General features: G+C 49.0%; 56 protein-coding genes (2 of these 56 cut by a window edge). 42 read left to right on the top strand and 14 right to left on the bottom strand.

The window, feature by feature from the left end; all coding sequences use genetic code 11:
• A protein-coding gene (locus AVZ68_RS09040) for an NfeD family membrane protein (RefSeq protein ID WP_059104214.1) crosses the window boundary here: on the bottom strand, positions 1-397 show its 5' portion. 134 nt of this gene lie to the left of the window's left edge; 397 of the gene's 531 nt are visible here — the first part of the coding sequence; its start codon is at positions 395-397; its stop codon lies off the left edge, out of view.
• 731 nt (positions 398-1,128) lie between these two features.
• Positions 1,129-2,643 (bottom strand): FAD-dependent oxidoreductase, encoded by a 1,515-nt coding sequence (locus tag AVZ68_RS09030; protein ID WP_059104212.1) that lies wholly within the window; start codon positions 2,641-2,643, stop codon positions 1,129-1,131.
• Positions 2,644-2,811: 168 nt separating this feature from the next.
• Here AVZ68_RS09030 and AVZ68_RS09025 point away from each other — a divergent pair, with 168 nt between their 5' ends.
• The 6 genes from AVZ68_RS09025 (at position 2,812) to AVZ68_RS09000 (ending at position 9,598) form a co-directional block, all read left to right on the top strand.
• Positions 2,812-3,225: a disulfide oxidoreductase gene (locus tag AVZ68_RS09025; RefSeq protein WP_059104251.1), complete on the top strand. Its 414-nt coding sequence runs from the start codon at positions 2,812-2,814 to the stop codon at positions 3,223-3,225.
• Between the two features lie 16 nt (positions 3,226-3,241).
• On the top strand, positions 3,242-3,709 hold the full coding sequence (locus tag AVZ68_RS09020; protein WP_059104211.1) for a thioredoxin family protein: 468 nt from the start codon (positions 3,242-3,244) through the stop codon (positions 3,707-3,709).
• A 283-nt stretch (positions 3,710-3,992) separates the two neighbouring features.
• Positions 3,993-5,468, top strand: a complete 1,476-nt coding sequence (gene cshA / locus AVZ68_RS09015; RefSeq protein ID WP_059104210.1) for a degradosome RNA helicase CshA — start codon at positions 3,993-3,995, stop codon at positions 5,466-5,468.
• Positions 5,469-6,016: 548 nt separating this feature from the next.
• A complete protein-coding gene (locus tag AVZ68_RS09010) occupies positions 6,017-6,490 on the top strand; it encodes a DUF4064 domain-containing protein (RefSeq protein ID WP_059104209.1) in 474 nt (157 codons plus the stop codon).
• Between the two features lie 187 nt (positions 6,491-6,677).
• Positions 6,678-8,036 (top strand): type I glutamate--ammonia ligase, encoded by a 1,359-nt coding sequence (glnA, locus tag AVZ68_RS09005; RefSeq protein ID WP_059104208.1) that lies wholly within the window; start codon positions 6,678-6,680, stop codon positions 8,034-8,036.
• A 251-nt stretch (positions 8,037-8,287) separates the two neighbouring features.
• On the top strand, positions 8,288-9,598 hold the full coding sequence (locus AVZ68_RS09000) for a Na+/H+ antiporter family protein (protein WP_059104207.1): 1,311 nt from the start codon (positions 8,288-8,290) through the stop codon (positions 9,596-9,598).
• 49 nt (positions 9,599-9,647) lie between these two features.
• Here the strand turns inward: AVZ68_RS09000 and pdxK are convergent, their stop codons facing one another.
• On the bottom strand, positions 9,648-10,454 hold the full coding sequence (gene pdxK / locus AVZ68_RS08995; RefSeq protein ID WP_059104206.1) for a pyridoxine/pyridoxal/pyridoxamine kinase: 807 nt from the start codon (positions 10,452-10,454) through the stop codon (positions 9,648-9,650).
• Positions 10,455-10,750: 296 nt separating this feature from the next.
• Between pdxK and AVZ68_RS08990 the strand changes: the two genes are divergently transcribed.
• From AVZ68_RS08990 to AVZ68_RS08960, 7 genes are all read left to right on the top strand, one after another.
• Positions 10,751-12,097, top strand: a complete 1,347-nt coding sequence (locus AVZ68_RS08990) for a YjiH family protein (protein WP_059104205.1) — start codon at positions 10,751-10,753, stop codon at positions 12,095-12,097.
• Between the two features lie 177 nt (positions 12,098-12,274).
• A complete protein-coding gene (locus AVZ68_RS08985; RefSeq protein ID WP_059104204.1) occupies positions 12,275-12,973 on the top strand; it encodes a uracil-DNA glycosylase in 699 nt (232 codons plus the stop codon).
• On the top strand, positions 12,963-14,000 hold the full coding sequence (locus AVZ68_RS08980; RefSeq protein ID WP_059104203.1) for an AbrB family transcriptional regulator: 1,038 nt from the start codon (positions 12,963-12,965) through the stop codon (positions 13,998-14,000). Before AVZ68_RS08985 ends, AVZ68_RS08980 begins: the two co-directional genes overlap by 11 nt.
• A 183-nt stretch (positions 14,001-14,183) precedes the next feature.
• Positions 14,184-15,452 (top strand): ammonium transporter, encoded by a 1,269-nt coding sequence (locus AVZ68_RS08975; RefSeq protein WP_059104202.1) that lies wholly within the window; start codon positions 14,184-14,186, stop codon positions 15,450-15,452.
• A 1-nt stretch (position 15,453) separates the two neighbouring features.
• Positions 15,454-16,380, top strand: a complete 927-nt coding sequence (locus AVZ68_RS08970; protein WP_059104201.1) for a DUF294 nucleotidyltransferase-like domain-containing protein — start codon at positions 15,454-15,456, stop codon at positions 16,378-16,380.
• A complete protein-coding gene (locus AVZ68_RS08965) occupies positions 16,377-17,096 on the top strand; it encodes an exonuclease domain-containing protein (RefSeq protein WP_059104200.1) in 720 nt (239 codons plus the stop codon). Before AVZ68_RS08970 ends, AVZ68_RS08965 begins: the two co-directional genes overlap by 4 nt.
• Before the next feature lie 122 nt (positions 17,097-17,218).
• Positions 17,219-17,503 carry a DUF5327 family protein gene (locus tag AVZ68_RS08960; protein ID WP_059104199.1) on the top strand — a complete coding sequence of 95 codons (285 nt, stop codon included), beginning with the start codon at positions 17,219-17,221 and terminating at the stop codon, positions 17,501-17,503.
• Positions 17,504-17,552: 49 nt separating this feature from the next.
• Here AVZ68_RS08960 and AVZ68_RS08955 read toward each other — a convergent pair whose 3' ends face one another.
• Positions 17,553-18,167, bottom strand: a complete 615-nt coding sequence (locus tag AVZ68_RS08955; protein WP_059104198.1) for a GNAT family N-acetyltransferase — start codon at positions 18,165-18,167, stop codon at positions 17,553-17,555.
• A gap of 213 nt (positions 18,168-18,380) precedes the next feature.
• Here AVZ68_RS08955 and AVZ68_RS08950 point away from each other — a divergent pair, with 213 nt between their 5' ends.
• The gene (locus AVZ68_RS08950; protein ID WP_059104197.1) at positions 18,381-18,755 is read left to right on the top strand and encodes a DUF423 domain-containing protein; all 375 of its coding nucleotides are present in this window, start codon (positions 18,381-18,383) and stop codon (positions 18,753-18,755) included.
• 117 nt (positions 18,756-18,872) lie between these two features.
• Here the strand turns inward: AVZ68_RS08950 and gerQ are convergent, their stop codons facing one another.
• Positions 18,873-19,391, bottom strand: coding sequence for a spore coat protein GerQ (gene gerQ / locus AVZ68_RS08945; protein ID WP_059104196.1), 519 nt, complete (start codon positions 19,389-19,391; stop codon positions 18,873-18,875).
• A gap of 32 nt (positions 19,392-19,423) precedes the next feature.
• The gene (locus tag AVZ68_RS08940) at positions 19,424-19,855 is read right to left on the bottom strand and encodes a cell wall hydrolase (protein ID WP_059104195.1); all 432 of its coding nucleotides are present in this window, start codon (positions 19,853-19,855) and stop codon (positions 19,424-19,426) included.
• A 231-nt stretch (positions 19,856-20,086) separates the two neighbouring features.
• Between AVZ68_RS08940 and AVZ68_RS08935 the strand changes: the two genes are divergently transcribed.
• The 7 genes from AVZ68_RS08935 to yidC all read left to right on the top strand — a co-directional run bounded on the left by AVZ68_RS08935 (position 20,087) and on the right by yidC (position 25,578).
• Positions 20,087-20,821: a hypothetical protein gene (locus AVZ68_RS08935; protein WP_059104194.1), complete on the top strand. Its 735-nt coding sequence runs from the start codon at positions 20,087-20,089 to the stop codon at positions 20,819-20,821.
• A 154-nt stretch (positions 20,822-20,975) separates the two neighbouring features.
• Positions 20,976-21,374, top strand: a complete 399-nt coding sequence (locus AVZ68_RS08930; protein WP_059104193.1) for a GntR family transcriptional regulator — start codon at positions 20,976-20,978, stop codon at positions 21,372-21,374.
• Complete coding sequence (locus AVZ68_RS08925; RefSeq protein ID WP_059104192.1) at positions 21,367-22,245, top strand: ATP-binding cassette domain-containing protein; 879 nt, start codon at positions 21,367-21,369, stop codon at positions 22,243-22,245. Before AVZ68_RS08930 ends, AVZ68_RS08925 begins: the two co-directional genes overlap by 8 nt.
• Positions 22,242-23,144: an ABC transporter ATP-binding protein gene (locus AVZ68_RS08920; protein WP_059104191.1), complete on the top strand. Its 903-nt coding sequence runs from the start codon at positions 22,242-22,244 to the stop codon at positions 23,142-23,144. Before AVZ68_RS08925 ends, AVZ68_RS08920 begins: the two co-directional genes overlap by 4 nt.
• On the top strand, positions 23,137-24,393 hold the full coding sequence (locus AVZ68_RS08915) for an ABC transporter permease (protein ID WP_059104190.1): 1,257 nt from the start codon (positions 23,137-23,139) through the stop codon (positions 24,391-24,393). The genes AVZ68_RS08920 and AVZ68_RS08915 overlap by 8 nt, the downstream gene beginning before the upstream one ends.
• A gap of 81 nt (positions 24,394-24,474) precedes the next feature.
• Positions 24,475-24,735, top strand: coding sequence for a hypothetical protein (locus tag AVZ68_RS08910; RefSeq protein WP_059104189.1), 261 nt, complete (start codon positions 24,475-24,477; stop codon positions 24,733-24,735).
• A gap of 42 nt (positions 24,736-24,777) precedes the next feature.
• Entirely contained in the window at positions 24,778-25,578 is an 801-nt protein-coding gene (gene yidC, locus AVZ68_RS08905) for a membrane protein insertase YidC (RefSeq protein ID WP_059104188.1), read from the top strand.
• A 289-nt stretch (positions 25,579-25,867) separates the two neighbouring features.
• On the opposite strand, the gene hemQ is transcribed toward yidC, so the two are convergent.
• Together hemQ and AVZ68_RS08895 are read right to left on the bottom strand one after the other, a co-directional pair.
• Positions 25,868-26,617, bottom strand: a complete 750-nt coding sequence (gene hemQ, locus AVZ68_RS08900) for a hydrogen peroxide-dependent heme synthase (RefSeq protein WP_059104187.1) — start codon at positions 26,615-26,617, stop codon at positions 25,868-25,870.
• Between the two features lie 72 nt (positions 26,618-26,689).
• Positions 26,690-27,439 (bottom strand): enoyl-CoA hydratase/isomerase family protein, encoded by a 750-nt coding sequence (locus AVZ68_RS08895; protein ID WP_059104186.1) that lies wholly within the window; start codon positions 27,437-27,439, stop codon positions 26,690-26,692.
• Positions 27,440-27,627: 188 nt separating this feature from the next.
• Between AVZ68_RS08895 and pta the strand changes: the two genes are divergently transcribed.
• Complete coding sequence (pta, locus tag AVZ68_RS08890) at positions 27,628-28,617, top strand: phosphate acetyltransferase (RefSeq protein ID WP_059104185.1); 990 nt, start codon at positions 27,628-27,630, stop codon at positions 28,615-28,617.
• Between the two features lie 220 nt (positions 28,618-28,837).
• Here pta and AVZ68_RS08885 read toward each other — a convergent pair whose 3' ends face one another.
• Entirely contained in the window at positions 28,838-29,662 is an 825-nt protein-coding gene (locus tag AVZ68_RS08885; protein WP_059104250.1) for a lipoate--protein ligase family protein, read from the bottom strand.
• A gap of 233 nt (positions 29,663-29,895) precedes the next feature.
• Here AVZ68_RS08885 and AVZ68_RS08880 point away from each other — a divergent pair, with 233 nt between their 5' ends.
• The 5 genes from AVZ68_RS08880 (at position 29,896) to AVZ68_RS08855 (ending at position 34,495) form a co-directional block, all read left to right on the top strand.
• The gene (locus AVZ68_RS08880) at positions 29,896-31,131 is read left to right on the top strand and encodes a dicarboxylate/amino acid:cation symporter (protein ID WP_059104184.1); all 1,236 of its coding nucleotides are present in this window, start codon (positions 29,896-29,898) and stop codon (positions 31,129-31,131) included.
• Positions 31,132-31,234: 103 nt separating this feature from the next.
• The gene (locus AVZ68_RS08875; protein ID WP_059104183.1) at positions 31,235-32,530 is read left to right on the top strand and encodes an HD domain-containing protein; all 1,296 of its coding nucleotides are present in this window, start codon (positions 31,235-31,237) and stop codon (positions 32,528-32,530) included.
• A 13-nt stretch (positions 32,531-32,543) separates the two neighbouring features.
• The gene (locus tag AVZ68_RS08870) at positions 32,544-33,059 is read left to right on the top strand and encodes a YwgA family protein (protein WP_059104182.1); all 516 of its coding nucleotides are present in this window, start codon (positions 32,544-32,546) and stop codon (positions 33,057-33,059) included.
• 424 nt (positions 33,060-33,483) lie between these two features.
• Complete coding sequence (locus AVZ68_RS08860; protein ID WP_157404613.1) at positions 33,484-33,675, top strand: hypothetical protein; 192 nt, start codon at positions 33,484-33,486, stop codon at positions 33,673-33,675.
• 280 nt (positions 33,676-33,955) lie between these two features.
• Positions 33,956-34,495: a YwhD family protein gene (locus tag AVZ68_RS08855; protein ID WP_059104179.1), complete on the top strand. Its 540-nt coding sequence runs from the start codon at positions 33,956-33,958 to the stop codon at positions 34,493-34,495.
• 378 nt (positions 34,496-34,873) lie between these two features.
• Here the strand turns inward: AVZ68_RS08855 and pepF are convergent, their stop codons facing one another.
• On the bottom strand, positions 34,874-36,661 hold the full coding sequence (gene pepF / locus AVZ68_RS08850) for an oligoendopeptidase F (RefSeq protein WP_059104178.1): 1,788 nt from the start codon (positions 36,659-36,661) through the stop codon (positions 34,874-34,876).
• Between the two features lie 220 nt (positions 36,662-36,881).
• Between pepF and AVZ68_RS08845 the strand changes: the two genes are divergently transcribed.
• On the top strand, positions 36,882-37,706 hold the full coding sequence (locus AVZ68_RS08845) for a GNAT family N-acetyltransferase (RefSeq protein WP_059104177.1): 825 nt from the start codon (positions 36,882-36,884) through the stop codon (positions 37,704-37,706).
• Between the two features lie 161 nt (positions 37,707-37,867).
• Here AVZ68_RS08845 and AVZ68_RS08840 read toward each other — a convergent pair whose 3' ends face one another.
• The gene (locus AVZ68_RS08840; protein ID WP_082676426.1) at positions 37,868-39,985 is read right to left on the bottom strand and encodes a transglycosylase domain-containing protein; all 2,118 of its coding nucleotides are present in this window, start codon (positions 39,983-39,985) and stop codon (positions 37,868-37,870) included.
• A 169-nt stretch (positions 39,986-40,154) separates the two neighbouring features.
• Here AVZ68_RS08840 and speE point away from each other — a divergent pair, with 169 nt between their 5' ends.
• Together speE and speB are read left to right on the top strand one after the other, a co-directional pair.
• The gene (speE, locus tag AVZ68_RS08835; protein ID WP_059104176.1) at positions 40,155-40,982 is read left to right on the top strand and encodes a spermidine synthase; all 828 of its coding nucleotides are present in this window, start codon (positions 40,155-40,157) and stop codon (positions 40,980-40,982) included.
• Positions 40,983-40,995: 13 nt separating this feature from the next.
• Entirely contained in the window at positions 40,996-41,880 is an 885-nt protein-coding gene (gene speB / locus AVZ68_RS08830) for an agmatinase (RefSeq protein ID WP_059104175.1), read from the top strand.
• A gap of 175 nt (positions 41,881-42,055) precedes the next feature.
• Here speB and AVZ68_RS08825 read toward each other — a convergent pair whose 3' ends face one another.
• Positions 42,056-42,238: a CsbD family protein gene (locus tag AVZ68_RS08825; RefSeq protein WP_059104174.1), complete on the bottom strand. Its 183-nt coding sequence runs from the start codon at positions 42,236-42,238 to the stop codon at positions 42,056-42,058.
• A 223-nt stretch (positions 42,239-42,461) separates the two neighbouring features.
• On the opposite strand from AVZ68_RS08825, the gene AVZ68_RS08820 reads away from it, so the two are divergent.
• The 3 genes from AVZ68_RS08820 (at position 42,462) to AVZ68_RS08810 (ending at position 45,182) form a co-directional block, all read left to right on the top strand.
• Entirely contained in the window at positions 42,462-42,905 is a 444-nt protein-coding gene (locus AVZ68_RS08820; protein WP_059104173.1) for a YwiB family protein, read from the top strand.
• Between the two features lie 128 nt (positions 42,906-43,033).
• On the top strand, positions 43,034-44,704 hold the full coding sequence (argS, locus tag AVZ68_RS08815) for an arginine--tRNA ligase (RefSeq protein ID WP_059104172.1): 1,671 nt from the start codon (positions 43,034-43,036) through the stop codon (positions 44,702-44,704).
• A gap of 1 nt (position 44,705) precedes the next feature.
• Entirely contained in the window at positions 44,706-45,182 is a 477-nt protein-coding gene (locus AVZ68_RS08810; RefSeq protein ID WP_059104171.1) for a DUF456 domain-containing protein, read from the top strand.
• Positions 45,183-45,222: 40 nt separating this feature from the next.
• Here AVZ68_RS08810 and cls read toward each other — a convergent pair whose 3' ends face one another.
• Positions 45,223-46,491, bottom strand: a complete 1,269-nt coding sequence (gene cls, locus AVZ68_RS08805; RefSeq protein ID WP_059104170.1) for a cardiolipin synthase — start codon at positions 46,489-46,491, stop codon at positions 45,223-45,225.
• Between the two features lie 135 nt (positions 46,492-46,626).
• On the opposite strand from cls, the gene AVZ68_RS08800 reads away from it, so the two are divergent.
• The 7 genes from AVZ68_RS08800 to pyrG all read left to right on the top strand — a co-directional run bounded on the left by AVZ68_RS08800 (position 46,627) and on the right by pyrG (position 55,540).
• Positions 46,627-48,723 carry a heterodisulfide reductase-related iron-sulfur binding cluster gene (locus tag AVZ68_RS08800; RefSeq protein ID WP_059104169.1) on the top strand — a complete coding sequence of 699 codons (2,097 nt, stop codon included), beginning with the start codon at positions 46,627-46,629 and terminating at the stop codon, positions 48,721-48,723.
• Between the two features lie 108 nt (positions 48,724-48,831).
• Entirely contained in the window at positions 48,832-50,013 is a 1,182-nt protein-coding gene (locus tag AVZ68_RS08795; protein ID WP_059104168.1) for an acetyl-CoA C-acetyltransferase, read from the top strand.
• A 1-nt stretch (position 50,014) separates the two neighbouring features.
• The gene (locus tag AVZ68_RS08790) at positions 50,015-50,866 is read left to right on the top strand and encodes a 3-hydroxybutyryl-CoA dehydrogenase (RefSeq protein WP_059104167.1); all 852 of its coding nucleotides are present in this window, start codon (positions 50,015-50,017) and stop codon (positions 50,864-50,866) included.
• Positions 50,859-52,001, top strand: coding sequence for an acyl-CoA dehydrogenase (locus AVZ68_RS08785; protein ID WP_059104166.1), 1,143 nt, complete (start codon positions 50,859-50,861; stop codon positions 51,999-52,001). The genes AVZ68_RS08790 and AVZ68_RS08785 overlap by 8 nt, the downstream gene beginning before the upstream one ends.
• 76 nt (positions 52,002-52,077) lie before the next feature.
• A complete protein-coding gene (locus tag AVZ68_RS08780; protein WP_059104165.1) occupies positions 52,078-52,689 on the top strand; it encodes a TetR/AcrR family transcriptional regulator in 612 nt (203 codons plus the stop codon).
• A 570-nt stretch (positions 52,690-53,259) separates the two neighbouring features.
• The gene (rpoE, locus tag AVZ68_RS08775; RefSeq protein ID WP_245628094.1) at positions 53,260-53,724 is read left to right on the top strand and encodes a DNA-directed RNA polymerase subunit delta; all 465 of its coding nucleotides are present in this window, start codon (positions 53,260-53,262) and stop codon (positions 53,722-53,724) included.
• Positions 53,725-53,935: 211 nt separating this feature from the next.
• A complete protein-coding gene (pyrG, locus tag AVZ68_RS08770) occupies positions 53,936-55,540 on the top strand; it encodes a CTP synthase (protein WP_059104164.1) in 1,605 nt (534 codons plus the stop codon).
• 109 nt (positions 55,541-55,649) lie between these two features.
• On the opposite strand, the gene AVZ68_RS08765 is transcribed toward pyrG, so the two are convergent.
• Positions 55,650-56,162: a DUF2529 family protein gene (locus AVZ68_RS08765; protein ID WP_059104163.1), complete on the bottom strand. Its 513-nt coding sequence runs from the start codon at positions 56,160-56,162 to the stop codon at positions 55,650-55,652.
• A 124-nt stretch (positions 56,163-56,286) separates the two neighbouring features.
• Between AVZ68_RS08765 and AVZ68_RS08760 the strand changes: the two genes are divergently transcribed.
• On the top strand, positions 56,287-56,649 hold the full coding sequence (locus AVZ68_RS08760) for a response regulator (RefSeq protein ID WP_059104162.1): 363 nt from the start codon (positions 56,287-56,289) through the stop codon (positions 56,647-56,649).
• Positions 56,650-56,897: 248 nt separating this feature from the next.
• Positions 56,898-57,671: the 5' portion of a class II fructose-1,6-bisphosphate aldolase gene (fba, locus tag AVZ68_RS08755; protein WP_059104161.1), read on the top strand. It continues 90 nt past the right edge of the window; 774 of the gene's 864 nt are visible here — the first part of the coding sequence; the start codon lies at positions 56,898-56,900; its stop codon lies beyond the right edge, outside the window.

Raw genomic sequence — 57,671 nt, 5'->3', positions numbered from 1 at the left:
TGCCGCTATCCTCTCGCAAGACCACTTCGCCAAATCCATCCTTTGGAATCGATAGAATCACTTCTCCGCGCCGTCCCTGCAAGTCTTCATCGCTGTACGTATTGGATTCCTCTGCGTTCGCCAGTGGTGTCAAAACAAAGACGTGTAGAACGGATACGAGGGCAAGGGAAAGCAGAGCGGATATGCCGACGATCACAAAGCTGTTCATCGACGAGAACCGTTCAAGCAAGTACCCTCCTGCACTTAGAAAGGTAATAAAGGACAGAATTAACGTCGGCGAAAGCCACCCTTCGAATATATCAAATATTCCGTCGAGAACGTCAGCGAGAAGCACGTAGATGAGCGTCAGGCCGCCGCCCACAAGCAAGCTGATTAAGTACAGTTGATCAAGCTCCATTTGCGATGCGCCTCCTTTCTTGAGTCGTTTCACTGTCTTCTACGTTGCTTGCGCCCAAAAAGTTGCAGCCTTTTTTATGGTATCATCTTTTTGTTGGGAAGAGTTGGGATGAAATGATTTTTTTCAGGAGATTGTCAGGAGCCGGAATGCCGAGAGAGCACCGTGGAATGCCGAGAGAGGGCCGGAACGCCGGAGAGAGGGACTCGGAACGTCGAGAGAGGGGCTCGGAACGCCGAGAGAGGGCCGTGGAACGCCGAGAGAGGGGATCGGAATGCCAAGAGAGAGGCGTGGAACGCCGAGAGAAGGGCTCGGAACGTCGAGAGAAGGGCTCGGAACGTCGAGAGAGAGGCTCGGAACGCCGAGAGAAGGGCTCGGAACGCCGAGAGAAGGGCTCGGAACGCCGAGAAAAAGCCCTGGATCTGGGTCATCCTCTCTCAAGAAAAAAGAGAGCAGCCCGATCCTTTGGGCTGCTCTATTCTTTGTCTAGCCCCGGCGGGTAAGAGCTCGGGATTTTTCAGTCCTGTACCGAAATCCAAGACCGGGATTTCTAGTCCAGGCCTTCCAAAATCCGCGCTTCTAAGCGACCCGCCTGCGCTTTTCGGATTGTCTAGCTCCGGCGCCCACTCGCTCGAGGTTTCTTCACGCCGTCAGATCAAGCCGAAACCAGACTTGATACTGCCGTCGCTCCAGAACTTGTCGCTCGTGAGCAGGGCGCCTCCGCATTTCGGTCTTCACTTCAATGTCTTCAGCGGCTTTTTCGCTGGTCCTTCTATGACCTCGCCCTTATAGGAAAAACGTGAGCCATGACATGGGCAGTCCCAGGTGGAGTCGCCGTGGTTCCAGTTCACCTCACAGCCCATATGGGTACACGTGGTATCCACGAGATGAAGATCACCGCTATCATCGCGGAACGCACCGGCACGTTTTCCATTGTGTTTGATTACGGTGCCTTGTCCGGGGGAGAGTTCATCTACCTGCTCAGCGACGTGTTCGAGTTTGCCGCTAATCAAATGTTTGGCGACATTCATGTTTTCGTTCAAGAAGTGGCGAATGCTAGGGTCCGTATGGAACCGCATCGGCTTGAACAAGTCGCTGTAGAGGCTGTTGCCATCGACAATGAGGTCTGTTAATAGCTGCGCCGCCATTGTGCCGCCGGTCATCCCCCATTTTCTGTAGCCTGTAGCCACGTACACATGGGACTGCATACTGGAAAGCTGGCCGACGTACGGGATATCATCAAGCGTAATTAAATCTTGAGCCGTCCATTCTTGCTCCGTTTTAAAGTTGGAGAACGTCGTATCTGCAAACTGATGCAAGGCGTCGTAGTGTTTTCTCGCGTCCATCCCTTGCCCGGCTTTGTGACTTTCACCATTAATAACGAGGTGGGTCTCTCCATTTATCGTTGCGCTTCGCACAGAGCGTGGCTGGCGCTCGATGCTCAAGTACATGCCACCTGGCCAAGAATCAGGTGACGTGCCAGAGATCACATAAGAACGGTCCGCACGCAGGCGTGACATGTACAAGCCACCGCCATCGACAAATGGAAAGTGGGTAGCAGAAACAATGGCAGAAGCACTAATCCGAGCGCCATTTTTGGCGACAACGGCAGGGGTGTTGCCATGCTCGACTCGTTCACAGACGGTTTGTTCATAAATTTGCGCGCCCTGTTGGGTCATTTTTTTACAAAGGTGGGCGAGATACTGTAGCGGGTGGAATTGAGCTTGTCCCGGAAGCTTGAGTCCTGCTCGAATTGTGATATTAATCGGAAGGCTCGTAACCCACTCTCCAGGAATGTCTAGCTGTTGGTACGCCTCGTACTCGCGCTCCAAGCGGTGTTCGCTGTGATGCGAAGTGGCGTACAAATAATTGTCTTCATCAGAAAAATCGCACTCAATGCCTTCTTTCTTGACGGTGTCGCGGATGAACGTGAGCGCTGCATCTTGTGCCTTGAAATACTGTTTGGCCTTCTCTTGCCCAAGGTGGGAGAGGAGCTCATGGTAGATGGGGCCGTGCTGGGCTGTGATTTTTGCTGTTGTGTGGCCAGTGGTTCCGTTGCAGATTCGATCTGCTTCAATAATAGCAACCTTTTTGCCGGCCTGAGTGAGCAAATACGCCGTCGTGATGCCTGTAATCCCGCCACCAACGATCGCGACATCAACATGAATGTCTTTTTGCAAAGGCTCGTAGGTCGGAAGGTTGGAAGATGTTTGCCAGATGGATGTTAAGTTAGCGTGTGAATCTGTCATTGAAAGGCCTCCGTTTCTTACGTTCTGTTCTTAGGATGGACAATGTGTCTAGTAATTATGAGCGGGGCGGATATTGTTCGAAGTTTTGCCATTTGCAACACTGAAGATTCTGTACTACTCTTAACTAGATGTTTGCATGCGGAGAACATAGGGATGGGAGGGACCCTTGTGAACAAACAGGTGGAAAATGGGCTGCTCTTTGCATGGATGACGTCTCTGGTTGCCACTCTTGGCTCCCTGTATTTCTCGGAAGTTCGCCAGTTTGAGCCGTGTGCCTTGTGTTGGTATCAACGTATCTTGATGTATCCACTGGTGATCATTTTAGCGATTGGGGTGGTTCGCAAGGACGCAAATGCGGCGATCTATGCGGCCGTCCTTTCGGGAATTGGGTTTTTCATATCCGCGTACCATTACTACGTTCAGAAGATGCCGGCAACGGATGATGACGTATTAGGGTGCGGGACCGTCTCCTGCACGGGTGCTTACATTAATTGGCTAGGGTTCATTACCATTCCTTTTTTGGCGGGTATTGCCTTTATGGTTATTTTTATTGTCAGTATGTACGTCTATAAAAAACGGTAAGGAGTGGAATGCAGCAATGAAAAAACTTGCCATTATTGGCGGAGCAATTGTTGTCGTTTTTATTGCCCTTGTTCTTATTAACAATATCGGTCAAGATCAACAGCTAGCGAATAACGATCAATATGATACCGACGACTTGCAGCAGGCGACGATTGACCAGCTCGACGATCCGAACTATCAAAACATTATCATGCCAGATGAACTTGAGGAGAAACTCGCAAACGGGGAATCTGCGACCGTTTATTTCTTTTCGCCAGTGTGTGAGTTTTGCCGGGCAGCCACGCCGGAGCTCATGGAAGTCGCGGAAGAAGAGGATGTTCATATTGATCAATACAACGTGTATGAATACGACGATGGGCCTCATAACATCACGCATACGCCAACGATTATTCATTTTGAAGACGGCGAAGAAGTTCAGCGTGAAGATGGCAATCTTGGCAAGGAAGGGTACCGACAATTTTTACAAAATGTAGTGAACCAATAAAGAAGAACCCGTCGCTTAGACACGCGACGGGTTTTCGATTTCGCTATTGCTTCTTTGCATACGATGTGCTAAAATTGATTGTCTGAGTACAACGAAGCGCCTTTTGCGCGAACGTGCTTTAAATGAAGCACCGTCTTCTAGTCGGAACCTGGAAGGCGCGTTTGTTAGGGCTGTCTCGATGTAAAAAGCGAGCCGTGTATGCAATCTGGCTTTTTGCATCAAGGCAGCCTTTTTTCCTCGTGTGAACGGGCGTTTCAGTAAATAAAAAAGGAGTTTTTACCACTTGGCAACTTTTGAAGAATTTGGCTTGAATGAAAAAGTCGTTCAGGCAGTCACGAATATGGGCTTTACAGAAGCCACGCCGATCCAAACAGAGACGATTTCACTCGTTCTTGACGGAAGAGACGTTATTGGGCAGGCACAAACAGGAACAGGGAAAACAGGGGCATTTGGCATTCCTCTCATTCATCGTATTGACCAAAGCAACCCAACAGTTCAAGGGCTTGTTATTGCGCCAACACGTGAGTTAGCGAACCAAGTCGACGGAGCCCTCAAACAGTTTGGGCGCGTCAAAGGCGTTCGCACCACCGTTGTCTACGGGGGAGAAGACTTTGGCAAGCAAATCCGTTCGCTTAAACAAAAGCCGCATATCATCGTCGCCACGCCGGGGCGTTTGCTTGACCATATGCGCCGTCATACCATTCGACTTGGAGATGTCTCCACCGTGGTCCTTGATGAGGCAGATGAAATGCTGAACATGGGTTTCATTGAAGACATTGAGACGATTTTGGCCGCTACGCCAGAAGAAACGCGTCAGACGCTCCTTTTCTCGGCGACCATGCCGAGACGCATGGAAGCTCTCGCAAGCAAATTTATGAATGAGCCGACGCGCGTAGCCGTCAAAGCCAAAGAAGTCACGATGGAAAACATCGCGCAGCAAGTCGTGGAAGTGCATGAGAAAGAAAAATTTGATGTCTTTTGCCGTCTTCTTGACTTGGAAACACCAGAGCTTTCCATCGTCTTTGGGCGCACGAAGCGTCGTGTTGATGAGCTTTCAGAAGCGCTCATTAAACGCGGATACCGTGCCGAAGGGCTGCATGGCGACTTGAACCAGGCGAAGCGGAACAGCGTGCTTCGCAAGTTTAAAGAGGGTTTAATTGACGTGCTCGTCGCCACCGATGTGGCTGCACGTGGGCTGGACATCAGTGGCGTCACCCACGTCTTTAACTTTGATTTGCCTCAGGACCCAGAGAGCTACGTACACCGTATCGGACGTACAGGCCGTGCTGGGAAATCAGGCATTGCGATCACACTGGCCACCAAACCAGAGCGAGACCATGTACAATTGATTGAGAAAGTATCGAAAAAGCGTATGACATCGCGGCCAAAACCGACACTTGCGGAGGCGCTTGAAGGTCAAAAGCAGGTCGCTCTTAATGAGCTGCGCGACCTTGCCTCTGACGGAGAGCAATCGGACTACCGCGTCGCGGCGAAAGAGCTGCTTCAAGAAACCGATGCGGTAACGGCTGTTTCTGCAGCGCTCAAGCTCCTAACCAAAGAACCCGATCAAACACCGGTGAAGCTCACAGGCGAAGCACCTCTTCGAGCGAAAAAGCGTCACGGTGGACATTCAGGTGGAGGACGTCGTAGGGACAATCGCCGACCATGGCCGCAGAAGCGCGGTCGTGATGACCGTCGCGGCGGCCAACGTAAATGGACGAATCATTCCAACCGAAGTGGCGCCCGGCGCCCTTCGTAAGACGCAGGAGGCCCTCGTTTCAGCTAACGCTGGACGGGGGTTTTTCTAACTCTGAGGATAGAAGCTCGGGATTTTTTAGTCCTGCCCTGAAACCCAAGATCGGAATTTCTAGTCCAGGCCTTCCAGAATCCTTGCTTCTCAGCAACCCGCCTGCACTTTTCGGGTTGTCCAGCTCTGGCGGGTAGGAGCGTCAAGATTTTTCGTCCTGACCAACTTGCCTCCGCTTTTTCTTCTGATCTGCTGCGGCGCCCACTCGCTCGAGGTTTCTTCACGCCGCCAGATCAAGCCAAGACCGGGCTTGATCCTGCCGTTGCTCCAGAACTTGTCGCTCGTGAGCAGGGCGAACTGCGCTTTTCGGTACTTTGATGGTTTTGGACGAAGGGGGTAAGGATATAAATAGAGGGATAGGCAAGCGCGGAAGAATTTGAGCGGGGGTTTCTATTTTTGCGAGGGAACGCATAGCTTTCTAGAACGTACTTATAGTGGTACCATTTATTTGAACCTAAGGTGTGTGCCGGTGCTTTACAAACTTGAAAGGGTGAGTCAGCTTGAAACGAACAGCAGAGAAAGTTTTGGGAATTATAGGGTTGGTGTTGTTTTTCATTGGGGCGGCGTTAATCGCTTTGTTAGCTGGTGCTATGGGAAATGAAAATTTTCAACAAACATTTGTTGAGGTTATTGAACAGGCAGAGGGATTCGAAGACCCTGAGACGGGTGAAGTTTATAATTCTGAGGAGATTGCTAACGAGGTTGAGGCCGGCTTTGATGAAATGGGGTCCGGGCTCGGGCTTAGCTTGGGCTTATATGCAGGGATCGGCGCATTAGTTGCGATCGCTGGAATTGTAGCTGTCGTTCTCGTTAAGAAAAAGCCAATTGCTGCTGGGGTGATTTTTCTCGTGAGTGCGGTCGTCGCAGGGTTCTTCTTTGCCATTATGATTTTCCCGCTCGTTCCAATTATTCTCTACATCATTGCTGGTATTATGGCTCTCGTCCGCAAGCCGCCGAGAGAACAGATTGCATAGGAAAAAACCGTGCCCCAAGGGGTGCGGTTTTTTTGAAGCTCCCTTGAGACTCTAACTACGAGATTATCTGAAAATTAGGCTGTTAGATTATCTGACATACTTATTGCAGCATCTCACAAAGCGCCGTAAGCTAGTAGAAACAAAACGATGAAGTGAGCCTTCATCCATTTTTAGGGGAGTGTGCGAGATGACGACGCAAGCACCAACACGCGAAAGCCTTTTAGAGACCATTAAAGAGACGGTTGAAAAGAAAAATGTCGAGTTGCTGCATATGCAGTTTGTAGATATTGAGGGGATTCTCAAGCATGTGACCATTACAGCCGAGCAGCTTGACGATGCGGTTGAAGGAAAAACAATGTTCGACGGTTCTTCCGTCACAGGATTTACGCCGATTAACCAATCCGACCTATACCTTGTGCCAGACCTATCCACATTTGCTGTTCTGCCTTGGACAGAAGAAGAAGGCTATTCAGAAGCGCGTTTTCTCTGTAGCGTAAAAAAGCCGAATGGTGATGACTTCGACGGCGACCCGCGCAACATTTTAAAAAAGACCGTTGAAAGAGCCTCAGACAAAGGGTATTCCATCAGCGTAGGGCCTGAGCTTGAATTCTTCCTATTCGACACCGATGAGTTCGGGCGCCCAACGATGCGTACGCAGGATGTCGGTGGGTATTTCGAGCCATCGCCAAAGGATGACGGGGAAAAGGTGCGTTTGGCAATCTACAAAGCGTTGAAAATGATGGGTTTCACTGTTGAAGCATCCCACCATGAAGTGGCCGTAGGGCAGCATGAAATCAACTTCAAGTATGCCGATGCGCTTGGTTCAGCGGATGCGGCAACGACCTATAAATGGGTCGTAAAAACCGTAGCGAAGCAATTTGGACTGCACGCGACCTTTATGCCGAAGCCACTTGGTGGAGAAAATGGAAACGGCATGCACGTCAATATGTCGTTATTTGATAATGAAAAGCAAACCAATAGTTTCTACGATGAGAGCGACCAGCTGGCGCTTTCTAAAACAGCCTATCAATTCATTGCCGGGATGCTTGAGAGTGTGAAGGACTTTGTAGCTGTCACCAATCCGCTTGTAAACTCCTACAAGCGTCTCGTTCCTGGCTACGAAGCGCCTTGCTACATTGCCTGGTCGGCCTCCAACCGCTCCGCTCTTGTGCGTATACCAGCGACTCGTGGCCAAGGGACTCGTGTGGAGATTCGCTGCCCGGACCCGTCAGCGAATCCGTATCTCGCCTTTGCGATTATCGCTTCCGCTGGTCTTGACGGCATCGATAATGAGCTTGAATGCCCGCTATCCACGGACGCAGACATTTTCAGCATGAATGCAGAAGAAATCGACGCTCGTGGCATTGAGAATTTGCCGACGAGTCTTGAAGCGGCCATTGATTGCTTTGAAGCTGGAGAAATTGGAGCGAAGACATTTGGTGAGCATGGCTTTAACGAGTATATCAGCCTGAAGCGCGGGGAGTGGGATGAGTTCCGCACAAGTGTCCACGCCTGGGAAATTGACGCGTATCAAGCGAAATTTTAAGAGAAAAGCGAAAGCGCACAGAGCCCGAGGCTTTGTGCGTTTTTTCGATTTTGGGTGTATGGATAACGATACATATGTGTGTTCGAGCTGCATGCCTTTGACCGCTGTTACTGGGAAAAGATTCAACCAATGAGTCGAGCGCTAGTTTGACACCAATGAACCATTTTCAGGTACAATAGGAAGGTCGATTGGCCTTGAATGCGGCGTCTCAAGCATCCAAGGCCCATTAGTGCTGAAAAGGAGGAAACCATATGCTTTTAAATGCAGTCATTGTCTCCGTGGTCGTCATGACCGTGTTGAGCTTGCTGCGCATTAATGTGGTACTCGCCATCTTGCTTGCAGCGATTAGCGCGGGATTAACTGCGGGTATTCCCCTCACGGATACAATCAATCTGCTTGTCGATGGAATGGGTGGGCAGGCGAATACAGCGCTGAGCTATATCTTGCTCGGAACGTTTGCGGTCATGATTGGGTATTCAGGGATTACGGGGGTTCTTGTCCGTCATATGCTTTCGTTTTTAAAAGGAAAAAAGGGGTTCTTGTTGCTAAGCATTACAGCGGTTGCCTGCCTTTCGCAGAATCTTATCCCTGTGCATATTGCTTTTATCCCTATTCTTATTCCGCCACTGCTCCACTTGTTTGATCAAATGAAGCTTGATCGCCGTGCGGTGGCAACAGGGCTGACGTTTGGCTTGAAAGCTCCGTACATCCTCATTCCAGCAGGCTACGGTCTTATCTTTCAAACGATTATTATTGACGAAATGACAGCAAACGGAATGGACGTGCAGCTCAGTCAGGTTCTTCCGGCAATGGCCCTGCCTGTGGCTGGCATGCTGGTCGGTCTTTTGGTCGCTTTTTTCCTCACGTATCGAAAAGACCGCGAGCTTGTGGGAACGGCAGACAAGCCCCCTTCCCCGGCAGCGGAACCACAAGAGAATGGAAGCTTTCACATTCGTCATGCAATCACAATCGTAGCGATCATTAGTGCTCTCGTTGCTCAGCTTATGTCTGATTCTCTCATTATCGGCGCACTAACAGGCATTGCCTTGATGATTGTTTTTCATGTCGTTCCGTTTAAAAAGATCGACCGTCTCGTCAATGATGGAATTGCAATGATGGGGATGATTGCGTTTGTGATGCTTATTTCTTCCGGCTACGCCAACATCCTAACGGAATCAGGCGCCGTTGAAGAGTTAGTCGATTCAACGGTTGGAATCATCGGCGATAGTCAGGTGATTGCTGTTCTTATTATGCTTTTCATTGGGTTAGTGATTACGATGGGCATTGGCTCTTCCTTTGGAACCATTCCGATTCTTGCGGCGCTGTTTGTTCCGCTAAGTGCAGCCATGGATATGTCCATCCTTGCGACCATTGCCTTGGTGGGGACTTCCGCGGCTCTTGGAGATGCCGGGTCGCCTGCTTCTGACAGCACCCTTGGTCCAACGGCTGGTCTAAACGCAGACGGCCAGCATAATCATATATGGGATACCTGTGTGCCGACGTTTCTGCATTTTAATATCCCACTGATCCTCTTCGGGATGATCGCTGCGCTAACGTTGTAAGTAAAGAACCACCTGAGCGAATTCTGTTCTTAGGTGGTTTCTGTAAAAGTTAGCTTTCCGAGTGATACGCGCCATGCGCCACAGAACCGACATACTCGTTCAAGCGGGAGCCATGCTTAATCGCTGCTGTCACAAAGGCTTTTGCTGTTCGAATGGCTTCCTCGGCCGAAGCACCTTTCGCAAGGGTAGCGGTAATCGCTGCGGCAAAGGTACAGCCGGCGCCGTGCGTGAACGTCGTGTCGATTTCATCCGATTCAAGCAGCGTAAAGGACTCACCGTCATACCACACATCCACTGCATTGGGGTGATCGAGCTTGCTTCCGCCCTTAATAACGACATGGTTCGCACCAAGCTCGTGAACCGTCGCCGCTGCTTGTTTCATTTCGTCCACGGTTTCTACTTTCTGTCCGGAGAGCTGGGAGGCTTCAAATAAGTTTGGCGTCACAATAAACGCTTTTGGAACGAGTACGTCACGAAGGCAGGCGTCCGTCTCGGGATTCAGCGCTTCGTCGGTGCCTTTACAGACCATGACGGGATCGACGACGAGATGTTCTACCCGGTACTCGTCCACTTTTTTAGCGACAAGCTCAATTATCGCAATCGAACCGAGCATTCCCGTTTTAGCCGCATGAACACCGATGCCTTTTAAGACGGTGTCAATCTGTTTGCCGACCAGCATCGGGTCCTGGGGGAACACTTCATGAGCCCAGTTGGAAAACGGGTTTTGTGCCACAATCGTGGTTAGGGCGTTCATCCCATACACGCCTAACTCTTGAAAGGTTTTTAAATCTGCTTGAATGCCTGCACCGCCGCTTGTATCAGAGCCAGCGATCGTCAAAGCTTTATAACGGTCCATGCTGTGAAAACTCCCTTTTTCTCGTAGGTACTACCCATAGTATACAAGAGAACTGGGTAGTGAACAAATGGGCTTCTTCATCGGGGCGACTTTATATAAAAATCAGTGAAGGGATGTGACCGCCTTCGTCGAATTCAACGAGTAGTGAAAAGCCAGAGAAGGTGAGGTGAACGAACCCTAAGGAAGTCGGAATAAAGCAAATAAAGGAATTCTAGCCAAAGCTATAGGCAAATAAAGTCGATGTGTGTATAATGATACGAATTGATACATTCTTATACATTTGGGGGATAGCATTTATGGCGAAGGAATTTACACTAAACCGTTTCCTTATCTTTTTAATCCCGTCTGTAATCGGGATCTTCCTATTCTTAACGCCGCTCACGAATGATGCTGGGGAAGTGACGCTTCCGGTAGCAACGACGGCCGACTGGTTACTCAATCTGCTTGGTGGGGCGGTTGAACCAACGATTGTGGTGATATTGGTTGCATCAGCGATGGTTTCGACAATCGCGACAGTTGTCAAACCAAAGGCCATTGCGGATAGCTCGTTCTGGAACAGCATTTTTATGGTGAGCCCAGTGTGGCTGGTGATCCGCATCCTAGGGGCTGTGTTTGCCATCCTTGTACTCTTTAGTGTTGGGCCGGAGTGGGTCTCGTCTGACTACACGGGCGGCGTACTTCTGTTTGAGCTTTTGCCATTTCTCTTCGCGATTTTTCTATTTGCTGGTTTGTTCTTGCCGCTCTTGCTTAATTTTGGATTGATGGAACTAATGGGAGCGATTCTGCGCAACATCATGCGCCCGCTCTTCCGTCTACCAGGCCGGGCGTCTATTGATACGATCGCCTCATGGATCGGCGATGGTACGGTAGGGATTATGCTTTCTAATCAACAGTATGAGACAGGGAAATACACGCAGCGTGAGTCGGCGATTGTGGCTTCTGCCTTCTCGATTGTCTCGATTACGTTTAGTATCTTCATTCTTGGCGAACTCAATTTATCGCATATGTTTTGGCCCTTCTTCTTAACCGTTTTTGTGGCTGGGGTTGTAGCAGCTTTCATTTTGCCGCGAATCCCCCCGTTGTCGCATAAAGCGAACACATACATTGATGGATCTGAGGGGACAGTTGAGCCAAAGGATCCGCATGTGTTTAAGAATGGGTTTGCAGCTGCCTTAAACCGCGCGGATGAGAGCAGAAGCGTGAAGCCCCATGTGTTAGGTGGAACGAAGAATGTGCTCGACCTCTGGTTCGCCGTCATGCCTGTTGTCATGACGCTAGGAACGCTTGCGGCGATCGTTGCTGAGTATACGCCTGTATTTGAGTACTTAGGGGCCCCGTTTGTCCCGGTCCTAGAATGGATGCAGGTGCCCGAGGCTGATTTAGCAGGACAGACGGTGCTTATTGGTTTTGCGGATATGCTGTTGCCGACCGTTCTTGCGGGTAGTCTTGGGATTACAAGTGAAATAACGCTCTTTATCATTGCGTGTCTTTCCGTTTCACAGCTCATTTATATGTCAGAGACAGGCGGCGTTTTAATTGCCTCCAAAATTCCTGTCTCCTTTTGGGACTGTGCGGTCCTCTTCTTGATTCGAACCATTATTACGCTGCCAATCATCGTGGCGATGGCTCATTTGTTTTATTAAAACGGCTACAGCCGACTTACGGTAACAGTGTAAGTCGGTTTTTCTAGCTTCAAAAGCTCGTGATTTTTCAGTTCTGCCCCTGAAACAGCGGCCAGAACTGTAAGCAAGCCCTCCTGCTAGTAGTCACACGTGTGAAAAAACATGTTAAGCTAAGAGAATAGAAAGAGGGGACAAACCATGTCAATTTTACATAACGATTGGAACGAACTAGTCGGGAACGAGTTTACAAGATCCTACTACTTAGAACTACGTGAATTTCTGAAGCGGGAATTCGAAACAGAGACGGTCTACCCGCCAATGGGCCAGCTCTATGAAGCTTTGCACACCACTTCCTATCAACAAACCAAGGTAGTGATTCTAGGCCAGGACCCGTACCATGGACCGGGGCAGGCGCACGGGCTTAGCTTTTCTGTGAAGCCCAACGTGAACGTTCCTCCTTCGCTTAAGAATATCTACAAAGAACTTGCCGTTGACATTGGCTGCACACCCGTCGACCACGGGTACCTAAAAGCATGGGCCGATCAGGGCGTGCTGTTGCTTAATACCGTCCTTAGTGTTCGCAAAAAACAACCGGGCTCTCATCAAGGGAAAGGGTGGGAGAGGTTCACAAACAAAGTCATTGAGGTATTGAACGAGCGTGAGCAGCCCGTCATTTTTCTACTATGGGGACGGCACGCACAGGCGAAAGAATCCATGATTGATACTTCTCGACACTACGTACTAAAATCCCCCCATCCGAGTCCGTTTTCCGCGAACAAAGGGTTCTTCGGAAGCCGGCCATTTTCGACGATCAACCGCATTTTAGTGAAAATCGAAAGAACACCCATCAACTGGCAATTGCCTATGAAAGCAGAGCTTCCTACCGATGCGGGATAAACTTCTTTTTCTTACCGTTGCCTACGCCTTTGGCTGGCTGTTTCAATCCTTATCGATTCCCGCAGGCTGGCTCATTGGGGCGCTCGTGGCGGGAATGATCTGCTCGTTCTTTGTAAAAAAACTTTATTTTTCAAGCGAACTCTTTACGATTGCTCTCGCGCTCGTTGGGCTAAATATTGGCTTCATGGTGATTCCAGAGGAGCTATGGGCGTACCGTATGCTTTTGCCTGCCTTTGGGTTAACGCTTCTGTTAACGCTTGTCGGCGGGATTCTTCTCGGCAAAATCTTTCGGAAGTGGTCCAAGACCGAAGCCAATACAGCCTTTTTCTGCTGCTTGCCGGGCGGGGCTTCTGAAGTGATTGCCCTTAGTGAGCAGTACGGGGCAGACCAGCGAATTGTGGCGGCGTTTCATACGGCGCGCATTACGTTGTTTGTTTTTACGGTTCCTTTTCTTGTTGGAGTGGGCACAGACACGAGCGGAGCTCTTCCACCTATGAGTCAAAGCATCAGCTCTCAGGCATTGCTTGTTTTTCTTGCCATTGTTGGGGTCGTGCTCACTTTTTGGTTCAGCAAGTATATTCGGTTTCCAGGAGCGCCCATGTTTGCGGCCATCGCTCTTGGATTTGCTTGCCATCAGCTGATTGTTCCAAGTTACGAAATGCCCGGGTATGTGATGGGGAGTGCACAAGTGCTCATTGGTGCCATGATTGGCATGCGTTTTGACCGGGAGACGTTGCGTGAGTTGGCTCGCATTGGCGGACCGAGCCTCGGTTCACTCGGGTTGTACGTCGTGATGAGCGTCGGCCTGGCCTTGATTTTCTTTGCCCTCACCCCGCTCTCCTTTTATACGTCGCTGCTCGCGATCGTGCCTGCCGGAGCTGCAGAGATGGCCTCGACCGCAGCGACCTTACATTTAGACGCCACCGTTGTGGCCACGCTGCAGATGCTGCGCGTGCTTGCCTTGTTTTTAATGCTGCCTTTTCTGATACGCTGGTTTGCGAAGAAGCCGGATGTATTGGGGGAGTGAGGCCTGAGGGTGATAACCAGGCGTCCAACAGATAGAACGTAGAAAGAGGCTGAGCCCCGGGCCAGCCTCTTTTCCCTTTCATCCAAATATGATGTTAGGTAATCTTACACAAGTGTAGAACAATGATGACAACACTTTATAATAAGGCTAACAGTCATTTTGAAAGACGAGGGGGAAGGAATAATGGATGCAATTGAACTAATGGATCATTTATGGCTAACGATTGCGGCCGTGCTCGTCCTGCTCATGCAGGGAGGCTTTATTCTTCTTGAGGCGGGTTCAACACGAATGAAGAATGCTGGGCATATTGCCGGGAAAACCATTTTTACAGTGGGGATCGCCTCACTGATGTTTTGGGCTGTCGGCTATGGGTTTATTTACGGAGAAGGGAATGCTTTTATCGGATTATCGAATTTTTTCTATGGCCATTTTGATGATGGCGTTGGCGCTGTTGACTTCTTCTTCCAGCTTACGTTTGCAGCAATTGCTCTTACAATTGCGTTTGGCGGGTTTGCTGAGCGTGGCAAGCTTGCCGCTTATGCCATTTTTGCCATTCTATTTTCGGCTGCGGTTTATCCGGTGGTCGCCCATTGGATTTGGTCCGATGAAGGCTGGCTCGCGAATCTTGGAAAGCAGGATTTTGCTGGTTCAACCGTTGTTCACTTAACGGGCGCAGCGGGCGCACTTGCAGCAACGATTCTGCTTAAGCCACGCCTCGGGAAATACGGCAAGGATGGCAAGGTCAATGATTTGTTCGGACACAACCAAGTGTTTACGGCTCTCGGTGTTCTCATTCTCTGGGTCGGGTGGTTCGGTTTTAATGCCGGTAGTACAGGCGGCGTTGAAGGGGCATTCTTCGGGTATGTCGCTCTCAATACGCAGCTCGCGGCCGGTGCAGGAACAATCATCGCTCTTTTTGTTATTTGGGCGATTGCCGGGAAAGCGGATGTGCCAACAACGCTTAACGGCACACTCGCAGGACTAGTGGCCATTACCGCCTCCTGTGCGTTCGTTGATCCCTGGGCAGCAGTTGTGATTGGAGCGATTGGCGGAATGATCGTCGTCTTTAGTATGAAGATGTTTGATAAGCTCAAAATTGATGATCCGATTTTTGCTTTAAGCGTTCACGGTATTGCGGGGATCTGGGGAACGATTTCTACAGGGTTTTTTGCCACCCCCGAACTTGCGGCAATGAACGGCGGGGAAGCGGGACTCCTTTACGGAGGCGGTTTTGGTCAGCTTGGTGTTCAAATTCTAAGTGTAGCCGTTTGTGGGCTGTTTGCCTTTATTGCTTCTTATCTTCTTCTTCTCATCACGAAAGGACTGTGCGGAGGGAGCCTGCGTGTCTCTGAAGAGGAAGAAATTCTTGGTCTTGATATGACCGAGCACGGGTCTTATGGCTATCCGGAAACCATGGACCCTCAGGCAAAGAACATACGGACGGGTTCCTAGCGTGAGAGAAGAGCAGTCTCGTACGAAGGCGCTGCATGAAGCACACGAAAGGAAATTGTCCCAAGCCTTTCATCAGGCATTACGACAGATCAAAAAGGAGCGGGGGGAGATTCCCGCTCCGTTTGCCTTTTTTGTTATGGGTAGTGCCGGACGGATGGAGCAAATGCAGGAAAGTGATCAAGATCATGGACTCGTTTATCAAGGGGAAGAGGCGCGCTGTCAGAGGTACTTCCTCTCGCTTGGTGAGGAAATCGTGAGAAGGTTAGAGAGAGAAGGGTATGCGCGTTGCGAGGGTGGAGTGATGGCTTCTAAAAATAGGTGGTGCAAATCCAAAAAGGCGTGGCATGGGCAATTGGAACGTTGGATGGAGGATGATTCATTTGAGAACATCCGCCATACGCTTACCTTTTTTGATGCGAGGACGGTGTACGGCGAAGAAGAGTTAGTTTTTGAGTTGAAGGCCGAAGTATTTTCAGCGATTCGCAAAAAGAACACGCTCATGCGTCGCTTTGCAGATAATACTGGTCGTCTCCCTAAAGGCCAGAACCTCTTCGGGCAGCTGCTCGTGAAGCAGGCAGGGGAACATCAAGGGACACTAAGTGTGAAGCAGCAGTTGCTCTTTCCTTTCGTAAACGGCCTGCGCCTCATCGCGCTAAAAGAACAAATGGTCAGTGCTCCAACGTTGGAGCGGTTTCGAGCTCTGCCGCGAAAATATGCAGAGATTCAGGCGTATGAGTCCACTTTTCAGGAACTGCTGGAAAAAAGAATGGAATGGGCGGAGCGGCAAACGACCTACAGCGAGGTTCACAATGTCTATCCCGACCAACTCTCCAAAAGTGATCGGCAGCGAATCAAACGTTGGATGAAAGAAGGTAGGAACCTGTACGAAGTTATTGATCAAGTGATTAAGGCAGGCGAGTCGCGATGATGAATCAAATGATGCACTATATGCGTCAACTTTCAAGCCGGCTGCATCCCAGTGCATCTGCGTCCACCCCGGAAAATGCTGCGCAGCTGGCTCGGCTTCGGAAGTATCAAAAGGAAGCGCAGGCGGATGTGCTCGGGGTGTCGTTTGCCAAGTTGCCGGTCGTTGTCTTTGATTTCGAGACGAGCGGCTTTTACCCAGATCAAGGGGATACAATCCTCTCTATCGGTGCGGTGAAAGTGACTGGCTCCACCGTCCATCGTGAACACTTTTATCAAACCATCCGCTCGAAAAAGGAACCACCTCCTGCAATCCTCTCGCTCACAGGTCTGACCAAGGAGGAGCTTGATGATTCCGAGCCTCTTGAGGAAGTGCTGCTCGCGTTTTACGATTTCATTGGCAGTGCCACGCTTGTCGCGCATCATGCCTCGCACGAGAAGCGTTTTTTGCGCCATGCGACCTGGCAGGAATTAGGTCGAACCTTCACGCACCGTCTTGTCGACACCACTTTTTTAACATCGATCACGGCGAGCAATCGGAAGTGCCAGACACTTGAGGAATGGTGTGAAGCCTACAACATCCCCGTCACCCAACGCCATCACGCGCTTGCGGATGCACGAATGACGGCCAAACTTTGGGCCACACATGTGACCAAGGCCGAGCACGGCGGGTATACGTGTCTGCATGATATTTATAAAGAGCTTGCTCTGAGGAGATAGCGTGACGGTATGTGAGACACATGCGGTCACGCTATTTCACCTCTACAATTATTCTTCCTCGATCAAGCACGCCATCCATGCTAAACTATTCACACACATGCAAAGACAAGGGAGCGACCAACGTGAACATAGATGCAAACGATGTAATCGTACAAATGGAGCAACAGCTGGCCCTGCTGCGCAAGGCGGTTGAAAAGGACGAGCCATTCGAACGAAGGGAAGCCGCTGCTGTGATTGAGAGCTACTGTCAGCTTCTAAAAGGGAAAACAGGCAGCTGCACAGCGGTGCAGCCGCCCTCCGCGGAGCAAGCGGCTTCTCCTGGACAACCACTGCAGCCTCCAGTCGCCAAGCCTCCATATGTCAAAGAGGGATCGGAGGGCGAAAAGAGGAACTTGCTTGATTTTTAGGAGGTTTACGAGAAAGCCCTTGAGACGAGCTCAAGGGCTTTCTCTGCATTTAAGGCGTCCACTCGACCAACACACCAACGTTCATGGACTCTTCGTCATCTAGATAGCCAGGCATAACAAGGATTGGCTTCATCCCCTGCTTTAACATAAAGGAGAGGACAAGGTCTTTGCGAATTCCGGCGACCACAGAGTCCACGTACTGTTCAGGGCTGAGCCGATCGGCAACGTGATGGTAGCCGGGAATGCGGCAGCCAGCGACTAAGCGGGCGAGCCCGAGGTCGCGAACCGTTTGTTTTCGCGCCTCATAGAGGTCATGAGCAATGCCGAAATTCCGGTATGTCGGTCGTACGCACAGGTCGATTCCATAGAGCGTCTCGCCGTCAGGATCATGGCTGCCCTTGATATAGCCGTCATCGCTGACCTCTTCCCAGGTGTGGGGTTCACTCGAATGCTTTAGAAGTAGGGAGGTGGCTGAACCTACGACGGTTCCATCGATTTCAGCAAGAAGCGCGCCTTCAGGAAAGGTCTCGACATGCGCCTTGATATGCTCCCTGCTCCACCAGAGGTCTTCTGGAAAAGGAGGGGGAAAGGCTTCTTTTTGAACGGCGAGCAGTCCTTCATAGTCTTCCTCTTTATAAAGTCGAACAGTGCTTTGTTTGATCATGATCCCTCCAGTTTCGTTTGTCCCGTATGTGAAGAGGTCCTTCCTGGCTAGGTAGACACCAACACAGTGTCTTAGAAGGTCGGTTGGGACATAAATTCCCTAGCCAAACGATAGCACACGTCCTGTGCGCAAGCCAGTCTGATTTCGTTTTCTATGAGCGCGTATGCTATGATGAGGGCAATGGATTTTGTTTTCAAAAGGAGAGTTTGTCAAATGGCTCGATTGTTTCTATTCATTGGTTCGATCGTTATGGCGGCGTCGGTGGTCATCGGGGCCTTCGGTGCTCACGGCCTTGAAGGGCGCTTGTCTACGCGGATGATGGAGAACTACCAGACGGGGGTACAGTATCACATGATCCATGGACTCGGTATCCTTGCTGTCGGACTGCTTATGACGAGAGTAGGAAGCACAGGACTGTTAAGCGGATCAGGATGGGCTTTCTTAGCAGGAGTCGTTCTTTTCTCGGGAAGCCTGTATGTGATGGCATTAACAGGAATGACCAAGCTAGGCGCGATCACGCCGATCGGCGGACTGGCCTTTATCGTTGGCTGGGTGCTACTCGGGATCGCAGCCCTTCGCCAGCTCTAAGAAGCTTGTCTTTTCTCTCTTTCGGGGAGGGGGAGACGGCTTCTTTGTATATGGCACATATACGAACACCATACGAAAACCGGCAAAGAAATTCCTCTGCCGGCTGTTTGCTCGATATTACCTTGGAGGATATTGAGATAGGCTCGGTCCGCCCTGAGCAAAGGGGTATTCGTACGTAATCGGTTCATCAAAGGTAATGAAATCAAGATTCACCATCAATAGCAAATAATGTTCTCCAGTTTCTAAGTTTCCAATAATTAAATGATCGCGTCCTGCTTCCTCAATTCGCCCGCGAAAAACCCTCGCATTCCACTCTTGATTGTACTCGAAGGTTTGGTGGACGGTCACCATTTTTCCACGGTTTAAGCGGAGGATATTCTCAACATAGGACTGCTCCATGGGCAACATGCCACCGTTGCCACCGCCTTGCATCTGCTGAGGCATTTGCTGCTGAGCAAAGCCAGGGACTTGATAGTTTTGCGACGAAAAATAGCCTTGAGGCTGCTGTTGCTGCATCTGTTGCTGAGGCATTTGCTGTTGCATGGGCTGCATTTGTTGCTGAGGCATTTGCTGGTAGCCTTGCTGGTTATAGCCTTGCTGCTGTCTGCCCTCATCATACCAATCTTCTGGATACATTATGGACTCGCTCCTTTTCCTATAATCTAGAATTAGTACGTGCTAAAGATTTCATTGCATTCAGCTTGTATCGGTTGATAGAAGCAGTGTGATTTATAACGCCCTGTATTTGTCTGCCCCCACCAATCGGGGGGACACGGGCCTTCTGGTCTGAAAAACCAAAGGGCATATTCGGCTGGGTTCGTTCGTTCCCCGTTGACTAAGCGTCGGGCAAGGCGCCTTTCTTTTTCGCGTGCTCGCTGATAAAAATAGCCTTTTTGTACAGCCTCAAATCCACCCGGCGATTGAAAGGCCATGCGGGGGATGGTATTGATATTTTCAAAATCGGAACATGCGACGCGTACTCGATTGACCATGACGTTCCCCGCGGTCAACATGCCGATCTCGCCTTCCCCTTCTGCCTCTGCCCGAACTAAACGGGCAAGCATGTCAATGTCACTGGATGAAGCTTGAATGACCGCCATTGAACCACCTCCGTCTTAGACTGCTGACGCTCTTCTCCATGGCAATTCCCTCCTGATGTTCACGCGTAAAAGGACAGACGAATTCCTGGCTTTTCAACCTTTTTCAATGTATGAGGAGGGGGCAGAAGATATGACCACAGAAATTTCTAAAAAAGGGTTGCCGCTATAAACAGTGTGTGCTACTGTGTATATAGATATTAACAGTTATGGTGCACAAGGATGGTGAGGAACATGAACTGGGGGCAGTGCAGGGAGTTACTCTTCTATGAACTTAAACATACGCCAGTTTATTTTTACATAGGCAATGTTCTAATGGCAGGAATGATGGGTTGGGTCTTTGCTCAAATTTTGCTTCCTTTAATGATTGAGAGAGAACAGACAACGATAATTGTTGATTCTTTACTGGTGGTTGGTATTAGTGTAAATGCTTATTTGTTTCGTCCGTACTCCTACTTTCTTAGAGAGATAAAAAGCGGGTTTTATGTCGCGCCCTTGCAAGTGCTTTTAAGGCAAATGCCTATAGATGCACAAACAATCATTATCAGCAGGCTTGTGATGACGCTTATTCTCAGCTTCGGGACTTGCTGTATCTTTCTCATGACGCTTTATTTTTCTTTACCAAAAGATCACCTCGCCTCCGTCTTTCCGAACTATCTTTTCTTCTCACTCGTGTGGCTTCTTTTAACCCTAAGTCTAGCAGGTGGAATTGCTGCAGCAGAGCCGGGAGCTAGCATGACGAAATCCTATATAACGATTTGGTGGGGAATGGTATTCGTCGGATTTGTTGGAGGATCGTTACTCCTAAAGTTCTTTACTGGGTTATTCATCTTTGAATGGCTGCTTGAGAGTGTCGCCGAGTGGCCAGTGCTCTCACTGCTCGTTGTGTTTTTGCTAACCGTGCTCATTCTTTTAGCTTGGGCAAAATACATGCGCCGCTATATGAAGAGTACAGACTATCACGTCTAAGTGTCGGTAATTGCCCCATCTAGAAAGGAGGGAATGCTTTTGCAGACGCTATCTCTTAGTCTCTGTGAATTTACGTACACACCATTTGGGCACATTGCTTGGCTTCTCTCCTGGATGTGGCCAATGACTCGCAGCATGAAAAGAGTCGATCTCCATGCCTAGCTTACTCCCAATTCAAGTAGATGAAACAAGCCGCACGCCGATCTATGACCAAATCGAATCGCAAATTAAGGCGCTGATTGTTAGCGAACAGCTGCCTGCGGGTGCGTCCCTGCCGTCGATTCGTAAGCTCGCCACCTCGCTCTCGTGCAGCGTAATTACGACGCGCCGTTCCTATCAGAACCTGGAGCAGAAAGGCTACATCAAGACAATCCAAGGGAAAGGCACGTTTGTTGCTGAGATCGATACGGTCGATCAGGACACGCAAAAGCGGGAGGCGGTGTCCAAGGCTTTACACCATGCGGTGAGCGTGGGAAAAGGCTACCGGTACACGAATGAAGAGCTTTTGAAGTGGTTCGAGGCGATTTTAAAGGAGGCAGACAACAATGATTGATCTGAGAGAAGTCACAAAAACCGTCGATCAAGGCATTCACATCGGCCCGCTCACATTCCAGATCGAGCCGGGAACGGTGACCGCATTGGTTGGGACAAATGGTGCTGGGAAGAGTACACTAATCCGCTTGCTGACAGGAATGGTTTTTGCTGATGGAGGTTACATTTCCCGGTTCAACGATGCCTACAAAGGAGAGGCCTGGAAGGAGCATGTCGCCTACGTACCGCAAACGAGCCTTGGGTATGAGCGGTTTACGCTAAAGCAGCTGGCAGAGCTTTCTCAAATTGGCTATGAGCAGTGGGACCAGGCAAAATTCGTGCGGCTGCTTGAGCGGTTTCAACTTCCGCAGAAAAAGCGTTTTGATTCGCTGTCCGTAGGGATGCAGCGAAAAGGCCTGGCGGCGCTCGCCCTTGCTCGTAAAACGAAGTTGTTGATTATGGATGAAGCCTTATCCGGCGTGGATATTGAAGGTCAAGAGTTGCTAAGGGAAGAATGGGTTTCCTATTTAGATGAAGATCCGGACCGTGCCCTGCTTTTTGCGACGCATGTCCCGGATGAAGTGAGGGAGTTCGCTGATTACGTGGTCTGTATGAATGGTGGTGCGCTTACAGGTCGATATGAAAAGGATGAGTTGCTTGCAAGGTACGGACGCCTGTGGACAAAGGGAAAACCGAATCTAATCCGAAACATTCCAGGCGTTGTGGACGTACAAGTAAGCGGAGGGCACTGCGAAGTAGTAACAGAAGACAAATGGACAACAGAGCAAGCACTAGAGAAAGAATCCCTTCCGGTTTTGATGCAGCAAGGGCTTCGTTTCTCTGAAATTTTACGCTTGCTCCTACGCGAAGGAAAAGGAGTGGAGATCCAGTGACATTGGTTATTAATGAAGTGCAAAAGCAATTTGGGAACCACAAGGCCGTGGACGGTGTGACGCTGACCGTTGAAAAAGGGGAAATGTTTGGCATGCTCGGGGCAAATGGAGCAGGAAAAACAACGACCTTTCGGATGATTTTAGGCTTGCTTGATCCTACAGGCGGGTCTGTCACCTGGAATGGGGAGCGTTTGTCTTATAAGCGCACCCATTTGGTTGGCTATCTCCCAGAGGAGCGGGGGCTTTATCCGAAACTAACCGTTAAAGACCAGCTGATCTACCTTGGCCGTTTAAAGGGAATGAGGAAAAATGAGATTCTTACAGCGATGCGGGAGTGGCTCGAACGCTTCAGCGTTCCTGAATATGAAAACCAGAAGATTGAAGAGCTTTCAAAAGGGAATCAACAGAAGATTCAATTCATCGCTGCCGTCTTACATAGACCAGAGCTTCTTATTCTAGATGAACCGTTCAGTGGCCTTGATCCTGTGAACTCAGATATGTTGAAAGAAGCGGTCCGAAGCCTGAAGCAAGAGGGAACGACCATTGTTTTTTCTAGTCACGAGATGGCCAATGTCGAAGCGCTCTGCGAAGATTTGATTATGCTCAAGCGCGGAAAGGCAGTATTGCAGGGGAATTTGAAGGAGATTAAGCGATCGTACGGCATTAAAAGTGTCAAGGTTCGTGCCGATTACGAGTTGGATTTTCTTCGTTCGATCAGCGGTGTGACGGAGCTTCAAAAAACACAGGATGGTGGGATTCTCCAAGTGGAAGATGCCGAAGTCGCCAAGGCCGTCTTTGCGGCGCTCTCAGAAAAAGGATATGTGCAGAAATTTGAAGTCGATGAGCCGTCCCTACATGAGATTTTCATCGATAAGGTAGGAGGGGATGGAGATGAATAATTTCTGGACGATTGTTGGGCACACGGCCGGGAGAAGGATTAAGTCGAAAACCTTTGTGTGGTCCACGGCCATTATGATGGTGCTGGTCGTAGGACTGATCAATATGAATAACATTATGTCTACGTTTTCCGGCGATGATGAGACGGAAGAGGCACAAACGGTGGCCGTGGTTGAGGAGACGAGTGGGGGAGCGGCGGTAGCTGAGCTACTCTCTGCCTTTGAAGAGGGCTCGTTTACGTATGACGTCTACGAAGAGGGAACGCTTGATGAGGCGATGGAAGCAGCAGAAGCGAATGAGTATACATATGTTCTCTCACTGAGAGGAGAGGCGGCTCAGCTCGAAGCTGAATTCTATGGGACCGGGGATGATTTTCAAACCGCAGAAGAAGTGAACCAAGACGTTCAGCGTGCCAAAGAGGCCGTTGTGACCAATGAGCTTGACTTAAATGAAGAAGAGCTTGCGCAAATTTATGCGCCGATTGTCTTTAACGAGCAGCCCTTAAGTGAAGGAGAAGAGGTGCAAACAGAGGAAGCACATATGCAGGCGTACTGGATGGTGTATGTGCTTGTTTTCGCGATTTACCTTATTGTCATTACGCTTGGATCAATGATTGCGACCGAGGTAGCGACAGAGAAATCGTCGCGTGTGATGGAGCTGATTGTCTCCAGTGTCAACCCCGTGACTCAGATGCTTGGAAAGCTTGTAGGAATTGGGCTCGTGGGACTGCTGAATTTAGCGGTGCTTGTAGGCGCTGTTTTTATTGGCACCACTCTAAGTGGCGATGATATCGTTCAATCGCTTCTCGGGGAAGTTCTGGATGTTCGCTTGTTGATCTATGCGCTCTTTTTTATCATTTTGGGTTACTTTGTGTATGGGGGCATTGCCGCGATGCTTGGCGCACTTGTCAGTCGTGCCGAAGAAGTCAATCAGGCCATTCAGCCGCTGATTTTCTTGGCGATGATCGCGTTTTTTATCGCCCTCTTCGGACTGAACACCCCGGATTCGCTGTTCATCCAGGTGCTGTCCTATGTGCCGTTTTTTACTCCGCAACTCCTGTTTTTGCGCATCGGCATGGGGACGGTTCCTACATGGGAGGTCCTGTTAATTAGCCTCATCCTTATCTTGAGCGCGGTTTTGATCAACGTTCTTGCTGCACGCATTTACAAAGGAGGCGTGCTCATGTACGGCAAATTCTCCTTCAAAAATGGCATCAAGCAGGCACTAACGATGTCGAAAAAAGAGAAATAAACGCATACGAAATGGGTTTGTCCCACCTCCTCTTGTGTGATAAGATAGAAATACTTTGTGATAGAGAGGAGGCGAATGAGTGTGCTTGATTTGTTGTTTGAGTTGCCTTTTCTGTGGGCATGTGTGGCGCTAATGGTTCCTGTTCTGACGGTTCTGACGCTAGAAACCATTCAGACCCATCGCTTGCGAGTGCAAGTGCGAAGGGCCGTCCTCGATACAGACGAGGCCAACCGCGTGAACTCACCACTCATTCGCCCTTTATCGATACGAGTACGACCGAAGATTCCGTATTTCCGCGATAAAGTTTCTCAAGATGACGATGATCCGCTCCTTGTTGTCTAGAGCACGCAAAGCACTGACAATAAAGGAGGAAGGATAGTAGGTATGCGGAAAAAGACGTTTTTATGGCTAAGTTTAGTAGTGATGACCGTGGTGCTATCGGCCTGTGGTCTTGACGAACCCATTACATCGGAATCGGAAGGGTTCTGGGATTCATTCTTTGTTTATCCAATGGCTTGGTTGATTCAAACGGCCACGGATTTAACAGGGGGACATTACGGTTGGGGAATTATCATCGTTACGTTATTGATTCGTTTTCTGATCTTTCCTTTAGCGCTTAAATCACAGAAGAGCACACGGGCGATGCAGGTGCTGCGGCCGGAGATGCAGGAAATTCAGGAGCGCATGAAAAAGGCGAAAGGCACCCCTGAAAAGCAGCAGGAAGTGCAGCGTGAAATGCTTTCGCTTTATCAAAAGCATGGAGTGAACCCGGCAGCGGGGTGTTTGCCAGCACTTGTACAGATTCCGATCGTGATGGCCCTTTATTTTGCGATTATGCGTATGGAAGAGATTCGAGCGGGCGGAGAAGCAAGTGTGTTCTTATGGTTTAATCTTGCACAAACCGATTATATTTTACCAGTTATTGCCGGTATTACGACGTTCATCCAATTTAAAATGTCGATGAGCCAAATGCCGCAAAGCAATCCACTGGGCGAGGATATGCCAAATCCGATGAACATCATGCTTTGGATTATGCCAGTCATGATTATCGTCGCTGGTTTCAATCTCCCGTCAGCCCTTGCTCTATACTGGGTGATCGGGAATGTCTTTATGATTGTGCAAACGTACTTTATCGTTGTGCGACCGAACATCACGAAGAAAGACTTGGAAAAATCAGAAGCATAAGAGGACAAACCGTCAGAGGGGCAGTGAGCTCTTCTGGCGGTTTTTTGTGATGCTTCTCTTGGAGCGGGCTTCAATGAAGCAGGTAAATGGAGGGAGGAGGAAGGTAAGTGGAATGGAAAAGCAGGTAAACCAGTGAATTGGCAGGTATTCAGAGGAGGTTGCCGGTAGTTTTTCGAAATCGGCCGGTAAAATTCACAAATCAGCAGGTAAAATCGCGAGATCGGCAGGTAATCCACTAAAAAGCTCCAAAATGAACGGAAAAAGCGCCACCCTCAGGCGGCGCTTTCGCTCACACGTAAAAATAGGCCTCAATCCTACTAGCTTCTAAAATATTCCCTACATAGAACGAACCGAAATCGCCGTAGCGAGCGGATACTTCATCAAAGCGCATTTCATAGACGAGCTTCTTAAATTGAAGAACGTCATCCGAGAAAAGCGTCACGCCCCATTCCCAGTCGTCAAAACCAATAGAACCAGAGATAACCTGCTTCACAAGCCCGGCATAGCCGCGGCCGATCATGCTGTGGGATTTCATGAGATCCTTACGCGCCTCCATTGGCAGCATGTACCAGTTGTCGTCGCCGTCGCGGCGCTTGTCCATCGGGTAGAAGCAGACGTGCTTCCAGCGCGGCAGTTCTGGATAGAGGCGGGCGCGTACATGTGGATTCTGATAAGGGTCCTCGTTTGACTCGCCGGCCAAGTAATTGCTCAATTCAACGACAGACACATAAGAGTAAGCGGGAACTGTGTAGGCAGCGAGTCCGGATTTGTTAAAGGCGTTCTCAATTTCATTCAACTCTTCCATCGTCGGGCGAAGAAGCATGATCATCAAATCTGCTTTTTGACCGACGATCGAGTAGAGCGCATGACTGCCTCCTCCCTGTTTCTCGGTCTCTTCCCATTTGCTAATCATCGTTTGGAACTCAGAGAGCATCTGCTGGCGTTTCTCTGTTGGAACTTGTTTCCATGAGGCCCAATCAATTAGGCGAAAATCGTGAAGCACGTACCAGCCATCGAGCGTCTTTGCTGCTTCGTTCATATTCATAGCCTCCCGTTATGCAATCTCACCTTACTATATCACAAGCAAACATCGATATTCACCAGAGTCGGTTTAGCGAACGCTTTTGTTCACAAATTGTTCAAGCGCCACGCGATGATCCGCTGATTCACTTGCTGCTCGCTGTGCCGTGACTTCCATTTCCAAAAGTTCTGCAAGGTGATGATCAAAACTTTCACGGAAGTTCTGTTTCATCAAACGGAACGCGTCGCGGGGGAGGGCCTTTGTTTTGTCAAGCCAGAGGTCAAGCTCTCCAATGGCCGTGATCAAACCAAGCTCCTGTGCTTCCTCAGCGGTAATGATTCCTTTAAGTGGAAGTTCGAGCGCTTTGGGATAACCGACAATTCGCGGCAGGAAATAAGAGGCTCCTGCATCTGGAACAAGGCCAATATTTAAGAACCCTAGGCCAACGCGCGCATGCGGGGCCGCAATTCTGTAATCGCAGGCAAGAGCAATGCTTAGACCAGCGCCAAAGGCAATGCCATTTACGTACGCAATAATCGGTTTTCCAATGCTAACCATACGTGTAATCAAGCGGTTGTAGGTTTCCCTTAATGCTCGCCCGTAGTTAAACGATTCCATATCGCTAGGATCAATGGATGTTAAATCGGCACCAGAGCAGAACGAATCACCACTCCCTGTTAGCACGATCACTCGGACCTCATTATTTTCACTTGCTTCCTCGAAGGCGTTGTACAGCTGCTCGTGTGTGGCATCGTTGAGCGCATTTTTCACCTCGGGTCGGTTTAAGGCAATTGTTGCGATTTGATTTTCTACATGTAGCGTGACAAGTGCTTCGTTCATGAACGTGTCTCCTCCTTTGTTATACCACCACTTTTCGCGATAAATCAGCAGGAATCCTCCCAGTTAGCTGAAAGCGTAATCTAAATGTCAATTTTTAAAATTGATTCTTTCTGTAAGTTGGTTTCCTTTTCAAGCAAAGCGGGGTATCCTATTATAGAAGGAAGAAATCTTTGAAGGAGGTCCTCAACTTGGGCGATTTGTTTGCTGAAATCAAGCAACATGTAGGTGGACACCAGCCGAAAATTGTCTTGCCTGAAGGAACGGATGAGCGCGTTTTAAAAGCAGCCGTTCGCCTGGCAGAAGATAAAGTTGTTACGCCAATTGTGATTGGAAAGAAAACGGACATCAATGCGGTTGCTACAGAGCACGATTTACGTATAGATGAAGTAACGATATATGACCCAGCGACGTATGAGCATCTAGATGCGATGGTAGAGGCGCTCGTGACACGTAGGAAAGGCAAAGAAACCGAAGAATCCGCACGCGAGCTTTTGAAGAACGTCAACTACTTCGGAACCATGCTTGTGTATATGGAAAAAGCGGACGGTCTTGTGAGTGGTGCTGCTCATTCAACAGGCGATACCGTTCGACCAGCTTTGCAAATCATTAAAACGCAGCCGGGTATCAAGCGCACATCCGGTGTTTTTGTCATGGTCAAAGAAGACAAAAAATTTGTCTTTGGAGACTGCGCGATTAACATCTCCCCAAATGAAGAAGAACTAGCCGAAATTGCCACCGCTACCGCGGACACGGCCAAGCTGTTCGGCATTGATCCGAAAGTGGCGATGCTCAGTTTCTCGACGCTTGGTTCAGCGTCATCACAAGAAACGAAGAAGGTCTCAGCAGCGACGAAGATCGCGCAGGAATCACGTCCGGATCTTCTGATTGACGGAGAGTTCCAGTTTGACGCGGCGTTTGTGCCGGCCGTTGCACAAAAGAAAGCCCCGGATTCCGTGCTTAAAGGAGCGGCGAACGTCTTTATTTTTCCAAGCCTCGAGTCAGGAAACCTCGGCTACAAAATCGCACAGCGTCTCGGTGGCTATGACGCGATTGGACCGATCTTGCAAGGATTGAACAAGCCGGTCAATGATCTTTCCCGCGGCTGTAACGTTGATGATGTGTACAAACTTTGTTTAATTACTGCAATGCAGGCGATTGATCAGAGGGTTGGAGTGTAATGGGAAAGGACGGCTTCTGTGGTTAGCGGAAGCCGTCCTTTTTTTGGCGGGTAGGAGCGTCGAGATTTTTCGCTCCTGACCAACCCGCCTGCGCTTTTCGTGTCTAGCTCCGGCGTAGAAGCTCGGGATTTTCAGTCCTGCCCTGAAATCCAAGATCGGGATTTCTAGGTCAGGCCTTCCAAAATCCTCGCTTCTGGGCGACCCGCCTGCGCTTTTCGGTTCATCTGTTCAAACAACGATGATGCCGCTCCGTCACGCGTTCAAGCTGGGTGCTGTATAGCTGCTCTTCTTCTAAGGTAAACGCTGAAGGAATCAACGCAAGTCCTTCCTTCTCAAGTACGGTACATGCTTTTTCTACTACATCGTTGACGCTCAGGGCGCCAGCTGTCAACTCACTCAGCGAGGCCATCACCTCGGGTCTGATTTGCGGATATTCAAACCGAGTTTCTTCGGTCTGAACAGCCTCTTCGTAAAACTGGCGTACGGTTTCAGCTCTATCGCTTCCGGTGCCTGTCACGCATAAATAAATCTGCACAGCAATTCCCCCACGAACACGGCGCTGGGAGATGCCAGCAAACTTTTTTCCATCGATGCTTAAATCATATTTCCCGGGACAGTAAGAACCCACAATTTCACGCGCTTCAATTGTCTGCAGTGGAAACATTTTCTGAATGAGACCGCTCATTAACTCATAACCGCCATCAATTGTCCACGATTTATCACCAGGAAACACGAGCGACAAGTTAAGGACCCCTTGATCTAATAAAACCGCTAGCCCCCCAGAATTACGGACGACGCTGCGATAGCCCTTGCCCTTGAGAAGATCAATGCCTTGATGAACAAAGGGTAGGCGGCTGTCTTGCGTCCCGAGGACGATGGTCGAATCATGGACCCAGGCCCGTAAACTGACATGTCCTTTTGAGCCGGCTAACTGGCATAGCGTATCGTCAGTAGCAAAGGAGCGTAGGGCACTGCTTTTTTTCTCGTCTGTATCGTCCATAAAGCGCCACGTCGTCGGCAGCGTTGCCATCGTAGTGTGTTTCATCGAAAAGTTCTCCTTCAACTAACATTCTCCTTAGTATAGCACGGAATGAGAAAATAATTGTTGCGTCCGTTTCTAACAAAAGGTATACTTTGAAAAGTTATTTTATCAAAGTAATAGCATGAAACACCCGAAGTGAGCATAGTTTCTATCATTTATTAAAATGTAAAGACTGTTTTTAAAAAACATAAATTCCGGGTGAGTTGCTTTTACCATTTTTTTGAGGAGGGGGATTTATGAATAAGCTTACTAAGTGGATTTTAATTGCCTTAGTTTTAGGGGTATTTGTCGGGCTTGGCATGAATTTATTGGCTCCGGAAGCGTTTGGCATAGTAGATATGTATGTCTTTACTCCAGTTGGAGACATTTTCTTAAGTTTAATTATGATGCTCGTTGTTCCGCTCGTTTTCTTCTCCATTTCCGTTGGAGTCGCTGATTTAGGGGATCCGAAAAAGCTAGGACGCATGGGCGGAAAAACGATTCTGTTTTTTATGGCAACATCAGCAATCTCACTATCCATTGCCCTCGGAGCCGGCTTACTTGTACAACCCGGAAGTCCAGGTTTACTAAGTGAAGAGGTCGCTGAGGATTATGAGGTGGCGGAAGCTCCTCCAATCATGGAAACGCTCGTGAATATTATTCCTGATAATCCCATAGCGGCGATGTCATCCGGAGAGATGCTACAAATTATTGCATTTGCGATTTTTATCGGTCTGGCGATGGCTCTCCTAGGCGAGAAGGTCAGCGGTGTCAAATCGCTCTTTAGTCAGGGCAATGAAATCATGATGAAGCTTGTGACGATTGTGATGTACGTCGCTCCGTTGGGTGCGTTTGCATTGATTGCTTCTGCCCTGGGTTCTGCGGGATTGGAAGCGGTAGGTTCATTAGCCGCTTACATGCTGACGGTTGTTGGAGTTCTTGTGATTCAGTGTCTTCTTGTCTACAGCTTGTTGCTCTACTTCCTTGGTAGGATGAACCCGCTAACGTTCTTCAAAGGGTTTTATCCGGCAATGGCAATGGCCTTTAGTCTATCCAGTAGCAATGGCACCCTACCGCTTTCAATGAAATCGGCTCAAGAAAACTTGGGCGTGTCAAAAGCCGTTTCAGGGTTCGTTCAGCCACTTGGCGCCACCATCAATATGGATGGAACAGGGGTGATGCAGGCGGTCGCTACGGTCTTCATTGCGCAAGTCTATGGCGAGAACCTCTCCCTTTCGGCGATGGTTGTCATTGTACTCACAGCAACACTCGCAAGCATTGGGACAGCAGGAGTTCCGGGTGTAGGCATGATTATGCTCGCGATGGTACTCACACAGGTCGGCCTGCCTACGGAAGGCATTGCTCTTGTTATCGGAGTCGACCGCCTCTTAGATATGCTTCGCACGTCGGTGAATATCACCGGAGACGCAGTGTGTGCGGCGATTGTCGATCGCGGTGAAAAGAAAAGAGGAGCAATACATGAGTCCGCATAGGAAAAGAAGGGAAGGGGCTGGCAAACGCCAGTTCCTTTTTGCGTGGGTTGTCCACTTAGGCTTATAATGGAAATATAGAGAAACGGACGAAAGGGGAGGTCACGTGATTCGAGCGTTTGCGAAACTGCATGAAGAGAAAGTGTTTAAAGACCCGGTGCACCGCTACATTCATGTGCGCGACCAGCTCATTTGGGATTTGATCGGAACGAGTGAATTTCAGCGCTTGCGGCGGATCCGGCAACTCGGAACGACCTATGTGACTTTTCACGGGGCTGAGCACTCACGGTTTAACCACTCCCTTGGCGTGTATGAAATCACGCGACGAATGACAGAGAACTTCAAAGGTCGTTCTTATTGGAACGAAGACGACCGGCTGCTGGCTCTTTCAGCAGCGCTTCTTCACGATGTCGGCCATGGTCCTTTCTCTCATTCTTTTGAGAAAGTCTTTCAAACGGATCATGAGGAGTGGACGCGGGCCATCATTCTTGGCAATACAGAGGTTAACAGCGTGCTTAGACAAGTCGATGAAACATTTCCAAGGGCTGTGGCCGATGTGATTGAGAAAACGACCACAAACAAGCTCGTCTCAAGCATGATCTCCAGCCAAATCGATGCGGATCGCATGGATTACTTGTTGCGAGATGCGTATTACACGGGTGTCAGCTACGGCCAATTTGATATGGAGCGAATTATGCGGGTGATGCGGCCGACGAGTGAACAAATGGTGGTCAAACAAAGCGGTATGCATGCGGTTGAAGACTACATTATGAGTCGCTACCAAATGTATTGGCAAGTCTATTTTCACCCGGTGACGCGTAGCTCTGAAGTGGTTTTGAGCAAAATTTTTCATCGAGTGAAGGAGCTCAAGCAAAGCGGCTATACGTTTAAACAACCGCCCAATCATTTTTATCCCTTTTTTAATGAAAAACGGACCTTGAGGGACTATTTGCGGCTAGATGAGTCGATTGTGCACTATTACTTTCAAATTTGGCAGGAAGAGAACGATCGCATTTTACGTGATCTTTGTGTACGATTTCTAAATAGACGTTTGTTTAAATTTGTTGAATTTCACCCAAAGCAGCGTATGAATGATTGGCTAGAGCTTAAGCAGCTGTTTGCAGAAGCAGGATTGGATCCCGCTTATTATCTTGTGATGGATTCGTCGTCTGACTTGCCGTATGATGTGTACCGTCCTGGGGAAGAGGAACGCCTGCCGATCCATTTGCTCATGCCAAATGGGGAACTAAAGGAACTCTCCCAGCAATCGGATGTCGTTGAAGCCATTTCAGGGAAAAAGCGAACCGATCATAAGTTGTACTATCCGGAGGACATGTTGCTCGAATCGAACGGAGAAGCGAAAACAAAGCACCGAATTCAAGAGATTTTGCATAAACAGTAAGGGGGTTGGCAAGGTGTTAACGGAACATATGAAGTTAATGGCCTTATTTTCAATGACGGGGGAAGTTGTTGGTCGAAAGAAGTTACAGAAGATGGTCTATATCGCGAAGAAGGCCGGCATTCCTTTTTCTGAACGCTACCACTTTCATCGCTTTGGCCCGTATTCGGACGAGCTTACCGTTCGAATGGAAGAACTATGTAATCTCGGGTTTGTTGAAGAAATGACCGAGGACAAAGGCCATTATTCTCAGTACCGCTATCAGCTTTCGGAGGAAGGGCGGACCTTCCTAGAGATGTATGGATTGGACATGCCGCTTTTCCCCCAGCTGGCCGAAAGCCTTAACGAGCAAAGCGCCCGCTTTTTGGAGTTGGTCTCGACGATGCTCTATTTCTCGGAAACGGAAGAAACGGAGCGCAAAGAAAGAATACAGAAACTGAAACGGAAGCAAAATTATACAGAAGCGGATTTTGCTGAGGCCACTACATATATTCGTAATCTTATTGCTGTACCAAAGAGCCTGATGCACTGAGGCTCTTTTGTCTAGCTCCGGCGGGTAGAAGCGTCGAGATTTTTCGTCCCGATAACGAAATCCAAAGGCGGGATTTCTTTTATCGGGTCTCCAAAATTCTCGCTCCTAGCAACCCGCCTGCGCTTTTCGGTATTTTCTAGCTCCGGCGGGTAGAAGCGTCGAGATTTTTCGTCCCGATAACGAAATCCAAAGGCGGGATTTCTTTTATCGGGTCTCCAAAATTCTCGCTCCTGAGCAACCCGCCTGCGCTTTTCGGTTTGCGCTAAAAGGGAGGTCCTTTGCATTATTACATGTTTTTTTACACCATTTTCGTATCGTTTCTGCCATCTTCTCCATACAATTAGAAGAGAAGACAAACAGTGCCTCCCCCAGTAGAACAAAAGTTGGGAGGGTGTTCTGTAAAAAAGAAGGGTGGGTCTCATTCGTGGTCAGCTACGTGCTGCTTCTATGTTTGTTTGCAGCTGGACTGCCGTTATTGCTCATTCTCTTACTTCTCCGCCCGGCGATCGGAATCAGTGTTCTTACAGCTGTATTAGTCGTTTGGTCCGTCACAACGCTGCTGATAAGGCGCCAAAAAAAGCAGCAAGAATATATGCATAAGAAAAACGGCTTATGAGCAATTCGCCATGCTCCTAAGCCGTTTTTGCCCGTTTCGTGTCGCTTTCCACCGACCGCAAAGTTCGTGACCTGCACTCATAAGTGACGAGTGAAACCTCGCTTAGCAGAGACACCGGTGGAGTAGGGGCACTTTCTTTTGCTTGTCTGTATGGCCTTTCAGCTTGATGGGGGCTCATTTGCTGTGTTGCCAGTAGTCCTTGTAAAGTTGGTGTAGCTGATGAACGAGTGCGAATGTGATACACTAGCGATACAGATTTTGAACGAGAGGAGAGATAGACGTGGATTTGCTCAATAACAAGAATCTTAAAAAGCAGACGAAGAAATCAGCGAATTTTACGATACTAAGCAACGATTCAACAGATGGGCACGGAGGGTACGGAGCGGGGACCATGAACCTGGATAACGTTACACCGTTGTTCATTGACGTAAACGAGCAGGAAGCTTTCGTGGATATGGGCGCTCTTCATGCGCGTTCACAAGTGGAAAAACGGGTGAAGTTCGTTTCTGATGAAACCGAAGTGCCCACAGATGGAATGAAGCCGTATTGGCTTGTTTGGGTGACGATTGGAACTAAAAAGCAGAAACCTTATTATAGCGGCATCACTGGATGTTACATGACCGTGAATAAATCAGCGAAGCGCGGCTACAAAAGCCTGCCTGAGCACGTGAACCATATGGATAAGTCGCTGAAGGGAAAAATCCTTGTGGATCATATGGATAAGGAGTCGCGAAAAGTGCTTGCTGACTATTTAAAGGGACATAACGAAGAGATGTGGAATCATTCCGATGCAGAGCTGCATGAAGGCCTTAGCAAGTAATTATGAACAAATCATGAACAAAAAAGCCCTCGTCTTGTTCTTGGGGGCGTTAACGAGTAAACTTGAGGTAAGTACACAAAAGTACTAGGACACGAAAGCAGGCGAGAGGATCCCCTCTCGCCTGCTTTCATGTCTAGCTCCGGCGGGCAGAAGCTCAAGATTTTTCAGGCCTGCACCGAAATCCAAACCCGTGATTTCTAGTCCAGGCCTTCCAAAATCCTCGCTTCTAAGCCACCCGCCTGCGCTTTTCGAGATGTCTAGCTCCGGCGGGCAGAAGCTCAAGATTTTTCAGGCCTGCACCGAAATCCAAACCCGTGATTTCTAGTCCAGGCCTTCCAAAATTCTCGCTTCTAAGCCACCCGCCTGCGCTTTTCTTCGTTATATCTTTTTTAATTCTTCAACCGTTTCGGCAAATCGTTTCATGGCTGCTTCGACTGGCTCTGAAGTGGTCAGGTCGACACCGGCTTGTTTTAGCAGCTCAAGTGGGTCGTCGGAGCTCCCGCTTTGCAGGAAGGTCATGTATTTCTCTAATGCGCCTTCCTCGCCCTCGAGTATGCGGGTGGCAATTTGAATCGCCGATACGAAGCCAGTTGCATATTGATAGACGTAGAATGCCCGGTAGAAGTGAGGAATCCGTGACCAGCCGTATTTAACTTCATCATTAAAGACAATGTCAGGACCATTGTAGGTGCGGAACAATTCTTCATACAGCTCATTCAAGCTTTCGGCGTTCAAAGGCTCTCCTGCTTCAGCCCGTTCATGGGTTTGCTTTTCAAAGTCTGCAAACATCACCTGTGTAAAGAACGTCCCGCGGAATTGCTCGATAAAGTGATTCAGCAAGTACGCCCGCATTTCCTCATCGTTCGTTTCTTTAAGAAGATGCTGAATAAGCAGCACTTCGTTCACGGTTGAAGCGACCTCTGCTACAAAAATACGATACTGAGCGGTGATTTGTGGCTGGTGCTTGCTTGAGTAATGGCTGTGCATCGCATGCCCCATTTCGTGGACAAGCGTAAACAGGCTGTTTAAGTCATCGTGGTGATTGAGCAATACGAATGGATGCACGCCGTACAGCCCCATGTTATAGGCACCAGAGCGCTTGGCTGGTGTTTCCCGCACGTCGATGTAGCGCTTCTCTTTAAATTCGTTGAGCGTGTTGATGTAGTCTTCACCAAGAGGCTGGAGCGCTGTCAGCATGGTTTCATACGCTTCTTCATAGGGGATGTCGGCTTTCGCTCCCGGCGTAAGTGGGACATTTAAGTCGTACTGGCGCAGCTCCTCAACCCCAAGCTTTTCTTTTCTGAATGCCGTGTAGTCATGCAGTGGCTGGATGTTCGCTTTAGCTGAAGCGAGCAAGTTCTCGTAGACATCGGTTGGCACATTGTCAGCAAAAAGCTCCTTTTGCAGAGTGGATTCGTAGTTCCGCACCTTCGCAAGCGTCGCATTCGTTTTTACTTCAGAAGACAAGTTCGATGCAATCGTGTTGTTTAGCTCAACGTACGGTTTGTAGTAGGCTACGTATGCCTCCTTCCTCTTCTCGCGATCTTCATCTTCAATTAACTTGGAATACATGCCGCGTGTGAGTTGAACGTTTTCCCCGTTCTCATCTGTGACGTATCCAAATTGGATATCTGCATTGTTTAGCATTCCGTACGTCTCACCGGGGGCCTGAAGCGACTCGCTGAGCTGAGAGAGCAGCTCCTCTTTTTCCTTTGTTAGCACATGATCCTTAAAACGGAACGATTTCCACAACTCATCTTCAAAATACTCCAGCTCTTTGACTTCTTTGATGTAATGTTTGAGCGTGTCTTCGTCTAGGCTAAGGAGGAACGGCATGAAAAATGCTGTCGCCTCGCTCACCTTCACACTGACTTGTGTTGCTTTAGCGTTTAACTTTTGTGCATGCGAATCTCTGGTGTCAATATCGGTGAGGAACATCGAGTAGGCAAAGACTTTGCGCAGCTTAAAGGAAAGCTTCTCCTGTGTGGTCAGGAAGTTAAGCAAAGAGGCTCCACTATCGATCTTACCGTTGTAAGAAGAAAGATCTTTCGCCAGTTCAAGACTTGCGTCGACATCTTCCTTCCAAGCTTCCTCGGTTTCATAAATGTCGGTTAAATCCCATTTCTCCTGTTCAGGCACATCTTTTCGCGTCGTATACGTCGTCATTAAAAATCACTCCTGTTTAAAATAACTGGTAAAATCGCCTACCTGTAGTGTAGCACAAGCAAGGAAATTTAAACCTTTTCTTTGCTTACGTATACGCAGAGTGGTGGTTGTTCATGTCCGGTGAGCTCAAGCTGTTTTTTCAAATGCGTAGCTGTACTATTGAAATCAAATTCAAAATGGAATCCCTTATGCTATACTGAAAAGAAAAGGGGGCGGGGCTTTGCTTACGTCGGAACAGAAAAAAGCGATTCGGCAGCTGCAGAAAAAGGTTCAGCAAAAAGATGCCATCAAGCTCAAGCTTAACTGGGACTTGTTAGCGAGCGAACGCGCTGAGACGAAGATGCAGGGCTTCTTTCACTACGATGCAGAAGGCAACCTGCTGGGGTTTTTTGCTGTATTTTGTTTCGGAAATAAGGTGGAATGCGTCGGGATGGTCGACCCAACGGCTCGACGGCGCGGAATTGCCCGGGTATTGCTTGAGTCGGTTATGGAGGAATGGCGGGGGCATGTGAAACGATTTCTCCTCAATACGCCAGAGAATTCCACGTCGGGGCACCTCTTTATTGAAGCCGTTGGTGGGGTCTATGCCTTCACGGAACATGAAATGATGTGCAGCGAGGTTCCGCTTCCGGCGAGTCTAACGGGAATGCGTATTCGTCCGGCCGTCCTGGACGATGGTGAAGCCATCTACAGGCTGGATGCCGATGGGTTTGGCATGACCACAAATGAGGCCAGAAGTTTGTATGCGGGGGATGGGGCAAGGGTAGGAACGTACATGATTGAAGAGCATAACGAAGTGGTGGGAAAGCTTAGGCTTGACCGACAGAAAGGAGAGAGTTGGATCTTTGGCTTTGTTGTTGCTAAGGAGAAGCGCGGCAGAGGAATCGGGCGCGCGGCTCTAACGGACATTGTGCACCGTGAAGTAACAGCGGGAAATCAGGTCTGGCTCGAGGTGGCGGTAAACAATGCTTCCGCCCTAAGCTTGTATCAGTCCTGCGGATTTAAAAAAGTGCAGGGCGCTCAGTGTTACTATGATATGGCCTAACATTAAATAGCCGCTGCTCCGTCTGGAGGCAGCGGCTGTTGTCTAGCTCCGGCGGGTAGAAACTCGGGATTTTTCAGTCCTGCCCTGAAATCCAAGTTCGGGATTTCTAGTGCAGGCCTTCCAAAATCCTCGTTTCTAGGCAACCCGCCTGCGCTTTTCGGCTATTCAAGAACCTCTTCCTCTGTTTCATCGGTGGAGGATACGTCCCCGTCATCGTCATCGGCGCTTATCCATTTAAAAAGCCGATCAAAAAAGCCTTCTTCCGGTTCTTCTGGCTCCTTCTGCATCTCGTCCGCAGCGTCAGGCTCTGTGCAGGCCTCCACAGGTGCCGTGCCCTCTAGGAAATACGTCGTTCGACCACCGGGGCAGGCATCATTTGCAAGCAAGCCAGTATGCGGATCAATTTCGGCAGCGACCACACCATCTGGTTCTTTGAATGGAAGCGTCAGCTCGTCTTCCAAGGCCTCATTTAAAAAGTTGGACCAAATATGCTTGGAGATTTGCCCCTCAGCAGCGTGGGTGATATTTTTGCCCTGATCATAGCCAACCCAGACACCTGTGACAAGCTGAGGCGTATAGCCAATCATCCAGCTGTCTCCCGGCGTTGAGCCAGACTTCCCGGCTACCGGCCGGTTGAGCTCTCCTGCAAGCGAGCCACCAGTGACCGACGTGTAGCTGTTGAGTTCCGGTTCAAACATTGCCTGCATTAAGTTCGTTAACACAAATGTCACATCCTCATCGAGCGTCGGCTCAAGCGTAGGTTCCTGTTCATAAATCACGTCACCACTTGCATCCTCCACACGTGTAATGAAGCTGGCTTCCCCGTAGTTGCCTCCGTTGGCGAGAGGGACGTAAGCGTTGGTCATATCAAGAATGTTCACTTCCTGAGCCCCAAGGGCGAGCGATGGGTGATCAAGCAGACCATGGAGCCCAACGGCATCTGCTGTATGGACTAGCTCATCTCCACCAATGGAGAGGTGCGTCTTCACCGCATAAATGTTATCCGAGTAGGCGATGGCTTCGAGCATCGTAATATAGTCATCCGCATAAATGTCATTAAAATTTCCAGGCTCGTATTCTTCGCGTCCGTCGTCGTATGTGAATGATGTGGCTTCGCTTAAAAAAGTTGACATCGGTGTAAAGCCATTCGTTAACGCTGCATAGTACAGAAGCGGTTTCATGGTGGAACCGGGCGCACGGCTCGCTTGGGTGGCTCGGTTGTACGAGCTTTCCTCATAATCTGTCCCCCCGACCATAGCGCGCACCTCTCCGTCTCTTGGGTCGATGGCAACGAGTGCTGTCTGCAGTTCAGAGGCAGGCATCTCTTCCTCGACAATTCTCTCTGCTTTTGCCTGCATCGCTGGATCAAGGGTTGTGTAGACATGAAGCCCCCCGGCATCTACCACTTCTTCCTCAAGACCAATATCCTCAACGAGACGATGTTTCACCATATCCTGGAAGTAGGGGCCCACCTTAACGCTCTCTTCTTCCTTGGGCTCGGCGAGCTCGATGGGCTCTGCTTTGGCCTTAGCTGCCTCTGCCTCCGTGATCGCCCCTGTTTCCACCATGCTATCCAAAATCAGTTCCTGCCTTGCCTTCGCCCGGTCGAAATCGACTTCGGGTGAATAGTAGCTCGGACCTTTGGGAATGCCGGCAAGCATGGCCCCTTGAGCGAGCGACACGTCTTTTGCGGAAGTATCAAAATAATGAAGGGCGGCCGCCTCGATCCCATAAGCGCCATGCCCGTAGTAGACGGTGTTCAAGTAGCCTGAAAGAATCTCTTCCTTTGAAAAATTCATTTCAAGCCGAAGAGAATACAAGAGCTCGTTCCACTTTCTGAGCCATGTCTTGTCGTGGGACAAATAGAGGTTACGGGCATATTGCTGGGTGAGAGTGCTCGCTCCTTGCGATCTTGAGCCAGACTGAATGTTTGCAAGAATCGCTCCGCCAATACGCATGGGATCAAACCCATAATGAGAAAAAAACTTGCGATCCTCAATGGAGATGGTCGCATCAATAATAGAAGGGGAGATCTCCTCAAGTGAAACACTATACCGATCTCCGTGCTCGCTTTCATTGCCAATGACGGTGTTATCAACCCCGTAAAATTGGGTGGTCTGAGCCACTTCAATCGGCGGTGGCCCTTGCATACGCGTGTAGGAAAGCAGGGCTACAAGAGAAAGGGCTATAAGAACAAATACGATCAGCATTATCCGCAAAAACAAACGAAATTTACGCAGGCGCCGCTTGGACTTTCGTTGGGGTGTGGCGAGATCCATGGTACTCCTCCTTTCACAGCATTTTTTAGTCATCGCTTATGGAAAATTTCTAGTAGCCAGTTTGGGTAAAGAAACGGACTTTTAAACATGAGTTGCAATTCTTGTTGCTTCGGATATACTTGCTTTGTGCACGCTGTGTGCGGAACAAGAGTTCAAGAGGTGAAGGAAAATGGAATTTTGGTTTACGGAGAAACAAACCGAGCGTTTTGGCATCACAATGAAAGTAAAACGCACGCTTCATACAGAAAAAACGGAGTATCAACAGCTCGATATGGTGGAAACAGAGGAGTTCGGAAACATGCTTCTGCTAGACGGGATGGTGATGACGACGGAAGTGGACGAATTCGTTTACCACGAAATGGTCACGCATGTCCCGTTGTTCACGCACCCGAAGCCAAAGCATGTCCTTGTGGTTGGCGGTGGAGATGGCGGCGCGATTCGCGAAGTGATCAAGCATCCATCTGTGGAAGAGGCGACCCTTGTGGATATCGATGGAAAAGTAATGGAGTACTCGAAAAAGTACTTACCGACCATCGCGCGGGCGCTGGACGATGAGCGAGTAGATGTTCAAGTGGACGATGGCTTTATGCATATTGCTCAATCAGAAGGTGCGTATGACGTGATTATGGTGGACTCCACCGAACCTGTCGGACCAGCGGCGAAGCTTTTTGAAAAAGGTTTCTATGAAGGCATTTCAAAAGCGCTAAAAGAGGACGGGATCTTTGTCGCCCAAACAGACAATCCGTGGTTCCATCAAGATTTAATCCGTCAAGTGTACAAGGACGTATCGGACATCTTTCCGATCACCCGCTTGTACACTGCGAACATTCCGACATACCCAAGCGGCATGTGGACGTTCACCATCGGTTCCAAAACCTACGACCCGCTTGCAGTCAGCAATGATCGTTTTCACGACATTGAGACCAAATACTACACCAAAGACTTGCACAGCGCCTCGTTTGTTTTGCCGAAGTTTGTGCAAGACTTAGTGAAATAGGAGGAGGGAAACTATGAGGTTTGATGAAGCCTACTCAGGAAAGGTTTTTATCATGAGCCGCGCCTCCTATGAGGAAAGCGACGCCGTGATTTACGGAATGCCGATGGACTGGACTGTGTCGTTCCGCCCCGGTTCGCGCTTTGGGCCCGCGCGTATCCGTGAAGCCTCTTTGGGACTCGAAGAATACAGCCCGTATGCGGACAAGCATCTGGAAGAAGTTTCGTATTTTGATGCTGGGGACATTCCCTTGCCATTCGGAAACGCGGCTCGGAGCCTTGAACTTGTGGAAGACTATGTTGAAAAGCTGCTCGCCGATGGAAAGTTCCCGCTCGGCCTTGGGGGAGAGCATCTATTGTCATGGCCGATTTTTAAAGCCATGTACAAGAAGTACCCGGACCTTGCGATTATTCATATTGATGCGCATGCAGATTTGCGTGAGGAGTACGAAGGAGAAGCGCTGTCCCACTCCACCCCGGTTCGGAAAGCATGTGAGTTAATTGGACCAAGAAACGTCTACTCCTTTGGCATTCGCTCCGGGATGCGCGAGGAATTTGAATATGCGCGGACATCAGGCATGCATATGTCCAAATTTGAAGTCGCCGAACCGCTTAAAAAAATACTGCCAGAGCTGGTGGGGCGCCCTGTCTATGTGACGATTGACATCGATGTTCTTGATCCTGCCTACGCGCCAGGTACCGGAACAGCCGAAGCAGGTGGCATTACCTCCAAGGAGCTATTGCTCGCCCAGATTGCGCTTGCACGAGCGGAGATCCAAATCGTTGGCGCTGACTTGGTCGAAGTCGCCCCCGCCTACGACCCGACCGAACAAACGGCGATCGCTGCGAGCAAATTCGTGCGGGAGATGCTGCTTGGGTGGGTGCACAAGAAAAGGAGATAGTCCAAAAGCCACCTAGAAGTGAAGAGTTGGAAGGCCAAGACTTGGATGTATGCAGAGGGTTAAAAACAGGCACAATGTAAAAAGATCCATAGACGTTGATGGTCTATGGATCTTTTGCTTTTTATTCTGCACTGAGGTCAGAATTTTACGAGTCGTCGTACGACGTGACAATGGCTCAGCGTTCTTCGCTTTTGTTCTTCTCGTTCCCGGATGCGTCTTGAACCGAGCCTTTGATCTTATCCTTTTTCCCACTAGCCTGCATTTTCTTGTTATCCGTTGCGTTTCCTACTTGATCTTTTACTTCACCTTTGGCTTTGTTTACCGCTCCTTTGACTTTGTCGGAAGCTCCGTTACTCATTTGAACGCCCTCCTTAGTTTATGCTACTTATTGAATAGACGTTTTCCGTTAAAGTTAAACGTGTTTTAGGGTGCATCGCTCTCCACTTGCAAGCTAGTGACGGACTCGGGTAAAATGAATAGTGACTCAGAATAGGATCAATTAGGGCAAAAACGATGCTTGTGAGAGGAGGAGGTCACCAGTTTCAGGCTAATCCATGCGAGAGCTGACGTGACACAACGGAATGAAACCACTATCAAAACGCAAAGTGCGTATAATTTTTCATACAACCACGCGATCGGAGGGGGAGTCGCCTGAATCCTTCCAGTTCGAGACTGCGGGAGACTTGTATACCAAGGGCGGGTCCGACTATTTAAGGTTCCAGGAGCAGCACGGTGATGTACAGAACATACAGACCACGATGAAATGGGATGGCGACGAGCTAATGCTCATTCGCCAAGGAGAGATTTTAATGAGACAAGCCTTTAAAGCAAAGAACGAAACCTATGGACGGTATGTGATGCCTGAAGCGTCGTGGGAAACACGTGCTGTGACCGATACACTTCTTGTGCAATGGCCAACGAACACTCGTCCTAAAGGAAAGCTTTATGTTCGCTACCGTTTTTTTCTGCAAGGGCAGGACACGGGCGACCATGAAATTCGGCTGACGATCGAGCAAGTGGACTGAAGGGCGGGGGCCACGTGCTGATAAGCAAGTAGCCCTGAATGCTCGACTTCCTCTAGAACCTTGCAACTTCCCGCACGAATCGCTAAACTAGACAGTATTGACAGGCGAACGAAAAGGGAGATCATCAGATGAACAGTGTGGAAGAATTAAAAAAGCAGTTAAGAGCGGAGATTAAAAAGGCGGTCCTCGCAGCTGACCTTGCAACGGAGGCAGAACTCCCCGACATCATTCTAGAAAAACCAAAAGAGAAAGCGCATGGGGACTATGCAACGAACACAGCAATGCGACTGGCGAAAGTTGCCAGGAAAGCGCCGCGGCAAATAGCGGGTGAACTCATCGCTCATCTTGACAAAGAAAAAGCAGGCATCATCGATGTAGACATTGCTGGTCCTGGCTTTATTAATTTCTTTGTTGATCACGCGTATTTACGTAAAGTGATACCTGCCGTTCTGCAAGCGGGAGAGGCATATGGGGAGAGCGAGACAGGGAAAGGAGAGAAGGTGCTCATTGAGTTTGTTTCAGCCAATCCGACCGGGGCCCTACACCTTGGCCACGCCCGAGGTGCGGCCGTAGGAGACACGCTCTCTAACATTATGGACAAAGCTGGCTATGAGGTTTCCAGGGAGTATTATATTAATGATGCCGGCAATCAAATTCATCACCTTACTCTTTCCTTGCAGGCGCGCTACCTCCAGGAGCTCGGGCACGCGGCGGTGCTCCCTGATGACGGTTATCAGGGTCAGGACATTGTTGACATAGCGAAGGAGCTAGTAAGTGAGGTTGGGGACAAGTACGTTGATGAAGAAGAAGCGATCGCTCTCAAAGCCTTCCGTGAATACGGTCTGAAAAAAGAGCTTGAACGAATTGAGGCTGACCTTAAGGAGTACCGCGTCTCTTTTGATCACTGGTTTTCCGAGTCGTCCCTTTACGAGTCCGGCCAAGTAGAGAAAGGGCTTGAGGTCTTGTGTAAGCAGGGGGAGACGTTTGAAGAAGACGGAGCAACATGGCTAAAGTCGACGAAGTATGGCGATGATAAGGACCGCGTTCTTGTAAAACAGGACGGTTCGTACACCTATTTAACGCCGGATATTTCGTACCACCTCGACAAGTTTGACCGTGGGAATACCCGCCTGATCGACGTTCTTGGTGCCGACCATCACGGCTATGTGCCGCGGATGCGAGCGGCGATTCAGGCGCTTGGCTATCAGGCCGATGCCTTTGACGTACAGATCATTCAAATGGTGAGCCTCTTCCAAGGCGGAGAGAAAGTGAAGATGAGCAAACGTACAGGCAAAGCCGTGACGCTGCGCGATTTAATGGAGGAAGTGGGCATTGATGCCACGCGCTATTTCTTCGCGATGCGCAGTCCCGATACCCACCTTGATTTTGATATGGATCTTGCTGTCTCCACGTCAAATGAGAACCCTGTCTATTACATTCAATACGCCCACGCCCGCGTGTGCAGCATGCTGCGGCAAGGAGAGGCACTAGGTTTAACGTTTGACGAAGAAACTGATTTGTCCTCTGTATCCAGTGAGAAGGAATATGATTTACTCAAACTCATTGGCGATTTTCCGGGGGTCGTGGCAGAGGCGGCAACAAAGTTGATTCCACAACGCATTTCGAATTATGCGCAAGAACTTGCTGCGGCGCTGCACAGCTTTTACAATGCCGAGCGAGTGATTGACCCTGAAGACGAAGCGAAGAGCCGCGCACGTCTTGCTTTAATGAAAGCAACACAACTAACGATTCATAACACGCTGGCGCTTATTGGGGTTAAAGCGCCGGAAAAGATGTAGTATGGAAGAACTTTGGTGGCTTCTGATTGCCGTTTGTTTGCTTGCTAGCTATGTAGGATTGGTTTTCCCGATTGTGCCTTCGGTCCTTGTGCTCTGGATCGCATTTTTGATCCATTTGTTTGGGCTTGGCGGGGGTCTTTCCGTCTGGTTCTGGGGAGCGATAATCGTGTTGACCGTGTTTTTACTAGTGGTGGACTTGATCGCGAACGTGCTTTTTGTAAAGAGAACGGGTGGCTCAAAGTGGGGCGAGCGGGCAGCACTGATTGGGGTGCTGGTCGGCTCATTCGTTTGGCCCCCGTTCGGCATCATCATTGTTCCATTTGTGCTCGTGCTCGTCGTAGAATACGGGATTCACCGTGATTTGCAGGTTGCGCTGCGGGTAGGTTTTGCTTCATTCGTTGCTTTTATCAGCGGCACGTTTGCCAAAGGGGTTGTCCAGACCGTGATGGTTGTCTGGTTTTTGCTTGAGGCACTGTGAAAAACGAACCCGAGCATATCTAAGACGGTTTCATGCAGCGCTAAAAAAGATCGACAATCACCATCGCAACGCGCTCCTTGCCTCGATCGAGGAGGGAGCGTTTTTTTAATGTCTCTAAGCTGACGCGTGTGGAAATAGAAAAATCGTGCTCAAGCACGTCGTATACCTCTTTTGAGAACGCTTCTCCTTCGATATAGCAGCTCATCTCATGATTTAAATGAAAGCTGCGGCGGTCAAAATTGGCTGTACCCGTAAGGCAATGTTTCCCATCGACGACCATCGCTTTTACATGATAGAAGCCACGGTAATAGTGAAACACACGAACCCCTGCTTTAATGATCTCGATTAGAAAAGGGGTGGCTGCGTGCTTAATGAGGGGATGGTCTGCTTTTTCTGGCAGAAGGACTTGCACGTCCACGCCTCGCTTAACGGCTTCAATGACCGCCTTTTGCAATCGTTTTGTTGGAACATAGTAAGGCGTTCCGAGGAGAATTTGTGTCTTTGCTTCTTTAATGAGGGGAAGCAATGTTTCCTCCAAGTAGACGCCGTTGGTTCCAAGGAGGCGGAAGCGGTGCGGGCCTTCCGAAAGCACTGGGTAGTATGCTTGCCCCTCTATGGCTTTCCCTGTGGCTCGCTGCCAATCGCTCACGTATTGGCGTTGAACTTCCTGTACGCCTTCTCCTGTTAGTTTTAAATGGAAATCACGCCAGAAACCAAATGTTGGATCACGGCCGAGGTATTCATCGCCGACGTTGTACCCGCCTATGTAGGCGGTGTGCCCGTCGATGACTGCGATTTTTCGGTGGTTCCGCTTATTAAGAGAAAAAAACCAGTAAGGGCCTTTGGGTTTGTCTGAGTAGACAAAGTGAACCCCTGCTTTTTCTAACTTTTTTCGACTTGAGCGTTTAAGTTTGCAACCAAAGCGATCGATGAGGAGACGCACGTCTACTCCGTCCTCCGCTTTCTTCATCAGCTGATCGATTACACGCTTACCAATTGCATCGTCCCTAAAAATATAAAAAAGAATATGTACATGGTGACTAGCCCCACGAACATCACTAAGGAAGACGTCAAAGAAATTCTCTCCCGTCGTTAGCAACTCGAGCGAACCATTGTGAGTCAGTGGTTTAAAGGGCTCGGCTTGATTTCTGAGCTCTTGCAAGCCGTGAACATAATCGTAGCGCAGCCAGACAAGCAAGAGGACTAAGAGGATGACGGCGATAAGAATGGACAGAAAGATGGTCACTACTAAGCACTCCCTTCGAATGATGTTCCTCTTTGCTAGAGTACCCAGGTTATCCTTTTTCATCCACCACCTCTTCTTGTTTGCCGTGTGATCAATGTAACGGAAAAATGTTTTAAAAATTTCATCCGAGTGAATGCTCATTCACAAAACTTGTGGTATACTTACAAAAAGACAACTAGAGGTGAGGGGGAGAAAATCGTGGAAGCTTTTTTAATCGTTAATTGGATAGTGTTCATTCTTGTAACCGGTTACGCAATCTATTTATTTTCCTCAGTTCTCATGACCAGGGTCCGCTTTATTAAGCTTGGTCGAAAAGTAGAGTTTGAGCAAACGTTAAACGAACGCCTGCATGCGATCTGGACGAATGTGTTTGGACATAAGAAGCTGTTGAAAGACAAAAAGAGCGGCATCATTCACGTGATGTTCTTCTACGGCTTTTTGCTTGTGCAATTTGGCGCGATTGACTTGATTTGGAAAGGACTGGCACCAGGGTCTCATCTGCCGCTCGGTCCCGTTTACCCATATTTCACGTTGTTCCAGGAAATCGTTGTTGCGATGATCTTAATTGCGGTAGTCTGGGCGTTTTATCGCCGTTATATGGAGAAGATGGTCCGCCTGAAAAGAGGCTGGAAAGCTGGTCTTGTCCTGATTTTTATCGGTGGACTCATGGTTTCAAAGACCATCGCTAAAGGGATGGAAATGATTTGGCTCGACAAGCCGTTGACTGGCTTTGAGCCTCTGGCTACGGCGGTAGCTTCGGTGACGAGTTGGTTGCCAGTTGAAGCAGCGATGGTGCTGTTTTTTGTCTTCTGGTGGTCTCACTTATTGTTTTTGTTAGCGTTCCTTGTCTATGTTCCCCAGTCCAAGCATGCGCACTTAATTGCTGGTCCGGCGAATACATTCCTAGGACGGACCCATGAAGTTGGACGTCTTGCGCCGATTGACTTTGAACAGGAAGATGTTGAAGAGTTTGGTGTCGGTAAGGTTGAAGATTTTAATCAAAAGCAGCTTCTGGACCTCTATGCCTGCGTGGAGTGCGGACGCTGCACGAATATGTGCCCGGCCACAGGAACGGGAAAAATGCTTTCGCCAATGGATCTGCTCCTGAGAATGCGGGACCATCTAACGGAAAAAGGGGCAGCGATTACCTCCCGTTCACCATGGATGCCGGCTTTCGCCTTTTCTAACACGACGGCGAACACCTTGGCCGCCCAAGGGGCGCAAGATGAAGCAGCCGCGGGGTATGACGTACGTTTAATTGGCGATGTCATTACAGAAGATGAAATTTGGGCATGCACAACGTGTCGAAACTGTGAAGATCAATGTCCAGTAATGAATGAACATGTTGACAAGATTATTGATCTGCGCCGTTACCTTGTTCTAACGGAAGGGAAAATGGATCCGGATGCACAGCGGGCGATGCAAAACATTGAACGTCAAGGAAACCCATGGGGCATCAGCCGTAAAGAACGTGAAAACTGGCGCGATGGGCGCGACGATATTGATGTGCCAACCGTGAAAGAGCTTAAGAAAAAAGACGAAGAATTTGAGTATTTGTTCTTTGCTGGCTCCATGGGTGCATATGATAACCGTAGCCAGAAGGTTGCCCAGTCGTTTGCGAAACTGTTGAATCTAGCAGGGGTAAAGTTTGCGATTATCGGGAATAAGGAAAAGAACTCTGGTGACACACCACGAAGGCTTGGAAACGAGTTTTTATTCCAGGAACTCGCAACTGCTAACATCGAACTCTTTCAAAAGAATGACATCCAAAAAATTGTCACGATTGACCCACATGCTTACAATACATTCAAGAATGAATACCCGGAATTTGGGCTTAACGATGTCGAAGTTTACCATCATACGGAGCTGCTTGCAAAGCTTCTGCAAGAAGGAAAGCTCAAGCCAACAAAGGAAGTGAACGAAACCATCGTCTTCCACGATTCCTGCTACCTAGGACGCTATAACAACGTCTACGATCCTCCACGTGAAATTCTATCGCATATCCCGGGCGTTAACGTTGTCGAGATGGAGCGCAACCGTGAGAACGGCATGTGCTGTGGCGCTGGAGGGGGCATGATGTGGATGGAAGAAGACAAAGGCCAGCGGGTGAACGTTGCGCGGGCTGAGCAAGCGCTTGCAGTCGCCCCATCGGTCATTGGAAGCGCGTGCCCGTATTGCTTAACAATGCTAAGCGACGGCACAAAAGCGCTTGAGCAAGAAGACGATGTCCAAACGCTTGATGTTGTAGAAATTCTCGAGCGTTCCATGGAGGAGCCAAAAGAAGCATCCGCGTAGTCAAAAGCAATACGGGGAAGACACAGAGTTTATGCTCTTGTGTCTCTCCTTATACAGTATAAATGACTGAGCGTTCGCTCAATAAGAAATAAGGGGAGATTGTTGAAAATGAAAACCGTAATCGTAAGCGGCGCACGGACGCCTATTGGCAAGTTTGGTGGAAGTTTGGCCTCGTTTAAGGCCGCGGAGTTAGGTGGGGTGGCACTAAAGGAAACGTTGACTCGAGGGGACTGGCAAGCAGAAAACGTGGACGAAGTGATCATGGGCAATGTGCTACAGGCCGGGCAAGGTCAACTTCCGTCTCGGCAAGCACAGGAAGCAGCTGGCATCCCATGGAGCGTGCGAACGCAAACCGTGAATAAGGTCTGTGCGTCTGGGATGCGGGCGATCACGCTTGGAGACAACTCAATACGAGTTGGAGAGTCAGAAGTCGTGTTAGCAGGCGGCATGGAGTCGATGTCCAATGCGCCTTACTATGCGCCTAAAGCCCGTTTCGGCGCTCGCATGGGAGACGCGAAGCTTGTCGATGGCATGGTGTATGACGGGTTGACCTGCTCCTTTCGGGATGTGCATATGGGGGTATACGGAAGCCAGACCGCAAAAGAGCTCGACATTTCCAGGGAGAGTCAGGATAGGTGGGCCTTGCGCAGTCAACAACGCGCCGGGCTTGCTGCCCGAGCGATTGCCGAGGAGCTGGTTCCTGTTGATGTTAAGGATCGCAAAGGAAACGTGACGACGGTTGATAAAGACGAGGCACCGCGAGCAGATGCAAGCTATGAGAAACTTGCACGCTTAAAGCCAGCTTTTGAAAAAGACGGTACCATCACGGCAGGCAATGCACCGGGTGTGAATGACGGCGCCTGCGCGATGCTGCTCATGAGTGAAGAAAAGGCAGAGGCAGAGGGAAAGATCCCTCTTGCGACGATTGAAGCGCACACGTCTATTGCAGTGAAACCAGAAGATTTTCCGAAGACGCCGGGGCTTGTGATCACCGAACTATTAACCAAGGCGAAGCTAGACGTTAGCGAGATCAAGTTATTCGAAATTAACGAAGCATTTGCGACCGTGGCGCTTGCGAGTCATCAATTAGCAGGGCTAGACCCAGAGCGTGTCAATGTGAACGGAGGCGCTGTTGCGTATGGTCACCCAATTGGGGCGAGCGGCGCGCGTATTGTGCTGACGCTTGCCTATGAACTGAATCGTCGAGGTGGCGGATACGGGATCGCCTCAATTTGTAGTGGCGGCGGTCAAGGGGATGCGGTATTGATCCATGTGAAGGAGGAGGCGTAGCATGAACATCAAAACAGTTATGGTCGTTGGCGCGGGGCAAATGGGGGCCGGGATTGCGGAAGTTCATGCGGTTAAAGGCTTCACGGTTTATTTGCATGATCAGAAGCTGGAGTTATGCGAGGAAGGCAAGAACGGGATTGAGCGTCGCCTGAATCGGTCGGTAGAAAAAGGGAGAATGAGCGAAACGGAAAAAGTGGAGGCGCTTCAACGAGTGACACTGACTGCTGATCTTGTGGATGCGGAGCGTGCCGACATCGTCATTGAAGCGGCAACAGAAAACACAGAAATCAAGAAACAGCTTTTCAGAGCTCTTGATGAGTTTTCGAGCGAGGGGGCGATTCTTGCTACCAATACGTCCTCTCTCCCAATCACTGACATTGCCAGTGCCACCAATCGCCCGACGCATGTGATCGGTATGCATTTTATGAATCCAGTCCCAAAGATGAAGCTTGTGGAAGTGATCCGCGGTCTAGCAACGGATCGAGAGGTTTTTGAAACGGTTGAAGCATTGGCAAGGCAGCTGGATAAACAGCCGGTGAGCGTGGAAGATTTTCCTGGCTTTGTTTCCAACCGTGTGCTGATGCCAATGATCAACGAAGCGATTTTCACCGTGTACGAGGGCGTTGCTTCTCCCCGTGACATTGATGAGGTCATGAAGCTAGGAATGAATCATCCGATGGGACCGCTGACGCTTGCGGATTTTATAGGGCTTGATACATGCCTGTCGATTATGGAAGTGATGCATAACGGGTTTGGCGATGATAAGTACCGACCTTGTCCATTGTTGCGCAAATACGTGCAAGCTGGCTGGCTCGGTAAAAAATCGGGCAGGGGGTTTTATGCGTATGAGTAACGGTTTCTTCAATGATGAACAGACGATGATGCAAAAAATGGTCCAGGATTTTGCCAAGGAGCAAATTGCCCCCGCTGTTGCTGATATGGAAGAACATGAAACCTTTCCTCGCACTGTCATTGAGAAGATGGGCGAGCTCGGTTTGATGGGCATCCCCATTCCAGAAGAGCACGGTGGCGCGGGCATGGACTTTACTTCCTACATCATTGCCGTCCACGAGGTTTCAAAAGCGAGCGCTGCACTTGGCCTCATTATGAGTGTGCATACCTCGGTTGGTATTATGCCTATTGTCGATTATGGCACAGAAGCACAAAAGAAAAAATACGTTCCTGATTTAGCGTCAGGAACTCAGATTGGCGCTTTCGCTTTAACGGAGCCGAATGCTGGTAGTGACGCCAAGTCTTTGCAAACGAAGGCTGAGCGCGTGGGCGAAGACTATGTGTTAAACGGAGCGAAAGTATTCATTACAAATGGTGGGGAGGCCGGGTCTTATATTGTTTTTGCTGTCACCGACCCCTCCGCTGGCTCAAAGGGAATTTCTGCGTTCATTGTGGAAGCAGGGACAGAGGGATTGGTGATCGGAAAAAAAGAGAAGAAGCTCGGCTTATACGGTTCGACCACAACGGAGATTTTATTTGAGAACTGCCGCATTCCCGCTGATCAGCTGCTTGGCAAGGAAGGCGAAGGATTGAAAATCGCTCTCTCAAACTTAAACTCGGGAAGGATTGGGATCGCCGCACAGTCGCTTGGCATTGCAGAAGCCGCGCTTGAAGCCGCGACCACTTATGCAAACGAACGAAAACAGTTTGGCAAGACCCTCTCTGCCCACCAAGGGATGGCGTTTAAGCTTGCAGACATGGCGACGGAGGTCGAGGCAGCTAGACAACTCACCTATTATGCTGCCTCCCGTAAGGAAAAAAATCTCTCTTGCTCCAAAGAAGCCTCCATGGCAAAGCTGTTTGCCTCTCGGACGGCAATGGAAGTGGCAACAAAAGCGGTTCAGGTATTCGGAGGCTATGGGTATATGAAGGAATACCCGGTTGAACGCTTCTTTCGTGATGCCAAAGTGTGTGAAATTTATGAAGGCACGAGCGAGATTCAGCAGATGGTGATTGCCAGACATCTTGCTGGGTAACAGTTTTTTGATAGAGACAGTGGTCCATGTTACGATGAAAAAAATGGTTTCGTTTTAAGGAAGTAGGTTACAGCGATTGTCTAAAAAAATTGTGCCTTCGATGGTGAAAGACCAGCAGCTGATTAAAAAGCGGCGCGAGCAAATGATTAAAGGAGCGGTCCGTCTTTTCATCGAAAAAGGGTTTCACCGAACAACCACACGTGAAATTGCGAAAGAGTCCGGCTTCAGCATTGGCACCCTCTATGAATACATCGGGGCCAAGGAAGATGTGCTTTATCTTGTCTGTGATTCCATCTACGATCAAGTAACGGAGCGCCTGCGTGTCCAGCTCGAAACGACAGGAACAGCTATGAAGCGGCTGGAAACCGCCATCCGCGCGTACTTTTCCGTTGTTGATGATATGCAAGATGAAGTGCTCGTTATGTATCAGGAAACAAAGTCTCTCCCGAAAGAAACGCTTCCCTATGTGTTAAACAAAGAACTAGAAATGGTGGAAATGATTGAGACCATCATTCGGGAATGCGTGGCTAATGGGGAGCTGGATCGGAAGGAGCAGGAAGTAAAACTGCTTGCTCAGAACATTCTGGTTCAAGGGCAAATGTGGACCTTTCGTGGCTGGGTCATACAAAAACAGTACAGCCTAGAAGAGTACACAGAGCTACAAGTAAGGCAGCTGCTCGGCTGGTAACCGGGTGGTAAAAAGCGCACAATGGGAGTGCGCTTTTTTCATGGACATAAAGGCTTTATTCCCATGGCCCCCAGGGGAGGTGAACGACGCCGCTAGATCAAGCCAAGTTCGGACTTGATACTACCGCCGCTCCAGAACTTGTCTTCGTGAACAGGGCGCCTCCGCTTTTCTTGATCCAGCTCCGGCGGGTAGAAGCTCGGGATTTTTCAGTCCTGGTCAGAAATCCAAAACCGGGATTTCTAATCCAGGCCTTCCAAAATCCTCGCTTCTGTGCGACCCGCCTCCGCTTTTCTTGATCCAGCTGCGGCGGGTAGAAGCTCGGGATTTTTCAGTCCTGGTCAGAAATCCAAAACCAGGATTTCTAGTCCAGGCCTTCCAAAATCCTCGCTTCTGTGCGACCCGCCTTCGCTTTTCTTACTAGCTTTCATTATTGAAATATGTTTATAATGAAACGTATGATTTCATGGGATCGTGGAATAGAATAGGAACATTAGATTAAATTGGATTGATTGGAAAGGGCGTGCTCCTGTGGTGGACTTGAATTCCTTGACGAACGAAGAGCTAAATGAAATGTCAATGGTTGAAACCGCATATGTGTTAATGAAAGAAAAGCGACAGCCGTATAATTTCTTTGATTTGCTGGAAGAGGTTGCTGCTGTAAAAGAATTATCCAAGGCTCAAGTGGAAGAGCGGATTTCCTTTTTATACACTGATTTGAACATTGATGGTCGCTTCCTTACACTTGGTGACAATACATGGGGACTAAAGGTCTGGTATCCACAAGAGCAGGCAGAGGAAGAGATTACACACTCGGCAAAGCCCGCGAAACGTCGGAAACCTGCGAACGATGAAGACGAAACCTTTGATCTGGATGGTGAGTTTGAAGAAGAGGATGAATTCGAGGACTTAGAAGATGAACTCGATGAACTAGCCGATGAAGAGGATCAAGACGAAGGTGAAGAGGTGGACGGCGAGAAAGAAGACCTTTCTGACTTTGATGATGATGAAGAAGGGGAAGAACGAGAAGACGATTAATGGTTTCTGCTATTGACTTATTAAGTCGTTCTAGGTAAAATCATTTTTGGGCTTCTTACTACCGTTTTTAAAGCTAAACTAGATAAAATACGTTGTAAAAACAAAAGTGTGCCCCCTCCTTTTGGGGGTGGTGTCACTTTTGTTTTTTTTATGTTTGAGAGGGTAACACTACTAGGAAATTCCCCTTATTGTAGCGAGGAGGAGCGTGCATATGACAGCTAAGTATATTTTTGTGACAGGTGGAGTCGTGTCTTCGTTAGGAAAAGGAATTATTGCCTCTTCTTTAGGTCGTTTGCTGAAAAACCGTGGGTTAAAGGTGACGATTCAAAAATTCGACCCATACATTAACGTTGATCCAGGGACCATGAGCCCGTATCAGCACGGAGAGGTATTCGTAACCGATGATGGAGCAGAGACGGATCTTGATCTTGGGCACTATGAGCGCTTTATTGACATTAATTTAAGTCAGAATAGCAACGTCACCACTGGACGTGTGTACTCAACCGTTCTAAAGAAAGAACGCCGCGGAGATTATCTTGGAGGCACCGTTCAGGTCATTCCTCACGTCACGAATGAAATCAAGGAACGTGTATTTCGAGCCGGTCGTGAAACAGGGGCTGATGTGGTCATCACAGAAATTGGGGGGACGGTTGGAGATATTGAAAGTCTTCCGTTTCTAGAAGCCATCCGTCAAATTAAAAGTGATGTCGGTATGGAAAACGTGCTTTATTTGCATTGCACGTTAATTCCTTATTTAAAAGCTGCGGGGGAAATGAAATCAAAACCTACCCAGCATTCGGTAAAAGAATTGCGGTCTCTTGGTATTCAACCGAATGTCATCGTTGTACGAACGGAACGTCCTGTACCACAAGAGATGAAAGACAAAATTGCGCTTTTCTGTGACATCCGCAAGGAAGCTGTGATTGAGTCCGAGGATGCTGATTCTCTCTACCAAGTACCGCTCCATATGCAGGCGCAAAAGCTTGACCAAATTGTCTGCGATCACCTGAATTTGCAAAGTGGTGAGGCAGACATGAGCGAGTGGCAGGCGCTTGTTGACCGTGTGAAACATCTAAGCAAAAATGTGCGTATTGCCCTTGTGGGAAAATATGTGGAGCTGCAAGATGCCTACTTGTCTGTAGCCGAGGCACTTAGACATGCTGGTTATCACGTCGACGCGGATATTGACATTGACTGGGTTTATGCAGAGCAAGTCAACGACGCCAATGTGAAGGAATGGCTTCAAGACGCTGATGGCATCCTCGTTCCTGGAGGGTTTGGCGATCGAGGCGTGGAAGGGAAGATTTCGGCTATTCGCTATGCGCGTGAAAACCAGGTGCCGTTTCTCGGGATTTGTCTGGGCATGCAGCTAGCATCTGTTGAATTTGCACGAAGCGTGCTGAGTCTAGAAGGGGCGCACTCTGCTGAGCTAAACCCTGAGACTCCGTTCCCGATCATTGACCTTTTGCCGGAGCAAAAGGACGTGGAAGACCTTGGGGGAACGCTGCGTCTCGGCCTATACCCTTGTAAGCTGAAGGAAAATACACTCGCCCGCCAGGCGTACGGTGAAGAAGTCGTCTATGAGCGTCACCGCCATCGTTATGAATTTAGCAATGAATATCGCGAACAAATGGAGAAATCCGGGTTTATTTTCTCGGGGACAAGCCCGGATGGCCGCTTAGTCGAAATCATTGAACTAGAGAATCATCCCTTTTTCATTGCTTCCCAGTTCCACCCAGAGTTTGTTTCCAGGCCGACTCGCCCGCAACCACTGTTTCGCGAGTTTGTGGCTTCAGCACTTGCGGTCAAAGAATAAGTCTGCAATGGTTAGCCGTCTTTTCGCATTCTTATGTGTGAAGGGCGGTTTTTTGTTCTAACTGACCATTAGGTTTGTTTGCACAAAACGCATTTGTCATTTTTGTTCATCAAAGCTCTTCATTATCTGATAAGATGTCATGGATGGTTAAATAGAGGCAGCGGTAAGCAAAGAGTCCTGCTAGCGCAGCGGGATCTCCGATGCGATGCCCACCATCTGTAGGCACGAGGTTGCCGGTGACGCCTAAATCAATGAAGACATCGGAGACCTCCTCAAACTTACGATTTGAGGCGATAACAATAACAGGAACCTGCATCGATTGGTAGAGCTTGGCAGAAGTAATCGCGTCCTGGTCGTATGCACTTGTAGTGAAGAGCAAAACGCGATCACGCCCATTTAGAAGGGAAGAGCGATTCATTCTTGTGATGCCTTGTATTTGTTCTACGCCGTGAACGGCTGCTTCCTCACAAGACTTCATTTCCCCAAAGCCTTGTACATAGATCGTGCCTCCAGCGACGATGGATTGCGCAAGGAGGCGCCCGGCATCCTCGAGGGTTTCCTCTTGCTGCTCGTGTAATTTCTGGAGAAGTCCAGTGAGTTGGGTGGTGAACAGTTTATGCATGCACGTATTCCTCCTATCTGCTTGCTTCTATCTTAGCAGATTCTAGCGGATTGCTAAAGACTAGCAGGGATTAGGAGCAGGGAACACGAACTCTAGTAGTAAAAGGTGGATCGGGGGGAGAGCTATGGAGAGTAAGGTGCTAATTGTAGATGATCAGTACGGGATACGTGTGCTGTTGAACGAGGTCTTACAAAAAGATGGGTATGTGCTTTATCAAGCCGCCAATGGGGAAGAGGCACTTGAAGTGCAAGAGTCGGAAAAAATCAGCATGGTTCTTCTCGACATGAAAATACCGGGGATGGATGGGATTGAAATTTTAAAACGAATGAAGCAAAACGATCCAGACATTAAGGTGATCATGATGACGGCGTATGGGGAATTAAACTTAATTAACGAGGCACTCGAACATGGGGCACTTACGCACTTCTCCAAACCATTTGACATTGACGATGTGAGAGGAGTGATCAGACGCTACTTAAGTGAATGAACATATAGTAGAGGTTGAGATCGCTTTCTTGAAAATCCCTCGCCAATTCTTGCTTTACGGCGCTCAAATGTAAAGATTATATGCTATAATGAACACGATAAAAGCAAACGCTTGGGCGTGTAGTAAGAAGTCAAAACGTTATTAGGAATGTCACCAAGAAAGCGGGGCATAAATTCCCTAGTCTAGGGCATCTTCTTAACAGGACTCAATTGTACATTGCACGATAAGCGAATTTGAGGAGGGTCATTATGCCTTTAGTTTCAATGAAAGACATGCTAAACAAAGCAAAAGCGGAAGGGTATGCAGTTGGACAATTTAACTTGAATAATCTTGAGTTTACTCAAGCCATTCTCCAAGCCGCTGAACAAGAGAAATCTCCAGCCATTTTAGGGGTCTCTGAAGGCGCGGCACGTTATATGGGCGGCTTCAAGACAGTGGTAGGACTTGTAAAAAATTTAATGGAAGAATATAACGTTACTGTACCCATTGCGATTCATCTTGACCACGGCTCAAGCTTTGAAAAGTGTGTAGAGGCGATTCACGCCGGGTTCACTTCTGTCATGATTGATGGATCACATTACCCGTTAGCTGAAAATATTGCGTTAACCAAACGCGTAATTGATGTTGCGCACACGCTGGGCGTTTCCGTGGAAGCGGAGCTTGGACGTATCGGTGGACAAGAAGATGATCTCATTGTCGAAGATGCAGAGGCTGCTTACGCGATTCCGGAGGAGTGTAAAGAGCTCGTTGATGCTACCGGTGTCGACTGTTTTGCGCCTGCTCTTGGCTCTGTACACGGGCCGTACAAAGGGGAACCAAACCTGGGCTTTGATCACATGAAGAAAATTTCAGGCCTTGTCGGCATCCCACTTGTTCTTCACGGCGGGACAGGAATCCCGACAAAAGACATCCAAAAAGCGATCGAGTACGGCCACGCGAAAATTAACGTCAATACAGAAAGTCAAATTTCTTCAGCGAAAGCCGTTCGTGAGACGCTCGCTGCTCAGCCTGAGCAATACGAC

This window comes from Shouchella shacheensis (assembly GCF_001484965.1).
Classification (GTDB): Bacteria; Bacillota; Bacilli; order Bacillales; family Bacillaceae_D; genus Shouchella; species Shouchella shacheensis.
Note: the sequence above shows the minus strand (reverse complement) of the source record. Positions and strands in the feature narration are given on the sequence as shown.

Excerpts from the sequence above, each read along its gene's own strand:
- AVZ68_RS09030 (WP_059104212.1), bottom strand. The coding sequence starts at position 2,643 with ATGACAGATTCACACGCTAACTTAACATCCATCTGGCAAACATCTTCC.
- AVZ68_RS09020 (WP_059104211.1), top strand. The coding sequence starts at position 3,242 with ATGAAAAAACTTGCCATTATTGGCGGAGCAATTGTTGTCGTTTTTATT.
- glnA (WP_059104208.1), top strand. The coding sequence starts at position 6,678 with ATGACGACGCAAGCACCAACACGCGAAAGCCTTTTAGAGACCATTAAA.
- AVZ68_RS09000 (WP_059104207.1), top strand. The coding sequence starts at position 8,288 with ATGCTTTTAAATGCAGTCATTGTCTCCGTGGTCGTCATGACCGTGTTG.
- pdxK (WP_059104206.1), bottom strand. The coding sequence starts at position 10,454 with ATGGACCGTTATAAAGCTTTGACGATCGCTGGCTCTGATACAAGCGGC.
- AVZ68_RS08990 (WP_059104205.1), top strand. The coding sequence starts at position 10,751 with ATGGCGAAGGAATTTACACTAAACCGTTTCCTTATCTTTTTAATCCCG.
- AVZ68_RS08985 (WP_059104204.1), top strand. The coding sequence starts at position 12,275 with ATGTCAATTTTACATAACGATTGGAACGAACTAGTCGGGAACGAGTTT.
- AVZ68_RS08980 (WP_059104203.1), top strand. The coding sequence starts at position 12,963 with ATGCGGGATAAACTTCTTTTTCTTACCGTTGCCTACGCCTTTGGCTGG.
- AVZ68_RS08975 (WP_059104202.1), top strand. The coding sequence starts at position 14,184 with ATGGATGCAATTGAACTAATGGATCATTTATGGCTAACGATTGCGGCC.
- AVZ68_RS08965 (WP_059104200.1), top strand. The coding sequence starts at position 16,377 with ATGATGAATCAAATGATGCACTATATGCGTCAACTTTCAAGCCGGCTG.
- AVZ68_RS08955 (WP_059104198.1), bottom strand. The coding sequence starts at position 18,167 with ATGATCAAACAAAGCACTGTTCGACTTTATAAAGAGGAAGACTATGAA.
- AVZ68_RS08950 (WP_059104197.1), top strand. The coding sequence starts at position 18,381 with ATGGCTCGATTGTTTCTATTCATTGGTTCGATCGTTATGGCGGCGTCG.
- gerQ (WP_059104196.1), bottom strand. The coding sequence starts at position 19,391 with ATGTATCCAGAAGATTGGTATGATGAGGGCAGACAGCAGCAAGGCTAT.
- AVZ68_RS08940 (WP_059104195.1), bottom strand. The coding sequence starts at position 19,855 with ATGGCGGTCATTCAAGCTTCATCCAGTGACATTGACATGCTTGCCCGT.
- AVZ68_RS08935 (WP_059104194.1), top strand. The coding sequence starts at position 20,087 with ATGAACTGGGGGCAGTGCAGGGAGTTACTCTTCTATGAACTTAAACAT.
- AVZ68_RS08930 (WP_059104193.1), top strand. The coding sequence starts at position 20,976 with ATGCCTAGCTTACTCCCAATTCAAGTAGATGAAACAAGCCGCACGCCG.
- AVZ68_RS08925 (WP_059104192.1), top strand. The coding sequence starts at position 21,367 with ATGATTGATCTGAGAGAAGTCACAAAAACCGTCGATCAAGGCATTCAC.
- AVZ68_RS08915 (WP_059104190.1), top strand. The coding sequence starts at position 23,137 with ATGAATAATTTCTGGACGATTGTTGGGCACACGGCCGGGAGAAGGATT.
- yidC (WP_059104188.1), top strand. The coding sequence starts at position 24,778 with ATGCGGAAAAAGACGTTTTTATGGCTAAGTTTAGTAGTGATGACCGTG.
- hemQ (WP_059104187.1), bottom strand. The coding sequence starts at position 26,617 with ATGAACGAAGCAGCAAAGACGCTCGATGGCTGGTACGTGCTTCACGAT.
- AVZ68_RS08895 (WP_059104186.1), bottom strand. The coding sequence starts at position 27,439 with ATGAACGAAGCACTTGTCACGCTACATGTAGAAAATCAAATCGCAACA.
- AVZ68_RS08885 (WP_059104250.1), bottom strand. The coding sequence starts at position 29,662 with ATGAAACACACTACGATGGCAACGCTGCCGACGACGTGGCGCTTTATG.
- AVZ68_RS08880 (WP_059104184.1), top strand. The coding sequence starts at position 29,896 with ATGAATAAGCTTACTAAGTGGATTTTAATTGCCTTAGTTTTAGGGGTA.
- pepF (WP_059104178.1), bottom strand. The coding sequence starts at position 36,661 with ATGACGACGTATACGACGCGAAAAGATGTGCCTGAACAGGAGAAATGG.
- AVZ68_RS08840 (WP_082676426.1), bottom strand. The coding sequence starts at position 39,985 with ATGGATCTCGCCACACCCCAACGAAAGTCCAAGCGGCGCCTGCGTAAA.
- speE (WP_059104176.1), top strand. The coding sequence starts at position 40,155 with ATGGAATTTTGGTTTACGGAGAAACAAACCGAGCGTTTTGGCATCACA.
- speB (WP_059104175.1), top strand. The coding sequence starts at position 40,996 with ATGAGGTTTGATGAAGCCTACTCAGGAAAGGTTTTTATCATGAGCCGC.
- AVZ68_RS08825 (WP_059104174.1), bottom strand. The coding sequence starts at position 42,238 with ATGAGTAACGGAGCTTCCGACAAAGTCAAAGGAGCGGTAAACAAAGCC.
- AVZ68_RS08820 (WP_059104173.1), top strand. The coding sequence starts at position 42,462 with ATGAAACCACTATCAAAACGCAAAGTGCGTATAATTTTTCATACAACC.
- argS (WP_059104172.1), top strand. The coding sequence starts at position 43,034 with ATGAACAGTGTGGAAGAATTAAAAAAGCAGTTAAGAGCGGAGATTAAA.
- AVZ68_RS08810 (WP_059104171.1), top strand. The coding sequence starts at position 44,706 with ATGGAAGAACTTTGGTGGCTTCTGATTGCCGTTTGTTTGCTTGCTAGC.
- cls (WP_059104170.1), bottom strand. The coding sequence starts at position 46,491 with ATGAAAAAGGATAACCTGGGTACTCTAGCAAAGAGGAACATCATTCGA.
- AVZ68_RS08795 (WP_059104168.1), top strand. The coding sequence starts at position 48,832 with ATGAAAACCGTAATCGTAAGCGGCGCACGGACGCCTATTGGCAAGTTT.
- AVZ68_RS08790 (WP_059104167.1), top strand. The coding sequence starts at position 50,015 with ATGAACATCAAAACAGTTATGGTCGTTGGCGCGGGGCAAATGGGGGCC.
- AVZ68_RS08785 (WP_059104166.1), top strand. The coding sequence starts at position 50,859 with ATGAGTAACGGTTTCTTCAATGATGAACAGACGATGATGCAAAAAATG.
- rpoE (WP_245628094.1), top strand. The coding sequence starts at position 53,260 with ATGTCAATGGTTGAAACCGCATATGTGTTAATGAAAGAAAAGCGACAG.
- pyrG (WP_059104164.1), top strand. The coding sequence starts at position 53,936 with ATGACAGCTAAGTATATTTTTGTGACAGGTGGAGTCGTGTCTTCGTTA.
- AVZ68_RS08765 (WP_059104163.1), bottom strand. The coding sequence starts at position 56,162 with ATGCATAAACTGTTCACCACCCAACTCACTGGACTTCTCCAGAAATTA.
- AVZ68_RS08760 (WP_059104162.1), top strand. The coding sequence starts at position 56,287 with ATGGAGAGTAAGGTGCTAATTGTAGATGATCAGTACGGGATACGTGTG.